The sequence below is a fragment of the Actinoplanes sp. NPDC049548 genome, assembly GCF_040676695.1.
Lineage (GTDB): Bacteria > Actinomycetota > Actinomycetes > Mycobacteriales > Micromonosporaceae > Actinoplanes.
The window spans coordinates 1-57,671 of sequence record NZ_JBFAPM010000004.1 but is presented as its reverse complement, the minus strand read 5'-3'; the positions used below and the strand labels follow the sequence as shown (position 1 = coordinate 57,671).

Here is a 57,671-nt window from a genome sequence, read left to right as displayed (position 1 = left end):
ATGACCACCGCACCAGTTCTCCTTCGCGAACCGAGACGCCTTTCCCCCTCCGCCGCTTTCGCAGGGATCGCGGCGATCCTCGTGGCGTTCACGGCCGCGTCCAGCGCCCCGTCCCCGCTCTACGTCGTCTACCAGGAGCTCTGGTCCTTCTCGGCGGTCACCTTGACGGTCGTGTTCGCCGTGTACGTGGTCGGCCTGATCGGCGCGCTGCTCGTGCTCGGTGCCCTCTCCGACCACGTGGGGCGGCGGCCCGTCCTCGCCGCCGCGATCGCGCTCGAGGCCGTGGTGCTCGTGCTCTTCCTCGCCGCGGGAGACGTCGGCGTGCTGCTGGCTGCCCGTTTCCTGCAGGGCATCGCCACCGGCGCGGCCCTGACCACGCTCGGGGCGACCCTCGTCGACCTCAACCCCGCGCACGCCCCCGGCCGGGCGGGTCTGATCAACAGCATCGTCCCCCCGGCCGGCCTGGCGCTCGGCTCACTCGGCACCGGAGCACTGGTGCAGTACGCCCCGGGCCCCACCCATCTCGTCTACGCGCTCCTGCTCGCCGGCATGGCCATGGCGGCCGGCGTGGTGCTGCTCATGCCGGAGACCGCCGCCCGCCGCCCGGGTGGCGTGCGGTCGCTGCTGCCGCGGCTCGGCGTACCGGCGCGGCTGCGTGCCGACGTGTTCGCGCTCGTGCCGATCATCGTGGCGAGCTGGGCGCTGGGCGGGCTCTACCTCTCCCTCGGTCCCTCCGTGGCGGCCGGCGTCTTCGGGCTGGCCAGCCATCTCGTCGGCGGCCTGGTGGTGACCCTGCTCTGCGGAACGGGCGCGGTGACGGCCTTCGCGCTGCGCGGCCGACCCACGCGGTGGGTGCTGACGATCGCCGGCATCCTGCTGACCGCGGGTACGGCGGTGGCCCTGCTGGCTGTCCAGACGGGATCGGTCGGGCTCGCCGCCGCCGGCACCGTGCTGGCGGGCGTGGGCTTCGGCGCCTCGGCGCTGGCCTCGTTCAGCACGTTGGCGGTGCTGGCGGCGCCCGCCGAGCGGGGTGAGCTGATGGCCGTGGCGCTGACCGTCGCGTACCTGGCCTTCAGCCTGCCGGCGGTGGTGGCGGGGTTCGCGGCCAGGTCGTTCGGGCTGCACGCGACCGCCCTCGTCTACGGCCTCGTGGTCGTGGCCCTCGGCGCCACGGCCCTGGTCGCCCAGCGGTCGCGCCGCGCCTGAGCGGTCCGCCTCTGCTCTTTCGGGGACGCCCCGGCGTGGACGGCTGTCATCCGGCCGCCCACGCCGGACCATATGGGGCGAATCCACAGGAAAGGCTGGGCATGAGAAGACTTCTCGCGGTCGCCGCGTCCCTCGCACTGGTGCTGGGCGGTGCCGCTGCGGCCTCCGGGGCGCCGGCCGAACCGTCCACCGACCGGGCCGCCGGGCACACCGCCATCGGCTGGGCCCGATGCGACGACCCCGCCCTGCGCGAGCGCAAGGCCGAGTGCGGCTTCCTCAGCGTGCCGCTCGACTATGCCCACCCGGCCGGCAAGCGGATCAAGCTGGCGGTCTCCCGGATCCGGCACACCGTGCCGGACGACCGGTACCAGGGCGTCATGCTGGTCAACCCGGGTGGCCCCGGCGGCTCCGGGCTGGTCCTCTCGGTGCTCGGCGAGTTCGTCCCGCACGGGGCGGGCGCCGCGTACGACTGGATCGGGTTCGACCCGCGCGGCGTCGGTGCCAGCCGGCCGGCGCTGGCCTGCGACGGCGACTACCTCGGCTACGACCGGCCGCCCTACGTGCCCACGAGCGCGGCCATCGAGACCGCGTGGCTGAAGCGGGCGAAGGGCTACGCCAAGGCCTGCGAGCGCAGCGGCGGGGACCTGCTCGACCACCTGCGCACCGTCGACTCGGTCCGTGACATGGACAGCATCCGCGCGGCGCTCGGGGCCGAGAAGATCAACTTCTACGGCTTCTCGTACGGCACGTACCTCGGCCAGGTCTACGCGACCCGCTACCCGGACCGGGTGCGCAAGATGGTCCTCGACGGCAACGTCGACCCGTCGCGGGTCTGGTACGACGCCAACCTCGACCAGGACGTCGCGTTCGACCGCAACATCAAGATCTACTTCGGCTGGCTGGCGCGGCACCACGACGTCTACCACCTCGGCCGTACCGGGAAAGCGGTGGAGAAGCTCTTCTACCGCGAACAGAAGAAGCTCATCGCGAAGCCGGCCGGCGGCGTCATCGGCCCGGACGAGCTCTCGGACGTCTTCCTCCAGGCCGGCTACTACGTCTTCGGCTGGGAGACGGTGGCGTCCGCGTTCTCGGCGTGGGTCAACGACCGGGATCCGCAGCCGTTGAAGTCGCTGTTCGACGAGGGCAACCCGCAGGAGGACGGCGCCGACAACGGGTACGCGATCTATCTCGCCGTGCAGTGCACCGATGTCCGCTGGCCGGCGTCCTGGCAGAAGTGGCGGGCGGACAACTGGCGCGTGCACCGCAAGGCGCCGTTCGAGACGTGGGGCAACGCCTGGTACAACGCGCCCTGCCTCACCTGGCCGGCGAAGGCGGGCGACCGGGTCGCCGTGACCGGCCGGGACGTCCCGCCGATCCTGCTGATCAGCGAGACGCTGGACGCGGCGACGCCGTTCTCCGGCAGCCTCGAGGTGCGCAAGCGGTTCCCGCGTGCGGCCCTCGTCGAGGGCGTCGGCGGCACCACCCACGCCGGCTCGCTCTTCGGCAACGCCTGCGTCGACGACACGATCGCCGACTACCTGGCCACCGGCAAGCTGCCGAAGCGGGTGAAGGCCAACACGTCGGACAAGCGCTGTGCACCGCTCCCGCAGCCGACGCCGTCCGCGGCGGCGACCAAGCGCGCCGAGAGCGCCGGCCGGCTCAGCCGCGCCGACCTGCAGGAACTCATCGCCGCTCGCTGAGCGCGGCCCGACCCCTGTCCCGGCTGCACGGGACAGGGGTCACACGGCCGCCGAGGTCGTGGCCGGTCCCGGGCCGGGTAGGATCGAGATCGCGAAGGGGAGTAGCTCCCAACGTCGTGGTCGACATACTGATCCGCCGGGCCTCATGCCGGCGCATCCGGCCACGCGGCCTCGGTCCCGCCGGGGCGAGCGAGACCTTCGACTTGGCCAGTTCCGCATGGCCGGGTCGAGGTCGCCCTGCGCCCGAACCCCGGTCCGACACCCACCGGGAGTTCACCTTCCATGGACGGTTTCCTCGTCGCGACGGCGGTCAGCTTCGCCGTCATCTTCGTGGCCGAGCTCGGCGACAAGTCGCAGCTCATGGCCCTCACCTTCGCCACCCGCTTCCGGCCCCTGCCGGTGCTGATCGGCATCACGGTCGCGACCGCGGTGGTGCACCTGGTCTCGGTCGGCATCGGGTACGGCCTCGGCGCCACCCTGCCCACCGGCTGGATCTCCCTGGTGGCGGGCGTGGCCTTCCTCGCGTTCGGCGCGTGGACGCTGCGCGGCGACCACCTCACCGAGGACGAGAAGACCAAGGCCGAGCGCTCGACGGGATCCGCGATCCTCGCCGTCGGTGGCGCCTTCTTCCTGGCCGAGCTGGGCGACAAGACCATGCTCGCCACCATCACCCTGGCCACCCAGTACGGCTGGTTCGGCACCTGGCTGGGCTCCACCGTGGGCATGGTCGCCGCCGACGCCCTGGCGATCCTGGTGGGCCGCCTGCTCGGCCGGCACCTGCCCGAGAAGGTCATCAAGTACGGCGCGGCCGCCCTCTTCGCTATCTTCGGCATCTGGCTCCTCGTGGAAGCCTTCATCGAGCTGCGCTAGGAAGCGGGGTACGCCGTGCTCCAGTACAGGGCCGAGTTCGACGCGACCGTCACCTTCACCAACGGCGGTGGGCTGCAGGCACACGGCTTCCGGGTGGACGTCCCGCACCCGGACGTGACCGAGGCGGAGATCGCGTCGCTGTTCGTCACGGCATGCCGGCTGCTGCTCGTCGACCGCGTGGAGCTGACCCGCATCCGGGTCTTCGCCGACCGGCACCTCGGCACCCCGGGCGGCCCGTCGGAGCGGCGCCCGCGTACCCGATGGGTGGAGCTCAGCCACGTGATCAGCGCGGGGCTGACCACGTACCCGGGGCTGCCCGGCCCGGTGATCACGCCGCACCTGACCCGGGAGGCCTCGCGCGCGGTCTATGCCGAAGGCACCGAGTTCGCCATGGACACCATCACCATGGTCGGCAACACCGGCACCTACCTGGACAGCCCGTTCCATCGGTACGCCGACGGCACCGACCTGGCCGGGGTTCCGCTCGAGCGCCTCGCCGACCTGCCCGCCGTGGTGGTCCGGACGGCGGGCAGCGGCGTCCGCGGCGTCGACGTGCCCGCGCTGGAGAACCTCGTCGTCGCGGGCCGGGCGGTGCTCCTGCACACCGGCGGAGACGCGCACTGGGCCACCCCGGCGTACGCGGAGAACGCACCCTTCCTCACCGCCGCCGGCGCGCAGTGGCTGGTCGACCACGGTGCCGCGCTGGTCGGCATCGACGCGGTCAACATCGACGACATCGGTCCCGGGTCGGCCGGCGAGCGGCCCGCGCACACGCTGCTGCTCGCCGCGGGCATCCCGATCGTCGAGCACCTCACCGGACTGGCGGACCTGCCGCCGGTCGGCGCCCGGTTCACCGCCGCGCCGCCGCGGGTGGCGGGATTCGGGACGTTCCCGGTCCGGGCGTACGCGGCGGTGCCCGAGGCCGAGCCGCACGATCACCTCAGGTCCGGCGGGTGGCTGCCGACTGCAGGCGCGTGAACCAGGAGGCCGGTGAACTGCGGGCGGAGCTCGACCGCAAGGCCGCCGAACGCCACGCCCAACCCGCTCGCGCTCCCGCGCGCGGCGGTTCCGGGTCGCTGTCGCTGCTTCTGGGCGCCGCCGGCCTGACCGGGGGTACGCTCATGCTCTCCCGCGGCGGCACGGAAGCGGCGATGCTCTGCTTCGGCGCGGCGGCCGTGCTCCTGATCGGTGGTTTTCGCGGAAACCGCTAAGAATCGGCACCGGTGCTGCCGAAGATGACCGTGTGACCTTTACCTTCGCGCGGGCCCGGGCGGACCGATGACCGATCTCGACGCCGTACGCACGGCGCCGCCGCAGCCGCAGAAGGCCGGGTCGGCCGGGTCGGTGCCGTCCGGCACGCCGACCGAGATCGGGGTGGCCCGCGCCGCCGCGTACTTCGAGCGGATCGATCCCGCGACCGCGGCGCAGCACCTCGAGCCGGTCCTGGCCGCCGACCCCTCCTCGGCCGCGGGCTGGGTGCTCATGGCCCGCATCCGGCTGGTGCTGGACCAGGTCGACCACGCGCTCGACGCCGCCAACCGGGCCATCGAGCTGGCCCCGGAGGATCCCCGCCCGCTCGCCATCGCGAGCCGCGCGCTGACGCTGCTCGGGCGGCACGAGGAAGCCGTGACGATGGCGTACCGGGCGGTCATCGCCGAGCCGAAGAACCCGCTCTGGCACGACCGGGTGGCCTGGTCGCTGCTCGCCGCCGAGCGGCAGTACGCCGACGCCGAGCAGGCCGCGCGTACCGCCGTGGGGCTCGACCCCGACGAGGCGCACTACTACTTCACCCACGGCGTGACGCTGGACGCGCTGGGCCACGCCGACCAGGCCCGGCAGGCCTTCCTGCTGTCGCTGAAGCTGGAGCCGGAGAACCCGGTCGCGCAGCACCGGCTGGCCGTGCTCAACGGTGAGGCCGTCCGGGAGCCGGAGAAGAAGAAGCGCGGCTGGAAGCTGTTCGGCCGCCGGGGCGGCGAGGTCAGTGCGCCGGTACGCCCTGAGGAGTTCCTGCCCTAGACCGCATGACCAGCCACACCAGCCAGCCGAGCCCGATGATGAAGCCGAAGCTGATCAGCCGGTAGAGCACCACGCCGGCGACCGCGGAGCTGCTGGTGAGGCCGCCGGCGACCAGGCCGAGGATGAGCGCGCCGTCGACCACGCCCAGGCCGCCGGGCACGATCGGTACGCTCGCCGCGGCCATGCCCGCGCAGTACGCGATGACCAGCTGCGAGGGCCGGATGTCCTCCGCCCCCACGGCGATGCAGCACATCCACAGGCACAGCGCGTCGAGCAGCCAGTTCGCCACCGCGAGCACCACCGCGTACGCGAAGTCCAGCGGGTTGACCCGCACCGACCGCAGCTGGCGCAGGAAGCCGGCGAGCCGGGCATGTCCGCTGTCGGCGGGCCGCCGCCGCACCCGGTTGACGCCGCGCAGCAGCCGGCGGGCCGGGGTCATCAGCAGTTCCGGATGCTGCGCCACGACACGGACGGCCAGCGCCACGAGCAGGGCGCCGCCCATGTAGCCGAGCAGGGTCTGCCAGCTGCCGGTGCTGCGCGTCATGATCCCGAAGACCGCGCCGATCACGATCAGCGCGCCGGTCGACAGCACCCCGCTGAGCGCGATGCACCAGGAGGCGACCGCCGACGAGGCGCCGAAACGCCGCATGTGCTGGAAGTTGAACGTCGTCGAGAACACCGGGCCGCCGGGCAGCGTGGCGCTCAGCGAATGTGCCGCGTACGCCAGGGCCACGTGCTTGCGGACCTGCACCTTCGTCCCGGCGCCGCGCAGCAGGGCCCGCTGCATGCGGGCGTAGGTGCCCATCGACGCGATCTCGGCGACGACCGCGCCGGCGACCCAGTTCCAGTGCGGCGTGCGCAGCTGCCCGATCGCCTCGACGAGCGGGCGCCATCCGACGACCAGCTCGGTGAGCAGGATGAGCAGCACCACCGCGACCACCACGGGTCCGCGGCGCCACCAGGGCGGGGTGGTGTCGGCCATCGCAATGATCGTCGCACTCTCAGCGGGTGTAGGCGACCAGATCGCGGCCCTTCAGCGTGGCGGGCTCCCGCGCCTGCACGAGCAGCGTGAAGTCGCGGTCGAAGAGGGAGAGCCGGGTGGTGCCGTCGTGCTCCGAACGGACCAGCAGGTTGCCGTCGGCGTCGAAGACCGCCCCGATGATCGTGCCGGTGACCGGGAGGTCCACCAGCTCACCGGTCTTCACGTCCAGCACGGCGTCCGCGGGCGCGTCCGGGGCGGCGTTTCCGGCAGCCGCCCTGGTCTGCACGGTGACCAGGTCGCCGGTGGCGTCGACGCTGACCGGGCTGCACGCGGCCGGGCCGTCCGTGCTCTCCTGGCCGGGTACGGGCGTGCCGCTCTGCGCGTCGACGCCGGCCACCTCGAGGCCGCAGGACGCGGTCGCGTACACCAGCGTGCTGCCGTCCCCCGACCAGCGGAAGTGCTCGCCGTTCAGGCCGCTGGGCAGGGGGTCGAGGCGCCCGGTGGCCACGTCCAGCACCCCCGGGTCGGCGGCGTCGATGAGCAGGCGGCCGCCGTCGGGGGACCAGGCCGGCGCCTGGTCGGCGGAGGCGGTGCCCGCGTAGACCTGCTGCGGGGTGCCGCCGTCGGTGCCGACGACCATGAGCTGGCCGCCGGACACGTACGCGATCCGGGTGCCGTCGGGTGACACGCCCAGCGTGGCGTGGGGCGTGGCGAGCACGGTCCGCGCCTCGCCGTCGCCGGTGAGCCGGACGACGTCGCCGTCCGTGCCCGTGCCGGCGTAGAAGGCCTGCCCCGGCAGCGACGCCAGCGAGGTGGACCGCGGCTTCGCGCTGACGGTCGACGTCGGCCGGGGACGATCCGGTCGGCTCGGCCCGCCGGTCCTGCTGGGCTCGGCCGCGGCCGGGCTGCCGGGAAGCGGGCCGCCGAGGCCGGGCGGCGGCGCGGCGGCCGGGCTCAGCGGCGGGGCCACCACACCCTGGGCGTGCTGGTCGGTGGCGCGGGGAAGCTGCCAGAGTCCACTGCCGAGCAGGCCGAGCGCGACCAGGGCGGCGCCGGTGCCGACGGCGGCCTCGCGGCGGCCGATCCGGCGGGAGCGCCGCAGCGAGCGCTCGTAGAGGTCGGCCGGGGCGACCGTGGCGGCGAGCTCGCTCAGCGACTCGCGCAGCGGCTCGGGGGCGGTCACCGTGGACCCTCGTGGGCGTCCGCGAGAAGCCGCAGGTCGGGCACCAGGTCGCGGAGCCGGCCGAGCGCGCGGGCGCACTGGGTCTTGACGGTGCTCACCGAGACACCGAGCAGCCGCGCGGCCTCCACCTCGGTCCGGTCCTCGAAGAACCTCAGCACGATGACCGCGCGCTGCTTGGGGCTGAGCGAGAGCAGGGCGCTGCGCAGGTCGACGCGGTGGACCGCGGCCTCCGCGGGGTCGTCGGTGCTGCCGCCCTGGCGGACGAGGTCCTCGCCGGGCAGGACCTCGGCCACCTTCGGCCGCCGCCAGAAGGAGACCTGGGCGTGATACATCACCTTGCGGGCGTACGCCTCCGCGTTGCCCGGGCATTCGAGGCGTGACCAGGCCCGATGGGTACGGGCAAGGGCCTCCTGCACGAGATCCTCGGCGAGGTGCTGGTCGCCGGTCAGCAGGAAGGCCGAGCGGAGCAGGGCGTGGGATCGATCACGGACGAAGGTCGCATAGGCGGCATCGCTGGTGTCGTCCATTCCCCACGATCCGATCGACCCGGCAAAGGAGCCGTGAGCGTACAGCGGTCGGTCAATCACCGCCTCAGCGCTCACGCTGCCTCCACTCCTGTTGCCGCGCCGGCTCGGTGCGGGGCCGGCACCCCCCGTTCCCAGTGCCGGCCCCACCCCGTACGCCAGAAAGGACGCTCGCCGGCGCGCGGCCGGGTGACGGGCCGTTCGGCCGATTCTGAGCCTGGACGAACGGTCAGGGCGGCGGCGATGCGCAGAGACGAAGCGGGAACCCTTCGTGCGCGCATGTTCGCGCAGGGCCACCGATATTTTCGGGCCCGGATCGTGCCGGGCGATTGACAGTAGGTGATCTCGTCGGTACAACAAAGCCACCTTCCCCCCTTTTAGGAGCTCTCAGGTGGCAGAGCTGTACGCGCCCGCTGCCCAGGACACCGGCGTCAAGGCACGCGTGCAGCGCTTCGGCGGCTACCTGGCCGGCATGGTCATGCCGAACATCGCCGCGTTCATCGCGTGGGGCCTCATCACGGCTCTGTTCTTCGAGAAGGGCTGGCTGCCGAACGAGAAGTTCGCCGCCCTCATCGACCCGATGTCGCATGTGCTGCTGCCGGTCCTCATCGGATACACCGGCGGCCGCATGGTGCACGCCCAGCGGGGCGCGGTCGTCGGCGCCGTCGCCACGATGGGACTGGTCGTCGGCTCCGACTCGCCCATGTTCTTCGGCGCGATGATCGTGGGCCCGCTGGCCGCGTACGCCCTCAAGCTCGTGGACGGCCTCTTCGCCGACCGGATCCGGCCCGGCTTCGAGATGCTCGTCGACAACTTCTCCGCGGGCATCGTCGCGGGCCTCTCGGCGCTGGCCGGCGTGCTGGCGATCGGCCCTGTCATGCGCGTCTTCACCGAGGCGGCCGGGGACGGCGTCCGCTTCCTCGTCCAGCACCACCTGCTGCCCGGCGCGGCGTTCCTCATCGAACCGGCGAAGGTGCTGTTCCTCAACAACGCGATCAACCACGGCGTGCTGGGGCCGCTGGGCATCGCCGAGTCGTCCGACAGCGGCAAGTCGATCCTGTTCATGCTCGAGACGAACCCGGGGCCGGGCTTCGGGATCCTGCTCGCGTACCTGTGCTTCGGCCCCAGGGCGCTGCGCCCCAGCGTTCCCGCGGCGATGGCCATCCAGTTCCTGGGCGGCATCCATGAGATCTACTTCCCGTACGTGCTGATGAAGCCCAGCATGGTGCTCGCGGCGATCTGCGGCGGTGCCGCCGGCATCATGACGTTCATGGTGACCGGCGTCGGGCTGGTGGCGACCCCGTCACCGGGCAGCATCTTCGCCTACCTCGCCGAGACCCCGCGCGGTGACTACTTCGGGGTGCTGGCCGGCGTGGTGGTCGCCGCCGGAGTGTCCTTCGTGGTCGGTTCCCTGCTTCTCGGCTTCGGCCGGCTGGCACGCGACGAGGAAGGCATCTGAGGTGAGCAGCATCGACGGCGGACGCGTCCGCAAACTGGTGGTGGCCTGCGACGCCGGCATGGGCAGCAGCGTCATGCTCGCCTCCCAGCTGAAACGCGAGCTGCGCAAGCTGCCGGTGACGGTCGAGCACCACCCGGTCGCGGCCATTCCCGCCGACGCCGACGTGGTGCTCTGCCAGACCGGGCTCGCCGAACGGGCCCGGGCCGGCGCGCCGGGCGCGGTCGTGGTCGGCTTCCGGATGTTCCTCGGCGACCCGGAGGTGGCGCGCGTCGTGGCCGCCGTCAAACAGGGTGGCGTGGTCGTCGGCACGACGGGGAGCTGACCGTGCTCGGCGCCATGCCGACGGAACACGTCGTCACCATGCTCAACGCCACCCCGCCGCAGCGCGCGGTCGGCGTCCTCCTCGCCATGCCCCGGGACCGGATCGACGCCCTGCTGGCCGCGATGGACGGCCGGCTCATCGCCAAGCTGCTCGTCGCCGCGGATCCGGACCGGCGCGCCGCCCTGCTCAGTCATCTCGACGACGCCCGGCTCGCCGCGGAGCTGGCCCTGCTCCCGCTGGCCGAGGCCGCTGCGGTGATGGCCGCCCTGCCCGCGACGCGTGCCCGCCCGCAGCTGGACCAGGTCACGTCCGAGAACCTCGCGATGCTGCTCGACGCGATGCCCGGCCCCCAGCGCCGGCGCCTGGTCGACGTGCTCGATCCGGTGCGCCTGTCCGACCTGCGGCGGGTCGCGTACGAGAAGAGGGTGATCGAGTCCCTGCGCCGCACCGCCGCCGGTCTGCACTGGGTCCCGGGCGACCACGGCAGCAATCTGCTCGCCGGCGTGATGCACCGGCTCTTCGGCGTCTCGCTGTGCTACGTGGACTCCGGTCAGCTCCAGGACGCCGCCGTTGCCGCAGCTCAGCACGTCTTCGCCGACCAGCAGGTGCACGGCCTGCTCATCGTCACCAACGCCGTCGCGAGCCTGCGGGCGACGAGGATGGTGGCCGAGTCCGGCGCCGGCGGCACACCCGCACTGGTGGTCACCTGGGATCCCGACGACAATGACGGCGTGCTGGGACGTGCGCTCGTAAGGCTTGCCGGATGACCATGAAGCTCCGCCCCGTCCTCGACGTGGCCGCCGTCAGGCTGCACGAGCGGGCCCCCGACCGGGTGGCCGCCATCCACCGGTGCGCCGACGTCCTCGAGGAGATCGGTGCCGTCCACCCCGCCTACCGCGAGGCGATGCTCGACCGCGAATGGGCCATGTCCACGTACGTGGGCGAAGGTGTGGCGATCCCGCACGGCCTCGACATGTCCCGCGCGCTGGTGCGCCGCGACTCGCTGGCCGTGCTGCGCTTCCCGGACGGCATCGACTGGGACGGCAACCCGGTCACGGTCTGCGTAGCCATCGCCGCCCGCGGTGACGGGCACGTGGAGCTCCTGGCCGCCCTCGCCCGCATCCTGATGGACCCGTTGCGGGCCAAGGCGCTGCGCGAGTCCGAGGATCCGGCGTCCGTCGTCGAGATGCTGCAGGCGGAGGACGACGAGCCATGATCCGTACGGTTCTCCTGGCCGGCCGCTCGGGCCTGCACATGCGCGCGGCCTCGCGCATCGCCGTGGCCGCCGCGCTGCTGCCGGTGCCGGTGACCGTGAGAACCCTGGACCGGCCACCGGTCCCGGCCGACAGCGTGCTGGCCCTGCTCACCCTCGGCGCGCTCTGCGGCACCGAGCTGATCCTGGAGGCCCACGGCGAGGGTGCGGCCGCGGCCCTGGACCGGCTGGCCGGGCTGTTCGCCACCGACCTGGACGTAGCCGGTGCCTGAGCTGCTCCGCGGCCTCGGGGTCAGCGCCGGCACGGCCACCGGCCCCGCGTACCGGCTGGCCGACCCGCCCCGGCTGCCCGCGCCCCGGCCGGTCACCGACCCCGGCGCGGAGGTGCGGCGCGCGTACGCGGCCATCGACGCCGTCTGCCACGACATCGGCATGCGTGCCGCTGCCGCCACCGACGGCACCGCCGCGGAGATCCTGCGCGTGCAGGCGGCCCTGGCCGCGGACCGGACCCTGCGCGCCGGCGTCACCGACGCGGTCCGCGCCGGCCTCGAAGCCCCCCACGCGGTCGCGGCGGTCCTCGCCGAACACCGCTCCGCGCTGCTGGCCGCGGGCGGTCTGCTGGCCGCCCGCGCCGCCGACCTGGACGACCTGCGCGACCGGGTGGTGGCACACTGCCTCGACCAGCCGATGCCCACCCTGCCCGAGCCGGGCTGCCCCTTCGTCCTGGTCGCGGTGGACCTCGCACCCGCCGACGCGGCGTTGCTCGACCCGTCCCGGGTGCTGGCCGTCGTCACCTCGGCGGGCAGCTTCGTCAGCCACACCGCGATCCTGGCCCGCGCCCGCGGCCTCCCGACGGTCGTGGCCTGCGGCGGAGCCCTCGACATCGCCGACGGCACGATCGTCACCGTCGACGGTACGGCCGGCCGGGTCACCTTCGGCTTCACCGCCCGCGTCCCGGACCCCCGCCCCGCCCCGCCCCCCACGGAGCCGGCAGACCTGCGCGGCCGCACGGCCGACGGCCACCCGATCGCCCTGCTCGCCAACATCGGCGGCGCCGCCGAGCTCGACGGCGTCGCGGTCGAAGGCGTCGGCCTGTTCCGCACCGAACTGCTGTTCCAGCACCACATCGACCCACCCACGCTGACCGAGCAGGTCGACGCGTACGCCGAGGTCTTCGCGGCCATGCCGGACCGGCAGGTCGTGGTCCGCACCCTGGACGCGGGATCGGACAAACCCCTGCCGTTCCTGCGGGAACACGACGAACCCAACCCGGCCCTGGGCATCCGCGGACTCCGCATGGCCCGCCGCCGAGGCGACATCCTCCGCACCCAGATCGCCGCCATCGCAGCCGCAGCCCAGAACTCGACGGCCCGGGTGGCGGTGATGGCCCCGATGGTCACCACGGTCTCGGAAGCGGCCCAGTTCACGGCGCTGTGCCGGGACGCGGGCCTGCCGACGGTCGGCGTGATGATCGAAGTGCCGGCGGCCGCGGTGCGCTCGGCGGAGATCCTGCAGGTGGTCGACTTCCTCAGCGTCGGCACCAACGACCTGAGCCAGTACGCGTTCGCGGCCGACCGCCGCAGCGGGGAACTGGCGGATCTGCTGGACCCGTGGCAGCCGGCGCTGCTGTCGCTGATCGCCTTGTGCGCGGCGGCGGGGGCCGCGGTGGGACGGCCGGTCGGGGTGTGCGGGGAGGCGGCGGCGGATCCGGCTTTCGCGGTGGTGCTGGCGGGGCTCGGAGTGACGAGCCTGTCGATGTCGCCGGCGGCGGTGCCGGGGGTGCGGGCGGCGCTGGGGGCGTACACGCTGGAGGAATGCCGGGCGGCGGCGCAGAAGGCGCTGGCCGCGAGCGACCCGGCGGCGGCGAGGGCCGCGGTGCCGGATGTTTAGGCGGTGATTTCGCGCGTTCCGCCCCCACCGGTCTTGCGTGAAATAGCAACTCCTCTATACGGTGTCGGCCGGCGGCGATCTTGCCGGGAAGCACATGGTCCCGGGGCATCGCCGAGCTCACGGGGGAGCATCGATGACGCATGTCCGGCGGCCGGTCGGCCGCGATAGCAGCCTGTCCACCTTCGGCCGCAGCCGCGCGATCGCGGCACTGGCTGTCGGTCTTACGGCCGTGGCCGCCGTGACGTATGTCGATCGGCCTGCTCACGCTGAGCAGCCGGTCGTGGCTGTGCCGGCGCCGGAGCCCACGGAGGCTGCCGACGAGGCGACGGCGATGCACCTTGCGTGGAAGTCCCGCAAGCCCGTCGAGATTCTTGCGGAGCGCACTGAGTCGTCGGACACGTTCGCGTTGCCGGATGGAACGATGCGGACCCGGCAGTACGCCTCCCCGATTCGCGTGCGACAGGGCGCGGACTGGGTCCCGGTGAACGCTGATCTCAAGGTGTCGGACGGCGGGGTGGTGCCCGAGGCCACGACCCTGGACGTGCGGTTCTCCAACGGTGGCGACGGTCCCATGCTGACAGTGGTGCGGGACGGCCGTTCGCTGGCGATGTCCTGGCCCGGCACGTTGCCGACGCCGGTGCTGTCCGGGCCGACCGCCACCTACCCCGAGGTGCTGCCGGGCGTCGACCTGCGGCTCACCGCCCATGTCGACTCGTTCAGCGAGGTCCTGGTCGTCAAGACCGCCGCCGCCGCGGCCAACGCGGAGCTGCGGCGACTGGAGTTCGGCCTCGCCGCCGAAGGTGTCACCGTGCATCGGGACAAAGACGGCTTCATCACCGCCAGGACGGCGGCAGGCGAGCCGGTCCTGGTCTCCGACGGGGCCCGAATGTGGGACAAGCCGCAACCGCCGGTGGCCCCGGTGGCGAAGAAGGGCCGTCTCCTCGCCGAGACGCCGTCGGCGCCGGTCTTGCCGCAGGATCCTGAGCCGCGACGGACCGAGGACCTGTCGGTGCAGCTCGACGCGGACTCACTGACCGTGGTGCCGTCGCAGGCGATGCTGACCGATCCGCACACGGTGTTCCCGGTGTCGATCGATCCGGGCTTCGCCGGTGGTAAGGAGATCTGGACGCACGTCAGCCGGAAGAACCCTTCCAAGTCGTATTGGAGTGATGAGGCCACTCGTGACGACATGCGTTCGGGTCAGCTGTGGCACAGCTCTTCCGACGATGACTGGCGCACCCTGGTGCAGTTCGACGTGACCAAGTTGAAGGGCTCGAGCATCAAGAAGGCCGCGGTGCTGGTCAACGTGCAGCACAGCGCGGACTGCTCGCCGTCGCCGTTCCAGCTGTGGCGCACGAACTGGATCGACAAGTCCGCTGCGGTCACGTGGAACAGCACGAAGGACAAGTGGTGGAAGGTCCTTGGCGAGGTCAAGGCCACGGCGAACAAGAGTGCCTGTCCGAAGGGTAACGACGAGGTCCGGTTCGCGCAGACGGCGGTCAAGAGCGCGTTCCAGGATGCCGCCACGAAGAACTCCGGGACGATCACACTCGCGTTTCGGGCGAAGAGTGAGTCGGATGAGTACCAGTGGAAGAAGTTGAAGCCGGACTCGGCGTACTTGGACATCGAGTACAACCACAAGCCGGGTAAGCCGGGAGGCTTGGCTTTCAGCCCCTGCTATGCCGCCTGCGGAAGCGGCACCGCGGTCACCTCTACCAAGCGGCCGACGCTGACCATGAAGGCAGCCGATGCCGACGGTGGCAAGCTGCGCTACGAGTACGAGGTTTTCAGTAGCGACAAGAAGACCCGGATCACGACCTCCAACAAGACGATGACCGGCATAACGGCCGGTAGCTCCCGCGGATGGACGCTCAAGACCGATCTCAAGGACGGCCAGTACTACTGGCGCGGCTGGGCCTGTGACAGTTACGAATGCGGCCCCCTGTCGGACTGGTTCGGCTTCAAAGTCGACACGACGAACCCGAAGAACCCGAAAGTCACCAGCGACATCTACAAGCCCACCGGGTGGAACGGCGAACCAGGTGTCCCCGGTTCCTTCACCTTCAGCCCGGGCAGCTCGTCCGACGGCGTCAAGACCTACACGTACGCGCTCAACGGCGGCAGGGAGACCCAGATCGCGCCGCCGGCCAGCGGCGTGATCCAGCGAACCATCACGCCGACCAAGGACCTGGTCAACACGCTGCGGGTCAAGGCGATCGACACCGCCGGCAACCTTTCCGGGGCCGTGGACTACGTGTTCAAGGTCAAACCGGTGGGGGAGGCCTGGTACTGGTCGCTGGATGAAGGCGCGGGCACGACTGCCGCCTCGGCGCCGGAGAACAACCGTCCCGGCACCGTCTCCGGCACGGGAGTCACCTGGACCGAGACCGGTAAGGAAGGCGAATCCGCTGCTTCCTTCGCCGGGACCGGTGAGCTGACGACGTCGGCCACGGTGTTCAACACTCTCGCCCCGGCCGGCTTCACCGTGGCCGCATGGGTGCAGCTGCCCGCTGCGCCGGCCGCCGCCGACGACGGTGACGAGCCCGGCACGGACCCGGGAACGGAACCGGAGCCGGGCACGGGCGACGACCCCGAGCAGGAGCAGAACCCCTCGGATGACGAGCAGCCCGACATCCCGTCGCCGCTGCCGGCCGGTAACCAGGTCGCAGTGTCGCAGGACGGCAAGAACACCTCGATGTTCCGGCTGGGCTACCGCGCCGACCTCGACATCGACGGCGACGGCGCTAAGGACCCGGCCTGGTGCTTCACGGTCGCCGCCACCGACACGGCGAACGCCGCCACGACCGATGCGTGCACCGCAAGCTACGTCGAGGCCGGCAGCTGGGTGCACCTGGTCGGCATCGTCAACCCCGCACTCAACCGGATCCAGCTCTACGTCAACGGCATCCCGACCGCCGACGGCGTGCTGGCCGAAAAGGCCGGCACGGCGACCTGGGAGGCGACCGGCCGGTTCGCCATCGGCCGCGGCTGGAACGCCGGCCCGAGCCAGCGGTGGGTGGGCCGGATCGACGAGGTCCACGCGACCCCGCGCGTCTGGCCGGAGCAGGAGATCTACCAGAAGGCGCAGACCGAGGACCTGCCCGACGAGTGACGGCCACCAGGCCGCCGCAGCTACGTGACGTTTCAGTGATCAAGCCGGTCCGGGCCGGTGTACGGGGAACCGCCGTAACGGGCGGCTGAAGGAGACTGGTGTGACGGCGAACTCTGCAACCTCGCGGGCACGGCTGCTACGGGCACTGCTCGTCATAACGCTCGCCGTCAGCGCCGTGGGTCAACTGCCGACCGGCCCGGCGGCAGCCGCGGCGGGAACGGCTGCCCAGCCGACCGATGTCAAGGGCATCAAGGTCACTCCGGTGGTGGCGAAGCCGAAGCCGGAGTACACCGCCGGCACCAAGGAGCTCACCGAGGCCGACCTGCCGCCCGACCCGGAGGTGGCGTCGGCCGAGCAGACGATCGCCCTGACGCCGCAGAAGAGCAGCCGCGTCCAAGCCGGCAAGCTGCGTCTGTCCATCGCCTCGGTAGCGGCTTCCTCTGCCGCTCAGTCGCCCGCGTCCCGCGACCGTGGCAGCGCGGTGAGCAAGGTCCGGGTGAGCACGCTCGGCGGGAAGGAAGCCGGCAAGCTGGGCGTCCGCGGGCTCGTCGTCCGTGTCGCCCGCGCCGACGGCGTGAAGAAGGCCGGGCAGGCCAAGCTCGCCGTCGACTACCGGGCGGTCGCCGGTTCCTTCAGCCGCGACGCCCTCGACCGGCTGAGGCTGGTCCGGCTTACCGACGGTCGACCAGTGCCGTCCACGAACGATCCGCGCACCGGCACGGTCACCGCGACGGTCTCGCTTGCGGCGGCGGGCGCCACCTCGTCGTTCGCCCTCGCGGCTGCACCGGCGGGTGAGAACGGCGACTACAAGGCCACGACGCTGACGGCGGCCTCGACCTGGCAGGTGTCGCAGCAGAATGGTGCCTTCGCGTGGTCGTACCCGATCAAGACGCCGCCGCCACCGGGCGGCGTGGCACCCGACCTGAAGCTGAGCTACTCCTCGGCGTCGATCGACGGGCGCACCTCCGGTAACAACACTCAGGGTTCGTGGATCGGTGACGGCTGGTCGCTCGAGCCCGGCTACATCGAGCGCAGCTACCGCTCGTGTTCCGACGACAAGGGTGAGCAGGGCGGTAAGGAGCCCAACAACAAGGACGTGTACGGCGACGACCAGTGCTGGTTCGACGACAACGCGACGATGTCGTTCAACGGTGCCTCCACCGAGCTGGTGAAGGACGCCGACACGGACAGCGGGCCCGGCGACACGAACGTGCGCTACCGCGGCGTGGCGGACGACGGCTCGCGCATCGAGCAGCTCAAGGGCGACGTGAGCAACGGTGACGATGACAAGACCTATTGGCGGGTCACCACCGTCGACGGCACCCAGTACTACTTCGGGCGTGGCAAGGCCACGGGTGGTTCCTCCTCGGGCGAGGAGACCAAGTCGACGTGGACTCTTCCGGTCTTCAGCAACCACCCGGACGAGCCCGGCTACGACAAGGACTTCGCAAAGTCCCGGGTGACCCGGGCCTGGCGGTGGAACCTCGACTACGCCGTCGACCCGAACCACAACACCATCACGTACTTCTACGCCAAGGAGACCGGTGCCTACGCCCGTGAGGGTGACAAGGACAAGCGCATCACCTACGACCGCGCCGGTTACCTGACCAGGGCCGAGTACGGCAGCCGCAGCGACGACGCCGCCACGGTGCACCCGGTCAACCGGGTCTTGTTCGACACCGCGGACCGGTGCATCGGCACCTGCCGTACCGGCGACAACAAGCCGATCGCCAAGCGCTTCCCGGACACGCCGTGGGACCAGTACTGCGAGAAGGCGCCCTGCGAGTCGCAGTTCTCGCCGACCTTCTGGACGAACACCCGGCTCAAGCAGATCCGCACCCAGGTGTACGCCGGCAGCGGAGACGACTACACCACCGTCGACAGCTACGCCCTGTCGCAGGTCTACCTGCAGGCCGGTGGCAACGAGAGCACGCCGATGTGGCTGAAGAGCATCGCCCACACGGGTCATGTGGCCAGTGCCGGCGGCGCGGCGGTGACCGACCCCGCCGTGGTGTTCAACCCCAACGCGGACGTCATGCCCAACCGGGTCGACACCCCCAACGGGCACTCGAGCCTGTTCCGCAGCCGGATCGACACGATCACCACCGAGTCCGGCGCGCAGATCGGCGTCACGTACTCCAAGCCCGAGTGCGACACCATCACGCTGCCCAAGCCGTGGGCGAACACCAAGCGCTGCTTCCCGCAGTACTACGCCGCCGAGGGCGAAGACGCGAAGATCGACTGGTTCAACAAGTACGTCGTCACCCGCGTCGACGTGTACGACAACACCGGCGGCTTCGACCACCAGCAGACGAACTACGAGTACCTCGACAGCCCGGCGTGGGCGTACGACAACTCGACCCTGGTCAAGCCGAAGAAGCGCACGTGGGGCCAGTTCCGGGGCTACGGCCGGGTGCGGATCCGGACCGGCGTCGACGACGAGCCGCAGACGGTCACCGAGTACCGCTACTTCCGCGGCATGAACGGCGACCCGCAGCCTGTCGACGGCGCCCTGCCGCCCAAGGGCACGCCCCGCAGTGTGCAGGTCGAGGACTCCTTCGGCGGTAAGGTCACCGACCATGAGGCGTTCGCCGGCATGCTCCGCGAGCAGATCGACTACAACGGCACCGAGTGGATCAGCGGAACCCTCAGCACGCCCGTCGCGCAGGGTCCCACCGCCACCGCCGGCCCGCTGAAGGCTTGGAAGACGCACGTCGAGACGGAACGCAAGCGAAGCCGGCTCTCCACCGGCGCGACCCGCTGGACGCAGACCGTCACCAAGGTCAACGACGACAACCAGATCTCCGAGGTCAACGACCTCGGTGATGAGGCCAAGGGCGACGACGACCGGTGCACCCGCATCGAGTACGCCCGCAACGCCGACACCTGGATGCTCGACCGGGTCAAGCGCAAGGTCATCACCGGGGCCGGCTGCGGAGTCGACAGCGGTACGAAGGACGTGCTCAGCGACATCCGCACGTACTACGACGACGCCGACACCTACGGCGCCCCGCCGACCCGGGGCCTGCCGGTCCGCGCGGTGCAGGTGGACCACTTCGACGGCGACACCCCGGCATTCGTCAACGCCAGCCGTACCGGTTACGACGCTCTCGGGCGTGCCGTCAAGCAGACCGACGCGCTGGGACACGTGACCACGACCGCGTTCACCCCGGCGACGGGCGGTCCGGTCACGCAGACGAAGGTGACCAACGCGCTGGGGCAGTCGGCGACGCAGACGTTCAACCCGGCGTTGGCCGTACCGGTGAAGGTCACTGATGCGAATGGCCTGGTCACCGAGTCGGCCTACGACGGCGACGGCCGCCTGATCGCGGTCTGGGCTCCGGGCCGCGACCGTGCGACGTTCAAGAGCGACCCGTCGGTCAGCTACACCTACAACCTGCGCAAGGACGCGCCCAGCACGGTCGTCACCAAGAACTTGATGCCGGCCGGTTCCAAGATCTACCGCACGACGATCGCGCTGTACGACGGCATGCTGCGGGTGCGGCAGGTGCAGACCCAAACCATCGCCGGGGGCCGGGCCGTGGTCGACACGGTCTACAACTCGCGCGGTCTGGTCGAGTGGACGAGCAACCCGTACTACGACATCGACAACACCGCGCCGAACACCACGCTGGTGACCCCGGTGCACCGCCCGGAGATCCCGGCGCTGACCGCCAACATCTACGACGCCGCCGGCCGTCTCACCGACGCCATCTTCACGGTCAACGGCGACGAGGCGTGGCGCACCCACACCAGCTACGCGGGGGAGAAGACCAGCGTCACCCCGCCCAAGGGCGGCACCGCCACCACGTCGATCACCGACGCTCGCGGCAACCTCGCCGAGCTGCGCCAGTACAAGGACCGGGCCAAGGTCGGCAGCGACGACGCGACGACCTTCGAGCGCACCGTCTACCGCTACACCAACCGCGACGAGATCGCCTCGGTCACCGGCCCAGGCAACAACACCTGGAAATACCGGTACGACCTGCGCGGCCACAAGACCTACACCGAGGACCCCGACGCGGGCACCTCGACCAGCGGCTACGACGCTCTCGGGCAACTGAGCTGGACCAAGGACGCCCGCGGCAAGGCCCTGTTCTTCGACTACGACGACGTCGGCCGCAAAATCGCCGAACGTCAGGGTGCCGCCAACGGTCGCAAGCTGGCCGAATGGACCTACGACACCCTCGACAAGGGCATCGGCAAGCAGACCAGCGCCACCCGCTACGAGTACGACAAGGACGGCAAGGCCTCCGCATACGTCACCGCCACCACCGGCTACGACAGCGCGGGCCGGCCGAAGGGCACCTCGGTCACCATCCCTTCCACGGACAGCGGGCTGTGCGTCTCCGGGGAGACCAACCCCTGCACGTTCACACAGACGCTGGGCTACCGGCCCAACGGCACGATCGAGAAGGTCACCACCCCGGCGGTCGCCGGCCTGCCGGCAGAGACGCTCGCCACGCTGTTCAACACGATCGGCCTGCCCAACGGGCTGGTCGGCAAGCAGATCTACGCCCAGGAGATCGTCTACAACCAGTTCGACGAGCTCATCGGCCAGAACCTCGGCGAACACGGCTCCCGCGTCGCGCTGACCTACGGCTTCGACGACACGACGCACCGCCGGACGACGTTCAACGCCGTCCCGGAGCTCAAGGACGAGGTCTACAACCTTAGCTACAAGTACAACGACGCCGGCACCATCACCTCGATCACCGACACCCCGGACGGCGGTCAGCCGGCGGACACCCAATGCTTCCAGTACGACCACCTCAACCGGCTCACCGAGGCGTGGTCGCAGAACACCGCCACCTGCCCGGCCACCGTCACCGCGGGTGCCGTGGGCGGACCCGCGTCGTACTGGCGGTCCTACACCTACGACCCCTCCGGCAACCGCAAGACCGAAGTCGTGCACCAGACCACCAACACCATCCGCAGCTACGCGTACCCGGCCTCCGGCGGCGGCAGCGGCAGCAAGCCGCACGCCGTCACCTCGGTGACCGCCGGCACCACCACGCTGCAGTACGCCTACGACGCCTCGGGTAACACGCTGTGCCGCCCGGCCGGCACCACCGCGAACGTCTGTGGGGCCGACGGCACCGCGGGAGCCGGCAGCCAGGCACTGTCCTGGAACGACGAAGGTAGGACCGCCACCAGCACCGACGCCAGCGGCACGACCAGCTACACCTACGACGCCGACGGCGCCCGGCTGATCCGTCGCGACCCCACCGGTGCCACCCTGTACCTGCCGGGTGGCCTGGAGATCCGCAAGCCGAAGACCGGCAACGCGGTCGGCACCCGGTACTACAGCCACGGCGGCTCCACGATCGCGGTGCGCACCCCGACCGCGCTGACCTGGCTGGTCAACGACCACCAGGGAACCGCCACCGCCACGGTCTCCAGCGACCTGAAGGTAACCCGGCGGCGCACGATGCCGTTCGGTGAGGACCGAGGCACCAAGCCGTCCGCCTGGGCCGGCGACAAGGGCTTCGTGGGAGGCACCCGCGACAACACCGGCCTGACCCACCTCGGCGCCCGCGAGTACGACCCGGCATTGGGCAGGTTCATCTCGGTCGACCCGGTGATGGACCTGAGCGACCCGCAGCAGTGGAACCCGTACTCCTACGCCAACAACACGCCGATCAGCTTCACCGACCCGACCGGCCTCACGCTGGGACCGGTCGACTGCACGACCGGCGGCGGGTACGCCTGCACCGGCAATGAGGGCAGCAGCAGCGGCAGTACCGGCGGTCCTGGCGGAAGCAAAGACGACAACAGCGGCAACAACGGGGGCAACAACGGCGCCGGCTCTTCCAGCGGCAACGTCGTCGCCGCCGTGCCGACAGTCCAGGAGCACGAGAAGTGCGGCGCCTTCTCGTGGGTCTGCGAGGGCTGGCAACGGTCCATGGAATGGGTTCACGAGAACCAGGACACCCTCGGCCACATCGCCATCGACCTCGGCGAGATGGCCCTCGGCGGCGTGGCGTTCGAAGCCGGCGCTCCACTCTTCGCAGCAGGTCTCGTCGGCGAAGTCGGAAGTGGGGGTACCGCCTCGGTCGTAGCGATCCCGGCCATGGCGCTCGGCGCCGTCGCCATCGGCGGTGGGGTGATGGCGATCGGGCACGGCGCCATAAACCTCAGCAATCACGTCGGCGACCTGCACTGGAACAATCAAGCGACAGGTCCGGGAGGATCTGCGGCGAATGGAGCCTCACAGGCTTCCAAGACGCCGACCAACAAAACCTCGTCCGTCGTCGAAGACGACGCCCTGCTCAGTCGCGAAGCCAAGAAAGCTTCGAAGAATCAGGCCGTCAAGCGCGAGATGGAGCATCTGCAGGAAGAGCTGGAGAAGGGAAATACGAATCCAGGTCTCGGTTCGAAGGCCCTCCCAGGAACAACCGATGTAAGATACGCGCGCGGCCGTAACGGTGCGCGGCTCTTCTTCCGCAATACCGACGATGGTATTCAGGTGGTCGGTAAGTCCAGCAAGGCGAACGAAGACAAAGTGATCGGAAGGCTTCAGGATCTCTATGGCAAATGATGCGCTGCGTCGTATTGATCTGGGTGGAGCAGTTCTCACGCTCTTTCTGGGTGTTGAGGACGACGAGGCAACGCTCGACAGCGTTGACGCGTTGGTCACCTATCCTGACGGATCTCGATTCGCTGCCACCATCCTCACGCTTGCCGCGCTCGACAAGGTCATGCGTGGACACGAGGCTACGGGTGAATGTCTGGGCGGTCGGTACTTCCAGTCCCATGACCTTGTCGTGATGAGGCGAGGAGGGCTCGACGAGATCGTCGAGCTCGTGCGGAAGCTCATTGAGAAGGACGAGCTGCGGCACACCTTCGCGGGTTTGGAGCCCGACCTGGATTGACCATGCGCCGGGGCTGCGCCGCTCCGGGCGCAATGGACCGGGGATGCCCTGCTCGCGGTAGCCGGCCGGATCGCTTGCGCAGGCCGCTTGGAGGGCATTCTGCGATCGCCGTCTGATCCCGGCCCACATCGCAGTAGTGGCTCGCCGCACTGACCCGGGCGTTGCGCCGCCCTGATCTGGGTATGGGTTGCGGATGGGTGGCTATGGATGGCAGATCGCGCTCGTCGTGATCCTCGTTCTGCTCAACGCGGTCTTCGCCGGCAGCGAGATGGCGCTCGTCTCCCTGCGCGAGAGCCAGCTCCAACGCCTGGAACGCGACTCCCGCACCGGCGCCACCCTCGCCCGCCTGGCCCGCGACCCGAACCGCTTCCTCGCCACCATCCAGATCGGCATCACCCTCGCCGGCTTCCTCGCCTCGGCCGCCGCCGCGGTGTCGCTGGCTCAGCCTCTGATCGGGCCGCTCGGCTTCCTCGGCGGCGCTGCCGAGCCGGCGGCGATCGTCACCGTGACCATCGTGCTCACCTTCTTCACGCTGGTGATCGGGGAGCTCGCTCCCAAGCGCATCGCCATGCAGCGCGCCGAGGGGTGGGCTCTGGCGGTGGCCCGGCCGCTGGATCTGCTGGCGAAGCTGACCCGGCCCGCGGTCTGGCTGCTCGGCAAGACCAGCGACGCGGTCGTGCGGGTCACCGGTGGCGATCCGGAGGCTGCTCGCGAGAAGGTGACCAGCGAGGAGATCCGGGACATCGTCGCCGTTCAGGAGGGGTTCTCCGCCGAACAACGAACGATCATCAGTGGCGCGTTCGAGATCGCCGACCGGACGCTTCGGGAGATCGTCGTTCCGCGGCGGGACGTGGTCACGGTGCCGGCGGTCATGCGGGCGGAGGAGGCGTTGCGGCAGTTGGTGGCCGCCGGTCATTCGCGGGCGCCGGTGACCGGGCCGTTGGGGCTCGATGATGTGCTCGGGGTGGTGCATCTGCGGGAGCTGGTCGATGTGGACGGTCCCGTCATCGCGTACGTTTTCGAGCCGTTGTTTCTTCCCGAGACGTTGAAGGTCTCCGACGCCATGCATCAGATGCGGATGCAGCGTCAGCAGTTCGCGCTTGTCGTGGATGAGCATGGCACCGCCGTCGGGATCGTGACGATGGAGGATCTCGTCGAGGAGGTGGTCGGCGAGATCTACGACGAGACGGATCGGGATGTGCGGGCGGTGGTGCACGAGGACGACGGGGCGATGCTGCTGCCCGGGACGTTTCCGATGCACGATCTGCCGGACATCGGTGTCGACGTCGAAGGGCTCGAGGGCGGCTACACGACCGTGGCCGGGCTCGTGCTGTCGCGGCTCGGGCACATTCCGAGCGAGCCCGGGGAGGTCGTCGAGCTGGACGGGCACAGCGCCGAGGTCACCGAGGTGACCGGGCGGGCGATCACGGGCGTACGGCTGCGCGCACTCTCAGCCACCACTCAGCCGGACTTGTTAGCTTCTGCCCGGTCTGACGATCCTGGGTAGGGGGCGTTCGTGGGTTTCAAGAGGATGCTGGGCGCTTTCGGGGTGGGCGGGCCGAGTGTCGACACCGTGCTGACCAGTTCGGACACTGTGCCGGGTGGGGCGTTGAGCGGCCACGTCGACCTGGTGGGCGGGAACCACGACGTGGAGATCGAACACGTGACCCTCGGGCTTGTCACCCGGGTCGAGGTCGAGGGCGGCAGTGGGGAGTACGCCGCCCGCGGTGAGTTCCATCGGGTCGGTGTGAGCGGGCCGATGCGTCTCGCCGAGGGGCAACGGATGTCGCTGCCGTTCGAGTTCCTCATGCCGTGGGAGACGCCGATCACCACCGTCTACGGGCAGCGGCTGCACGGCATGACGATGGGCGTGCGCACCGAGGTGGCCGTCGCCAAGGCCGTCGACAAGGGCGACCTCGACCCCGTCTCGGTGCATCCGCTGCCCCTGCAGGAGCGCATCCTCGAGGCCTTCGCCCGGCTGGGCTTCGGCTTCAAGCACGCCGACCTGGAGTACGGCCAGATCGTGGGCGTGCACCAGACGCTGCCGTTCTACCAGGAGATCGAGTACTACCCGCCGGCCCAGTACGCGCACAGCATGAACGAGGTCGAGCTGACGTTCGTCACCAACCCGCACGCCGTCGAGGTGGTGCTGGAGTTCGACAAGCGCGGCGGCGGCCACGACTCGTACGGGCGTTACACCGTCCCGCACGCCGATGCCGACGCGGTCGACTGGGCCGAGGTCGTCGACGGCTGGATCCGGGAGAGCATGCCGGCGGTCGGCCACGGCCACGGATACAGCCACGGGCACCACGGCGCCGGGATGGGTGGCGTGGCCGCGGGTGTCGTGGGTGGCCTGGCGGCCGGCTACGTCGCGGGTGAGGTCATGGACGAGGTCTTCGACGCCTTCGAGGACGACGACTGACGCTCACTTCAGGCCCTCGCGGACCCGGGCCTCGGTGGGGGCCATGGCGTCCGTGAGGGTACGCGCGGTGTCGATCAACGGCACGTGGCTGAACGCCTGCGGGAAGTTGCCGACCAGCCGGCCCGCGCCGGGGTCGTACTCCTCGGAGAGCAGGCCGACGTCGTTGCGCAGGGCGAGGAGGCGTTCGAACACCTCGCGTGCCTCCTCGTGCCGGCCCATCAGTGCGTAGTTGTCGGCGAGCCAGAACGTGCAGGCCAGGAAGGCTCCCTCGCCCGGTGGCAGGCCGTCGACGTCGGTGCCGGGGTGCTGGGTGTAGCGCTGGACGAAGCCGTCCTGCAGGAGGTGCTGCTCGATCGCCTCGACCGTGCCGACCACGCGTTCGTCGGTGGCCGGGAGGAAGCCCACCAGCGGGACCATGAGCAGTGCGGCGTCCAGCTCCTCCGAGCCGTAGAACTGGGTGAACGTGCGGCGCTTCTTGTCGTACCCCTTCTCCAGGATGTCCTCGCGGATCTCGTCGCGCAGGGCCGCCCAGCGTTCCACCGGGCCGGGCAGGCCGAAGTCCTCGACCGCCTTGACCGCGCGGTCGGCGGCTACCCACGCCATGAGCTTCGAGTGCACGAAGTGCTTCGGGCCGCCGCGCACCTCCCAGATGCCCTCGTCCGGTTCCGTCCAGTGCTGCTCGACGAAGTTCATGAGCTTGACCTGCAGGCCCCACGCCGGGTCCTCGGCCTTCAGGCCCGAGCGCCGGCCCTGGTGCAGGGCGTCCATCACCTCGCCGTAGACGTCCAGCTGGAACTGCTCGGCGGCGGCGTTGCCGATCCGGACCGGGTTGCCGTCGTAGCCGGTGAGCCAGTCGGCGATGTACTCGTCGAGGCGGCGCTCGCCGGCCACGCCGTACATGATCTGCAGCTCGGAGGGGTCGCCGGCGATCGCCCGGAGCAGCCACTTGCGCCAGGCCAGCGCCTCGCTCTGGAAGCCGGAGTAGAGCAGGGACTGCAGGGTGATCGTGGCGTCGCGCAGCCAGCAGAACCGGTAGTCCCAGTTGCGGACGCCGCCGAGCTTCTCCGGCAGCGACGTCGTGGCCGCGGCGACGATGCCGCCGGTCGGCGCGTACGTGAGGGCCTTCAGGGTGAGCAGCGACCGGACGACGGCGTCGCGCCACTCGCCTTCGTAGGTGCAGGCGGACACCCAGCCCCGCCAGTAACCCTCGGTCGCGCCCAGCTCGTGGGCCGGGTCGATCGGCTCCGGCGGTGGCAGGTGCGACGGGCGCCAGGTCAGGACGAACGACGTACGTTCGCCGGGACGAACGGTGAAGTCCGCGCGGGTGGACATGTTCTCCCCGCGGGTCTCGACCGGCGTACGCAGCCACACCGCGTCCGGCCCGGCGACCGCCACCAGGTCGCCCTGCTCCCGGTAGACCCACGGCACGACCTTGCCGTAGTCGAACCGCAGCCGCAGGTGCATGGTCATCGGGACCTCGCCGCGGACCCCCTCGACGATCCGTACCAGGTCGGGCGCCTCGCCGCGCGGCGGCATGAAGTCGATGAGCCGGACGACCCCGTCGGCCGTCTCGAACTCGGTCTCCAGCACCAGGGTCTCGTCCCGGTACCGCCGTCGCGTGGCCGTCACCTCGCCGGCCGGGGCGATGGTCCAGTGCCCGTTCTCCTCGTTCCCGAGCAGCGCTGCGAAGATCGCGCCGGAGTCGAACCGCGGCACGCACAGCCAGTCGATCGACCCGTTCCGCCCCACCAGGGCCGCGGTCTGGGTGTCGGCGATGATCGCGTAGTCCTCGATGGGCAGCGCCATGAGCGTGTTACGTACCCTCGAGAACCCCTGCTGTCACATTCTGAGTCGCGGTAGCGTCGCAGAATGGCCCGTCCTCGGATCGTCATCGTCGGTGCCGGCTTCGCCGGTTTCGAGACCGCCCGGACGCTCAGCCGGCTGTCCCGCGGCGCCGCCGACATCGTCATCATCAACCCCACCGACTACTTCCTGTACCTGCCGCTGCTGCCCGAAGTCGCCGCCGGCATCCTCGAACCCCGACGGGTCTCCGTGTCGCTCGCCGCGGCGCTGCCCGGCGTACGGGTGATCCTCGGCGAGGCCGACGGCTTCGACTTCAGCGCGCGGACGGTCTCCTACCGCGACCCTGACGGCGGCAAGGGCAGCGTGAGCTACCACCGGCTGGTCATCGCCGCCGGCAGCGTCAACAAGCTCCTGCCGGTGCCCGGCGTCACCGAGTACGCGCACGGCTTCCGCGGCATCCCGGAAGCGCTGTTCCTGCGCGACCACATCACCCGTCAGATCGAGATGGCGGACACCGCCGAGAACCCCGGCGAACGCGAAGCACGTTCGACGTTCGTCGTGGTCGGGGCCGGTTACACGGGTACGGAGGTAGCAGCGCAAGGTGTGCTGTTCACCGAGGCGCTGACCCGCAACCGCCCCGGCCTGCGCGGCCGTCCCCGCTGGCTGCTGATCGACACGGCCGACCGGGTGCTGCCCTCGCTGGACGAGCGTCTGGCCCGCGCCGCCGACCACGTGCTCCGGCAGCGCGGCGTCGAGGTGCTGCTCAAGAGCTCGGTCAAGGAGGCGACGCCGGACGGTGTGCACCTCAGCAACGGCGACTTCGTGCCCACCCGCTCGCTCATCTGGTGCGTCGGCGTACGCCCCGACCCGCTCGTCGCGGACCTCGGGCTGCAGACCAAGCAGGGCCGGCTGGTCGTCGACGAGTTCCTCAACGTCCCCTCCCGCCCCGAGGTGTACGCCTGCGGCGACGCGGCGGCGGTCCCCGACCTCACCCGCCCCGGCGAGATCACCGGCATGACGGCCCAGCACGCCACGCGCCAGGGCAAGACGGTCGCGCACAACATCGCCGCCTCGTACGGCCGGGGGCGGCGGCGCGCGTACCAGCACCATGACCTGGGCTTCGTGGTCGACCTCGGCGGCCTGGACTCGGCGGCGAACCCGCTCGGCGTGCCCCTCAAGGGGCTGCCGGCGAAGGTGGTCACCCGGGGCTATCACCTGCTCTCCATGCCGGGGAACCGGGTGCGGGTAGCGGCGGACTGGGTGCTGGACGCCCTGCTGCCGCGCCAGGGGGTTCAGCTCGGGCTGGTGTCGGCGACGGCGGTGCCGTTGGACAGCGCGTTCCCGCAGGCCCTGCCGGACACCGGCCTCACCAAGGTGCGCTGAGGCCGGTCGCCCCGCGCGCATGGGGGATCTGACGGTGGAGGAGCCGACGTTCATGGCGCGGTTTCTTATCGACCGGGAGGTCGACACCGAGGAGTCGGTGGCGACGTCGACGCGGTGATCGTGCCGGTGGCCGGTGTCGGTGGAGAACCCGGTGGGCCCTGTTCGTGTGGGCCGCGCGGTCAGCCGGCGGGCACGTCGTGTTCGGCGCGGTGGGCAAGTACGTCGTCCATGTGGTCTTGTGCCCAGTCTCGTATCGCTCGGGTCATGGCGTGGAGGGAGAGGCCGAGGTCGGTCAGCTGGTAGGTCACGGTGACGGGGACGGTCGGTATGACTGTTCGGGTGAGGAGGCCGTCGCGTTCGAGGGCGCGCAGCGTCTGGGTCAGCATCTTCTGGCTGACGCCGGCGATCAAGCGAGCGATCTCGGAGTAGCGCATCGTCCGCGGGCTCGCCGGCGACTGATCCGGCGGAGCCGGTTCTTCGGTCCTGTTGTCGCCGAGCGCGCACAAGATGAGCACGACCCACTTGTCGGAGATCCGGTCGAGCAGCTGCCGGCTGGGACAGACCGCGAGGAACGCGTTGTACTCCAGCTGCGTCTGCGCTCGCTCAGCGGCTTTCGTTGTTGTTGCCACCACTGTGCCTCTCGTCGGGGAGTAACGCACTGCAGGGTGCCTACTTCCCGTAGGGGAGTGGCCGCTCCAGTATTGGCCTCCGGGGCCGGGCATACCAGCCTCTGACGACACGAGAGGCAGCACCGCATGAGCGCATCTACGACCCTTCCCGGCGGCACCTGGAACCTGGGCGACTCCACGGTCACCCGGTTCGGCTACGGCGCCATGCAGCTCGCCGGCCCCTGGGTGGTCGGGCCACCGGCGGACCACGATGGCGCGGTGGAAGTGCTTCGTGCGGCGGTCGAGGCGGGCATCACTCACATCGACACCAGCGGCGCCTACGGCCCGCACGTGACCAACGAGCTGATCCGCGAGGCGCTGCACCCCTACCCTGCCTCGCTGCTCATCGCCACGAAGGTCGGCGCCGACCGGGACGCCCAGGGCGGCTGGCCCACCGCGCGCCGGCCAGAGGACCTGCGCCGCCAGGTCCAGGAGAACCTGCAGACCCTCGGCGTGGAGATCTTGGATCTGGTGAACATGCGGATGGGCGACGCCCAGGGCACCCAGCCCGGGTCGATCACCGAAGCGTTCGAGACCCTGGCCGAGCTCCAGCAGCAGGGATTGATCCGCCATCTGGGCGTGAGCAACGTCACCGCCGGTCAGGTCGCCGAGGCCCGCCGTATCGCCCCGATTGTGTGCGTGCAGAACATGTACAACCTCGCGCACCGCCACGACGACGACCTCATCGACGCCCTCGCCGGTGATCGCATCGCTTACGTGCCGTTCTTCCCCCTCGGCGGGTTCAGCCCTGTTCAGTCGCAGGAGCTTTCCACCGTCGCTGCCCGGCTCGGCACCACCCCGATGGCGGTCGCCCTGGCGTGGTTGCTGCAGCGCTCGCCCAACATCCTGCTCATCCCCGGCACCAGGTCCACCGCCCACCTGCACGAGAACATCGCCGGCGCCGGCTTGTCGTTGTCCGCGGAGGACGTGGCCGTGCTCGACCGCATCGCCCGCTGAACAGCGCCACTTCGTCGGCTGAGTGGGGCGGCCTCAGCTGCACCCGCAACTGAAGAGCCTGGAAAGGGCGACGAATTCGGCGCGGACTGCTGCAACCCGGTGTGTTCAACGGGCGTCAATGTGACGAGTCATCGATGACGTCGGCGTTGTTCACATTGGAAGGAGAAGTCATGCACAGATGGGGTCGTTCGGCGGTTTCCGCCTCCATGGCGGTCGCCGTGGGTGGGCTCATGGTGGTCTGCACCTCCTCGGCCGCCGAAGCGGCGATCGCGTGTCCCTCGGGATACGTCTGCATCTACCCGGATATCAATTACGGGGGACAGCCGTACGTCCGGCGGGCCAGCGACGGCAGCGTCTCGGATCTTCCCGACTCGATCGACGACCGGGGCAGCTCGGTCATCAACAACTCGACCCGGACGGCGCGGATCTACGTCAGCAACGGGTACAGCGGACGGCACGTGTGCGTGCGAAGCGCCATCGCCGACCTGCGGTCCTACGACATGAACGATCGGACGCGGTCGCTGAAGATCAACAACGACGCCTGCGGCTGACGCAGGGACCGGCATCGCGGCGGCCACCGGTTTCTCCGGCGGCCGCCGTGGCGGTTTTTCAGTTCGGGGAAAGGGGCGCGCCCCGATCGGCGAACGTCCAGGCGACGGAGGCGTTCGGGTAGTCCGCGGCCGGCATCACCGTCGCCCGGCCGCCATTCTGCGGATCCCAGGCCAGATAGCGCAACTGTCCATTCCCGTACAGGTCGATCCCGGCGGCGATCACGTAAGCGTCTCGTCCCTTGTCGTCCTTTCCCGCCGGATACAGATGCCATTGCACGGCGCTGTCCGACAGAACGCAGGAGCGAAGCGTCAAGGCGTTTCCGGTCAGCGCCAGACAGCGGTTCCCCTGCAGCTCATCGAGACGGACCATCCACAGCGGATGACGAAGGGGAGGCGACGCCACCAGGAAGTGAGAGCGCGTTCTCGCCCCGGAGAGCGCGATGGCATCGTCGCCGGCGGTCAGGGAGAAGTCGTCGCGGGATCTGCCGCCGATGACCGGCACCAGCTCGTACGCGCGGCTCGGCGAGAGACTCGTGTCCGAGAGTTGAACGCCGCCACCCTGGCGCGGCAGTGCAGGTCCGGCTGTGGTGGAGACGGCCGGAGGCGACGGCGTCGTCACCGAGTCGGTGGAGCTCATCGGCCACAGTGACGCCACGCCGATCGCCGCCGCGCACGCGGTCACCACGCCGCAGACGGCCGCGCCGACCCGTCGGCGGTGACGGTGAGCCGCTCGCCGGCGGACGTCCGCCGCACTGGACAGTCGCGCGGACTCCACGGCGTCGCGCATGGCGGTCGTCAGAAGCTGCTCTATCTCGGGCACTACGCCTCCACGGCGTGATCGACGTCGGTGAGCAGGTCGGCGATCGCCCGGCGCCCCCGGGCGAGCCGCGCCTTGACCGTGCCGGTCGGTGCGCCGACTTCTTCGGCGACCTCCTGAACGCTCAGACCGAGCAGGTGGAACAGGACGATGGCTCGCCGCTGGTCGGCCGGAATCTGCCGCAGGACCTGCACGATCGCGACGTGGTCCGGGCTCGTGGCCTCGATCCGGTCACTGGTCGCTCCCCGGTAGTGCGCCTTGACGCGGTTGACCGCCTTGCGCCAGTTGCTCACCGCGATGCGGTACGCGACCCGGCGCACCCACGCCTCGGGACAGTCGGACTCCCGTACCGTCTCCCATCTCTCCCAGGCCCTCAAGAAGGCTTCGGCTACCGCGTCCTCGGCGTCGGCTCGATCGCCGGTCATGAGGTAGAGCTGGCCGAACACTCTGCCCGCCGTACCGTGGTAGAACACATCGAACTCCCCGGCATCACGCATCGACGAGATCCCCTGTCGTCGTCCGTCGGGACATTGACGCCCGGTGTGGACGATGGGTTGCATCGGGTCCTCTGCTGCTGCGGCGGAGAGGGGCAATGAACGTCCCCATACCCGTTCACAGGTAATAATTCGGGCATGGCATCTCGTCGTACCGTCCTCGCGCTGACCCTCGCCGCCCTGCTGACCGGCGCCCTCGCCGCACCCCTCGGGGCCCAGGCGGCACCGGCAGGAGCGCATGCCGCCGCGGTCCGGGCAGCGGCTGCCGTGACCGCGGCGGCCCGGGCGGTGAGCGGCACCGTCGTCGCCCGGTACGACTTCGACGGTGGCCGGTCGAGCTCGATCCCCGACAACTCCGGCAACGGGCACACGCTACGGCTGATCGCCGGCAACGGCGGCACGGTCCGGGCCGTCCCGCACCGCAGCGGCCAGGCGCTGCGGTTCCCGGCGAAGTGCACCGGCAGCTGCCCGCACGCCGCCCTGCAGAGCCCCAGCTCGGCGAGCCTCAACCCCGGCACGCGGGCGATCTCGTTCGGGGCTTCGGTGCTGCTGGCGGCGAGCCAGACGAGCAAGGGCCAGAACATCGTGCAGAAGGGCTACTCGACCGAGAGCAGCCAGTGGAAGCTGCAGGTCGACGGGGCTGCGGGGCGGCCGAGCTGCGTGCTGGTCGGTGCCAACCCGGGTATCAAGATCGTGCGCAGCACCGTCTCGGTCGCCGACGGCAGCTGGCACACCGTCGAGTGCCGGCGGACCAGCACCGCGCTGACCGTGGTGGTGGACGGCGCCGTCCGGGGCAGCCGGGTGATCTCCGCGAAGCTCTCGGTGGCCAACAGCCGGCCGCTCAGCATCGGGGGCAAGGGTGCCTACTCCGACAACGACCAGTTCCACGGCATCATCGACGACGTCTGGGTGCGGATCGGTTAGGACCAGCCCGTCGCCATCGCCGTGAGGAGCTGCGCGTCCGGGGTGTCGCCGGACAGCTCCCAGGCGAAGGCGCCCGCCAGGCCGTTGCTGCGGGCGTACGCCATCTTGGTCTTGATCGTCTCGGGGGTGTCGTAGCTCCACCACTGGCCGCGGCAGAGGGCGTAGGCCGTGCCGCCCGCGGTGCCGGTCGGCGGGCAGGTCTCACGCAGGACGTCGTAGTCCTCGATGCCCTTCTCGTGGCTGCCCGCCGCGGCGCCGCTCGCCCGGCCGCCGGGGGCCGCCGCCGTCACTCCGGCCCAGCCCCGGCCGTAGAAACCGACGCCGAGCAGGATCTTGGTGCGGGGGACGCCCAGGCCGATCAGTTCGCGCACGGCAGCGTCGGTGGTCGCCGTCTCGCGCGGAATTCCCGGGTACGCCGTGAGCGGCGAGTGCGGCGCGGTGGGGCCCGGCGTGTCGCCCGTACCGAAGAAGTCGTAGGTCATGGCGCTGAGCCAGGTCGCCGGCCGGGACGCCGCGGCATAGTCGGTCGCGGTGAGCTTGCCTCGTTCGCCCGGGACCGCGGCCGTGACGAGGGCTTCCGGGCCGAGCTCGGTGCGCAGCGCGGACAGCAGCCGGGCGAGCGCATCCGGACCGCTCTTGTCGCAGGTCAGGCCGCAGGCGTTCGGGTACTCCCAGTCCAGGTCGATGCCGTCGAAGAGTCCCGCCCAGCGGGGGTCGCGCAGCAGCGTGGCGCACGAGCGGGCGAAGGCGGCCGGGTCCTTCGCCGCCTCCGTGAAGCCCTTCGAGCCGGTCCAGCCGCCGAACGACCACAGGATCCGCAGCCGCGGGTGCCGCTGCTTGAGCTTGCGCAGCTGACCGAAGTTGCCGCGTAGCCGCTGGTCCGGGGTGTCGGCGGCGCCGTCCACACTGTCCTTGGCGGCGACCGGCTTCTGCAGGTCGGCCCACGCGTCGCCGGTCGTGCAGCCGCCGCCGGTGACCTTGCCGAAGGCGTACACGAGGTGGGTGAGCCGGTCGGCCGCGCCGCTGGTGTCGACGTCGCGGACCTGGTAGTTGCGGCCGTAGACGCCCCAGTCGGTGAAGTACGCGACCACCAGGGGGGCCGTTGCGGGCGACGACGACGGCGGCGGAGCGGTCGCGGGCGGCGGCGCCGAGCAGCCGGCGAGCAGCATGACCATGCTGACGAGAACGGGTACGACCCGCACGCGGGCCTCCCCATCCCTCGCTGGTCCGGCGAACCTACCGCGAGGGCGTCGCCGACGGCTCGGCCGCTAACCCGATCGTGTAGTCCTGGATCGTGTAGCACTGCTCGTCGTCCTGGGCCTCGGACGACGGGTCGATCATGATGCGGGTCGGGTGGGCGTCGGACGGCTCCCGCTCGACCTCGACCACGTCGGCGCCCTTCTGCCTCGCGGTTTCTGCCTGCGCCTCGAGCTGGCGCAGGGTCGGCACGAGGTTGGCCAGGCGCAGCATCAGCGCCCGCCGTGCGGGGTCGTCGAGGCCTTCGGCGCGGGTCACCTTGTCGCCCACGACGGTGACCCGGAACTTGCCGATCAGGGGCTGCTCGCCGCACTCGGACGTGAGGTTGAACGCGTACTTGTCCGGGACCTTCCAGGTCGGCGGTGCCTCGTTCACGACGCTCGGCTGGGGCTCGGCGCAGCCGCCCAGGAGTGCGGCGAGAACGGCACACGGGATCAGACGACGCACAGGGCCCTCCACGGGAGTCGACGGTATAGGTCGGACGCGTACGGGCCCACCACGGTTCCCCGAGCGGGTGAGTGTCCTTCGCTACGTGGGAGGCACCGGCCGCCCCGGCTGTGCGATCGTTCTTCCGTGGCCGTAGAACGAGGGGGAAGCCGCGACGCCGAGCTGCGCGCGGTCTTCGCCTGGCCGCGTGTCCTCGACCGGGCGAAGGCCGTCATCCGCAACGGCGTGACGACCTTCGTCGTGCTGACCACCACGCTGTGGCTGATGCCGGGCGTACGCGCCACCGACGTCCTCGACACCATGGGGCTGGTCGTGCTGGTGGCGGTGGTCGGCGCCGTGCTGCGCCCGCTGCTGCTGGCCGGCGTGACGGCGCTCGGCGGCTGGGGCGCGATGCTGCTCGGCGTGATGGCGCAGGTCATCGTGATGGTGGTGGCGCTGGAGCTCGACCCGTCGAAGCGGCTCAGCGGCTGGCCCACCGTCGGCGTCGCCGCGGTGCTCGCCGTGGTCTGCGCCGCGATCTTCGACTGGATGGTCGACAGCGGCACCGAGGACACGTTCCTCAAGGAGGCGAAACGCCTCATGCGCGCGATCCGCCGGCGGCAGGCGCGCCGGGCCGGCGGGCGCTGGCTCACCGTCCGGCGCCCGACACCGGGCACCGAGGCGGGACTGCTGGTCGTGCAGCTCGACGGGGTCAGCGAGCCGGTGCTGCGCTGGGCCGTACGCGCCGGCAACCTGCCCACCATCGGCCGCTGGCTGCGCTCGGGCACGCACACGATGCGGGGCTGGCACACCGGGCTGCCGTCGACCACCCCGGCGTCCCAGGCGGGCATCCTGCACGGCGCCTCCCGCGAGATCCCCGGCTTCCGCTGGTACGAGAAGGACACCGGCAAGCTGATGGTCTCCAACCGGCCCCGCGACGCCGCGGTGATCGAGCCGCGGCTGTCCGACGGCCGGGGCCTGCTGTCCGACGGCGGCGTCAGCATCGGCAACGCGTTCTCCGGTGACGCCGCGATCAGCCTGCTCACGGTGAGCCACGCGGCGCTGCCCGGCCGCTCGGCCCGGGGCTGGGCGGCGTTCATGGCCAGCCCGTTCGGTTTCACCCGGGCCCTCGTCCTCGGCGTGGGCGAGGTCTTCACCGAGCTGCACCAGGCCCGGCTGCAGCGGCGGCGCAACCTGCAGCCCCGAGTCAGCCGGTCCGGCGCCTTCCTGGCGCTGCGGCCGGCGTCCATGCTCCTTCGCGACGTCAACGTGTCGCTCGTCGCCGAGCAGATGGCCCGGGGCGCCCCGGTGGTCTACTGCGACCTGGTCGACTACGACGAGGTGGCGCACCACGCGGGCCCCGCCCGGCCGGAGTCGATGCGCCAGCTGGAGAGCCTCGACCGGATGCTGGGGGTGCTCGAGCGGCTGCGGTCGGAGGCGGCACGGGCGTACCGGATCGTGGTGCTCTCCGACCACGGCCAGAGCCAGGGCGTGACCTTCCGGCAGCGGTACGGCGAGACCCTCGAGCAGGCGGTGGCCCGCTTCTCGGCCCCCGACCCGGCCGACGCGCCCTCGGTGCCCGCCGAGCAGGAGGCCACCAAGGAGCCGGAGTTCCCGCGCCGGCCGGTCGCCCCGGTGCTGGTGGTGTCGTCCGGCAACCTCGCCCTCGTCTATCTCACCCGCTACGCCGGGCGGCTGGACCGCGACCGCATCGACGCCGAATATCCGCAGCTGGTCAGCGGGCTGGCCGGGCATCCCGGCGTCGGCCTGGTGGTGGTGCGGGAGGGCGACGGGCCGGTGGCGTACGGGGCCGCGGGGTCGCACCGGCTGGTGGACGGCGCGGTGCACGGACAGGATCCGCTGCTGCCGTACGGTCCGCACGCCCGCGCCGACCTGCTGCGCCACCAGGAGTCCCGGCACGTCGGCGACCTCGTGCTGATCAGCGCGGTCGACCCGGTGACCAGCGAGGTGTCCGCCTTCGAGGAACTGGTGGGCTCGCACGGCGGGCTGGGCGGCTGGCAGACCGAGGCGATGCTCGTGCACCCCGCCGAGTGGCAGATCACCCAGGGGGACCTCTTCGGCCCGGACGCAGTGCACCGGCAGCTGGTGGAGTGGCTCGAACTCCTGGGCTTGCGCCCGCGTGCGCCGCGGCAGGACGAGCTGACCGCCGGCGAGCCCGATGAGGTCGTGACGGCGCGGCGGCGCGACTTTCGGACAGCCGGGATGGTTGATTGAAATGTGCGTTTCATCCACTTTGTGCGACAGACTCTCCTGACGGCCGTCGCCGCCACCACCCTCGTCACCGCCACCGGCGCCGCGCCCGCCCTCGCGGTCAGCGCCAGCCCCGAGAAGGCGCCGCTGTTCAACGGGTCCGTGTACGCGATCGCGTACCGCGGCGGCACTGTCTACGTCGGCGGGTCGTTCACCAGCGTCGCGTGGGGCGGCCGCACCTACGACCGCGCCCGGCTCGCCGCCTTCGACGCGAGCTCCGGATCGCTGCTGGCCTGGGCGCCCGCCGCCAACAGCGTGGTCCGGGCGCTCGCCGTCAGCGGCTCCTCGGTATACGCCGGCGGCTCCTTCACCCGCATCTCCGGCTCGAGCCGCGACAGCCTGGCCCGCATCGACGCGGTCTCCGGCGCCGTCGGCACGTTCTCCCACCGGGTGACCGGCGCGCCGTACGCCCTCGCGGTCGGCAACGGCCGCCTCTACGCCGGCGGCAGCTTCACCGCGGTCGACGGGAGCACCCGGCGCAACGCGGCCGCGTTCTCGCTGTCCAGCGGCGCCCTGGACGGCGGCTGGCGGCCCAGCGCCGACGACGCCGTGCACGCCCTCGCGGTCACCGGCGGCCGGGTCTACCTCGGCGGCGCCTTCCACAAGGTCAACGGGGTCAGCCGGACGCTGCGGATCGCGGCCGTGTCCCCGGCCGGCGGCGCGGTCGACCGGGGCTTCCTGCCCACGGCGCCGGCCCAGGTCAACGCGGTCACCACCGACTCCGCCGGGGTGTACGTGGCCACCGGCGGGCAGGGCGGCCGGGCCATCGCGTACACCACCGGGGGGTCGATGCGCTGGCAGCGGGTGTTCGACGGCGACGCCACGGCGGTCGCCTCGCTGGGCGGGACGATCTACGTCGGCGGCCACTTCGACCGGGCCTGCACCACGGCCAGCAACGGCGCACACGGCACGTGCACCGACGGCTCGTACTCCAGGGTCAAGCTCGCGGCGATCAGCGCCGGCGGCGCGCTGACCGGCTGGGCGCCGCAGGCGAACGGGGTCATCGGCGTGCGGACGCTGGTCGTCGACCACAACCGCGGCGCCCTCGGAGCCGGCGGCGACTTCACGACGATCGCCGGCCAGAACCGCAAGCGGTACGCCTCGTTCGACTGAGCGCGGAGGTCTCGCCCGCTCCGGCTATAACTGTGCAGTGCGGATCACGACGCTCGGGCCGCTGGCCATCGACGGGAAACCGGTGCGGGGCGAGCGCCTCGCCGCGGTGATCCGCGAGCTGGTCGGCGCCCGCGGGCGGGCCGTCTCCCCGGCCGGGCTGATCGACGCCGTCTGGCAGGGCGAGCCGCCGGAGGACGCCGGCGGGGCCGTGCAAGCGCTGATCTCCCGGGTCCGGCGGCTGGGTGTGCCCGTCGTCGCCGGCCCCGGCGGTTACCGGGTGCCGGCCGGCCAGGTCGAGACCGACGTCGTCGCCGCCCGGGGGCTGGCCGACCGGGCGCGGGCCGCGCTCGACGACGGCGACCCGCAGCTCGCCCGCCGCGAGGCGGACGCTGCCCGGGCGCTGTTCCCGGAGATTCCCGAGCTCGCGGACGCCGAGGCCGCCAGGCTGTTCGGCGACGTGGCCGCGGTCCGCGCCGAGGCCGCGCTCGCCGGTGCGGGGGCGTACGACGAGGCCGACCTGCGCCTGCTGGCCGGCCGCACCCCACCCGACGAGCCGGCCGCGGCACTGCTGGTCCGGGTGCTGGCCGCCCAGGGCCGCGAGGCCGAGGCGCTGGAGGTCGTGGAGCGGCTGCGTGCCGAGCTGGCCGACCGCTACGGCGCCGATCCCTCGCCGGTGGTCGCGGAAGCGCACCTGGCCCTGCTGCGCGGCGAGCTGACCCGCGGGACGCGACCCCGGCGCCCGGCCCGGGTGACGATGCCCGGCTCGTGGCGGCGGCCCGGCACCGCGTTCTTCGGGCGCGAGGACGACGTCGCGGCCGTGACCCGGGAGCTGACCGAGGCGCCGCTGGTGACGGTCGTGGCGACCGGTGGCGCCGGCAAGACCCGGCTCGCCGCCGAGGTGGCCCGCCGGGCGCCGGGCGCCGTCCGCGTGGTCGAGCTCGCCGGTGTGCGTACCCCCGCCGAAGTGCTGCCCGTCGTCCTTGCGGCGCTGGGCGGGGCGGAGACCGCCGGCGGCACCCACGGACTGAGCCTCGAACGCCGGGTGCTGTCCCCGCGCGAGCGGCTGGGCGTGGTCGCGGGCGAGCTCGACGGCCTGGTGGTCCTCGACAACTGTGAGCACGTCCTGGACGCGGCGGCAGCGGTCGCCGCCGATCTGCTCGCCGCCACGGACGAGCTCGCGGTGCTGGCCACCAGCCGGGCGCCGCTGGGCCTGGCCGGCGAGCAGGTGCACCGGCTCCGGACCCTGCCCGACGCCGAGGCGCTGCACCTGCTCGAGGCGCGCGCCCGGGCCGGCGGTGCCGCGGTCACCTGGGACGAGGACCGGGCGCTGGCCCTCTGCCACCGCCTCGACAACCTGCCGCTGGCGCTCGAGCTGGCCGCGGCCCGGCTGCGGCACATGCCCATCGACGACGTCCTGGCCGGCCTCTCCGACCGGTTCGCCCTGCTCGACGACGCGCTCCGCGGACTGCCCGAGCGGCACGCCAGCCTGTGGGCCATGGTGGACTGGAGCCGGGAGCTGCTCGCACGGGCGGAACGTGACCTGCTGCAGCGGCTGGCCGTGATCCCGGCGCCGTTCACCGCCGAGGCGGCCGCCGCGGTCGCCGGAACGCCGGACGTGCGCCGCGGCCTGGCCGTCCTGGCCGAGCAGTCCCTCCTCACCCTGGACGAGGGCGAGGGCGGCCCGGTGCGGTACCGGATGCTGGAGACCGTCCGGGAGTACGGCGAGGCCCGCCTCGGCGACCGTACGGCCGCGATGACCGGCCTCGTGGCGTGGGCGCGTACGCGCGCCGTGGAGCTGGCCGCCGACCACATCGGACCGCGTCAGCTCGAGGCGCTGGCCGCCACCGCGCAGGAGCAGGAGAACCTGGTCGCCGCGCTGCGCTGGGCCGTGGACCACGACGACGAGCCGGCCGCCGTCGACATCGCCGGGGCGGTCTTCGAGCTGTGGGCCGTCCGGGGGCTGCATCTCGAGGTCTCGTCCTGGGCCAGGACGCTGCTGCGGGTGGACGACCCGGTGGCCCGGAGCCGCTCCGCGATCGCGTGCGGCCGCAAGAGCGGGCGGCCCCTGCCCGACGCGGACCGGCTCGCCTGGTTGTGCCTGATCGCCGGGATCAACAGCGGCATCACCGGTCCCGTCCGGCTGACCGCGCTGATCCGGCGCGCGCTGAACGTGCTGATGGCCGAGCGGCCGGCCGAGGTGTCGCCCCGGAACAGGGCGCTGGCCGAGTCACTGCCCTCGTTCGACCGGTTCGACGGGGACGAGAGTCTGCGCGGCGCGGAGAAGCTGATCGGCGACCCGGACGCGTACGTGCGCGCGATCGGCTTCTTCGTGCGGGCGGTGCTGCGGGAGAACGGCGGGATGCCCGGCGACTCGGTCGTCGACGCGGAGAATGCGTACGCGCTCTTCGAGAGCGCCGGCGACCACTGGGGTATGGCGATGACCGCCCAGGCCGTCGGACACTCCTACTCGGCGCGGCGGGACGTCTCGGTGACCTGGCTGGCGCGCAGCGTACGGCACATGGACCTGGTCGGCGCCGCACAGGACGCCCGGTCGATCCGCGTGGTGCTCGACGCCCGGCTGGCGCTGGACGGCGACGCGGACGCCGAGCGGAGGCTGCGCGCGACGGCGATGTCCCCGCAGGCGGATCCGGGTGACGCGGCCCAGGCCCACCTGGGGCTGGCGCATCTGGCGTGGGAACGGGGGGATCACGCCACGACCCTGGCGTACACCGACGCCGTCGTCCGGCTGGCCACCGACGTGTCCACGCCCATGCCCGACCCGCGGGTCATGTTCCGGGTGGCGGCCGCCATGCTGTACCTCACCGTCGCGGCCGACCATCCGGTGGAGCGCGCCGACGCCTCCGCGGCCGGGCTCCTGGCGCAGGTCCGCGCCGAGACGGTCGCCTCCCACGACATCCCGCTCTCGGGTGCGTGGGCGCTGGGCGGGGCGGCGCTGGCCGCGTACCGGGGGGACGACGACCGCGCCCGCGAGCTGTGGGCGCTCGCGACCAGGGCCGGAGGCGCCACGAGCATGCTCGTTCCGCCGGGGTACGGCGGCCGGCTGACGGCGGCCCTCGGGGACGAGGACCGCCGCCGCGCGTTGCTGGACGGGCTGCAGGGCACGCCCGCCGCCGCCATCGTCGTACGCATCCGGGAGTTGATGGACCGGGTGCTGGCGGACGGCTGACCGGCCCGCGTTACAGCGAGAGCAGTGCCAGGACCTGGTTGAGCAGGTTGGCGATCAGCGGCAGCGGCAGGGGCAGGCCGCCGTCGAGCAGGCCGACGATCGCGCAGAGCAGGTTGCCGAGCAGGTTGCCCGGGCCGGAGACCGCGGTGATGTCCAGGACCACCCGGTTCAGGTGGACCTGCAGGCCCAGCAGGTCGAGGTCCAGCGGGCCGAGCACGAGGTGCAGGACCGGGCAGACGGCCTGGACGCCGACGCCGCCGCTGGGCAGGGTGACGGGCAGCGTGACGGTGCTGTCCGTGGTGCCGACCTGGCTGCCGGCGGAGTCGGTGAGGATGCTGTGCAGGGTGCCGGTCGCCAGCAGGCGCTCGCCCTGGGCCACGAAGCGGGTCGGCGTGAAGGTGCCGGTCACCGCGCCGGTGCCGCCGAGGGCGTCGGTGAAGGTGCCGCTGACCTGCGAGGTCATTGTGCCTGCCGCGGCGCGGGGAGCGGCGGGGGCGGCCGGTGCGGCGGCCGCGGAGACGCCGGTGGCCACCACGGCGGAGAGCGCGAGTGCGCCGGCGAGCAGTGCCTTCGTGAGCTTGTTCGGTCGCATTCCGGGGGTCCCTTCCATCGATGAACATCTTCGGGCTGCCCCTTGCCCGGTCGTTTCCGGCCCAATCAGCAGATCTATCGATGGAAACTCATTTGGTGCGATGTTGACGTTGAGGTGGTGAATGCGGCTTTTGGGCGCAATGATCTCCGCAGCCGTCGAGGGCGGTCGCGTTCATCGAAGAGGGCCGCAGAAGGACCCCGGATGTCGCGGGCGCCTGAACGGGCACTCGGGCATCAAACGGGTACAGGGTCCACCTGCGGCCCAAACCTGTCAAGACCGGACTCACACCTTCTTCCGGTACGCCCGCAGCGCCAGCGGCATGAAGATCAGCACGAAGCCGGCGCACCACGCGAGCGTCCACCACACATGGGTGCCGAGCGGCGTACCGAGGAACAGGCCCCGGACCGCCCCGACGAGGTGCGTCAGCGGGTTGACGTCCACGAAACCCTGCATCCAGCCCGGCAGCGTGTCGGCGCTCACGAACACGTTCGACGCGAAGCTCAGCGGCATGATCAGGGCGAACATCAGCCCCTGCACGGCGCCGGGCGTACGGACCTTCATCGCCACGAAGACCGGCAGCCAGCTCAGGCAGAGCGCGAACAGCACCGCCAGCAGGCCGCCGGCGAGCGCGCTCAGCGGATCGGTGGTGATCCGGAAGCCCATGACGTAGCCGAAACCCACGGTCATCACCGTGACGATCGCGTACCGCACGATGTCGCCCAGCACCGCCCCGAGCAGCGGCGCCGACCGGGGCACCGGCAGCGACCGGAACCGGTCGAAGATGCCCTTCGCCAGGTCGGTGTTGAGGTTGACGCCGATCGCGATGCAGCCGGTGGCGATCGTCTGCGCCAGGATGCCGGGCAGCAGGTACTGCAGGTAGTCGTGGGTCGAGCCGGCGACCGCGCCGCCGAAGACGTACACGAAGATGACCAGGAACAGCACCGGCTGCAGGGTCACGTCGATGAGCGCCTCGGGCGTCCGCCAGGTCTTGATCAGGCTGCGCTTCGTGAGCGCGAGTGAATGCCGCAACAGCCGCAGCGGGCGTGGTTGCGGTGTCGCGGCCACCGGCCGCAGCGGCGCCGGGGTGCGGGGGCCGGTCAGGAGCGTGGTCATGCGGGCACCTCTTCCTTGGCAGTGAGGGTGAAGAACACCTCGTCGAGGCTCGGGAGGTGCAGGGAGAGCTCGACGACCGCGATGCCCGCGGCCGCCAGGCGGGCCACCGCCTCGGTCATCGCGGCGTCGCCGCCGACCGGGACGGCGAGCACGCCGGTGCGGATCTCGTCGGCCGCCGCGCCCGACGAGACCTCGGAGAGGATCGCCGAGGTCCGGGCCAGATCGGCCGGATCCGCCGGGCGTACCTCGAGGGTCTGACCGCCGACCACCCGCTTGAGGCCGTCGGGGGTGTCGTGGGCGATCACCCGGCCGTGGTCGATCACGGTGATCTCGTCGGCGAGCGCGTCGGCCTCCTCCAGGTACTGCGTGGTGAGCAGGACCGTCGCGCCGCCCGCGACGAGGGTGCGGACCACGTCCCACATGTCCTCGCGCTTCGCCGGGTCCAGGCCGGTGGTCGGCTCGTCCAGGAAGATCACGTCGGGCGAGCCCACCAGGCTCGCGGCCAGGTCGAGGCGCCGGCGCATGCCGCCGGAGTACGTCTTCGCCATCCGGTCGGCGGCATCGGTGAGGTCGAACCACTCGAGCAGCTCGGTCGCCCGGAGGCGGGCACCCTTGCGGCCCAGGTCCAGCAGCGTGCCGAACAGCTCCAGGTTCTGCCGGCCGGTGAGGTCCTCGTCGACCGACGCGTACTGGCCGGTGAGGCCGATCGCCTGGCGGACCCGCTCGGCGTCGCGCACGACGTCGAACCCGCCGATCCGGGCGGTGCCGGCGTCCGGCACGAGCAGGGTGGACAGGATGCGGACGGCGGTGGTCTTGCCCGCGCCGTTCGGGCCCAGCACGCCGAGCACCGTGCCGCGCGGCACGGCGAGGTCGACGCCCTGCAGCGCCCGGGTCTCGCCGAAGCGCTTGACGAGGCCCTCGGCCTCGATCATCAGATCTGTCATGCCGGTCAGCGTGCGCCGCCCCGCTGACACGGCACCGACACGGCGCCGACACGGCACCTACAGCTTGTCGCGCAGCCCCCGCGCGATCACGTCCCAGTAGCGGCCGGGCACCACCCGGGCCAGCAGGTCGGCCGCCTTGGCCGCCCTCGTGATCACCAGTCGCGGCTTGCGCGCCTGGACCGCGGCGACGATCTGCTTCGCCGCCTCCTCCGGAGGCAGGGTCAGCGCCTTCTCGCTGAACCGCCGGATCTGCTCTGCCTGCTCGCCGTCGAGGTCCGGGCCGCTGATCCGGGCGTTGGTGGCGATTCCGGTACGCACACCGCCGGGGTGCACGACGGTCAGCCCCACCCGCCCGGCCAGCTCGTGCCGCAGCGCCTCGGAGAACCCGCGCACGGCGAACTTGCTGGTGGCGTACGCGACCTGGGCCGGCGGCGCGATGAGCCCGAAGAGGCTGGAGATGGTGACGACGTGCGAGCCGGGACGGTCGAGCAGCTGCGGCAGGAACGCCTTCGTGGTCCGCACCACGGCGTGCAGGTTGATCTCCATGAGCCAGTCGAAGTCCTTCATGCTGACCTGCTCGAAGGTGCCGCTGAGGGCCACCCCGGCGTTGTTGACCAGCAGGTCGGTGCCGCCGTGCCGGTCGGCCACCGCCGCGGCGAGGTCCAGCCGGTCGCCGCCGTCGGACAGGTCCACCACGTGGGTGCTGACGTCCTGGGCGCCGATCTGCCGGGCGAGCGCGGCCACCCGGGCCAGCCCGTCGGCGTCCTTGTCCACCAGCGCGAGCACGGCCCGCCGCTTGGCCAGGTCTGCGGTCAGCGCGGCACCGATGCCGTTCGCGGCCCCGGTGATCACGCACGTACGTCCGGCGAACGCGAACCGTTCCAAGGTGGTCATCCGCCGATTATGCCGCCGGCGGAGAAGTCACAACCGCCCCCTGGGGAACGCACAGCCACCCCATAGCCCGTCCGGCCAGTCTCGTCGGTAGCTCACCCGCCGACCGAGGAGACCGCACGATGCCTGACCGTCCGACCGAGCACCCCACCGTGATCGACGCCCACCCGGTGATCGCGCCGCCCTCGGGTCCCGAACCGGCGACCGCTGCCTGGGCCGCCCCTCCCGGCGGCGGATCCGGCATGCCACCGGAATGGGGCGCCCCCGCCGCGGCGGACGTTCCCGCCCGGGCCGGAAGTGGCGGGACCGGCAGGAGAAAGCTCGCTGTGGCCGGCGCGATCGCCGCGGCGGTCGTGGCCACGGCCGGAGTAACCGCCGCCGTGGGCGCCTCCGGCAACGACACCCCCGCGTCGGCAGTCGCTCCGGGAGCCGCCGCGGGTTCCGCACCCGGCAACGCTCAGGACCTGCTCGGCGGCGGGCGAGGACCGTTCGCCGGCAGCCGCGGTGGTGCCCTCATGGGCGCGCTGCACGGCACCTACGTGGGCCCCGACGGCAACGGCGGCTACGTCACCCAGGAGACCCAGACGGGGACCGTCTCGGCGGTCACCGCGACGTCCCTCACCGTGAAGAGCGAGGACGACTACAGCAAGACGTACGTGATCAGCAACGCGACCGCGGTCGACAATGGCGCCGACCAGACCTCCGACGTGGCATCCGGCCACACCGTCCGCGTCACGGCAACGACATCAGGAAACACCGCGTCCGCCACGACGGTGACGGACGCCGACCTGGCACCCGCCCAGGGTGGCACACCCGGTGGCGGCCCCCTGCAAGGCGGCACACAGGGCGGCGCTCCGCTGGACGGCGGCACCCAGGACGGCGGACTTCCGGACGGAGGCAGCCAGGGCGGGGTCACGCAAGGCGGGACCGCGACGGGAACCTGACCCGGCAGAACACCGCCGCCTCTCGTGCAGGTGTCCGCTCGTAAGCAGCAGGGCCAGGTCGAAGAAGTCCGCGTCTCGGGATCAGGGCAAAAAAACCCCCGCCGCGTCACGAATCAAGTTCGGAGAGGCAAGTGCGGGGGAGTACGTCCGCTAGTTTAGCGCTGTGGTCATTCTCTGTCTATTCAACGCCGGATGACCCTCCAAGGGCCCCAGCGCACTGCGCTGGAGAAGGCTATCTCACCTGATCGGTTGCACACCTACCGCAGCGAAGCGGCTTCCCGGGGGTGTGACCATCTCGATCTGTATGTCTGGGATCGCGACACGGCTGCAGCTGCCATGGCGGACATCGCCATCCTTGAGGTGGCGATGCGTAACGCGATGAACGATGCATTGGCACGGTTAGCAGGTCGACCCGACTGGTACAGCGTGGAGCTCGGGCTCGACGACCGTTCCCTCAAAGCGGTCGCCAAGGCGTGGGTCGAGGTGCCACCCGCTCGCCGCACACCAGGACGCGTAGTCGCACAACTGATGTTCGGCTTCTGGCGCAACCTGCTGGAGGTCGGAGGTCATTACGGAGCAGGTCCACGCCGGCAACAGGCCAGGTACGAGACGCTCTGGGTTCGGGAAATCAGCAAGGCGTTTCCCGGGGGACGTGCAGAAGCCAGGACGACCGGCGGGCAGTTCACCCGCGCGTGGACCTTGGGCGTCGTCAAGGAGGTACATGCCCTGCGTAATCGGGCCGCCCACCACGAGCCCTTGGTCAAAGGGTTCCCCATGCCGGGCGAGAACCGGCGACTTGCACTCCAGCAAGGCCTTGATGCCTGCCTGAAACTGAGTCGGCTGCTCGATAGAGACCTCGCTGGCTGGCTGTCAGCGAACAGCCAGCTGGCTCAGGCACTCACTCGGGCTCCGTAGAAATCCAGCCGCGAACACCGCAGCAGTGCGGTCGACTCGGCCGACGAGATGCAGCGATCCGCCGTGCGTTCTACGGATCGACCACGGGAGCGGTCACGACCACGGCCGAGGGCGGGAGTCGGTTATCGCGTTGGATGCGGACACCGCGCCCGCAGGGCGGGACCGCGACGGGAACCTGAACCCGGCAGAAGGCCGCCGCCACCCGTGAGGCGCAGACGCCGGTGCTGCGGTTGGCCAGCACCGGCGCGCGTACCTATGAAAGGCCCGCCTACGACAAGCCGGCACCGTCTGAACGAGATCAAGTGTGACGTGCCGCTGTTTCGCGGGATGTCGCCGTGGCCGCGTCCCCCGACTCGGGAGCCGGATCAAGGTTCCCTCGGTCGCGTTGTTTTTCTCGGCGGACCATGTCGGCGAGCAGTTCCTTGTCGTATTTCGCCTCCGCGGCCCGGGCGCGCTGCCGGGCCTTGTCGGCGCGCACCACCGCCTTCTTGCGCTGCTTGACCAGCTCGGCGCGGCGCTTGCCGGCCGCCTTGAGCGAGCGCTTGAGCCGGGCCGCCTCCTCGGTGGTGCGGCGCAGCGCCTGCTGCTGTTCCTCGCTGAGCGTGGCGATCGTCTTGAGCTGGTTGTCGATGGCGGTCACTGCCGCGCGGGCCTTGTCGGCGGCCGCTTCGGCGGCGCCCGCCTTGTCCCGGCGACGGTCCAGTGGCTTGGCCGGTGCATTCACGGCTATCACTCCCATCCGGTTTCACTTGTCCCTACCCGGACGGGCGGCGGTCAAGCCTCCTTGTTCACCGTCTCCGCGGTGCGGGCCCGGCGCTTGCGGATGTGGCGCAGGTGCAGGAACGCGTAACCGCCGACGGCCAGCACCACGGCCGCGATCGCCCACCACTTGTACCGGTGGGCGTGGTCGATGATCTCGACCAGGTGGGTGCCGAGCACGTAGGCGATGGTGGTCCACCAGCCCACCCAGAGCGCGGCGCCGATCGCGTTGTAGATCAGGAAGGTGCGCCAGGGCATCGCCGTGATGCCCGCGATCACGCCGTTGAGCTGCCGGAGGCCGTCGATGAAGCGGGCTACCACGATGATCCGGTTGCCGCGGCGGGCGAAGAACTTCTCGGCGCGCTCGAGCCGGGCAGGGGTGACGAAGATGTACTTGCCGAAGCGGTGCACGGCCTTGCGGCCCCCGCGGACGCCGATCCAGTAGCCGACGTTGTCGCCGAGCACGGCCGCCACGAACGAGACCGCGGCGACCGCGAAGATGTCCAGCCGGCCCCAGCTCGAGTAGATCGCCGCGGCGACCATGATCGTCTGGCCGGGCGCGGGCACCCCGAAGCTCTCCACGCCGATGACCCCGGCCACCGCGAGGTATCCCCAGCGGTCCAGGATCGGAGCGACTCCGTGCAGGAAGCTCGGCAGGTCGTCGGTCGGCGGCATGGGCTCGGGGCTCCCGTCATCGGTGTCGGGCCGGCGGCTCCGACCTCACACCGTATCCAGCGGCCGGCTGCACAAACACACAGGTGCCCCGACGATCCCTCGCCGGGGCACCCCTTGTCCCGCTTCCGCGGGGAATGCAACTTAGTTCTGTGGAGGTACGTCACCCGGGCCGCTGCCCCAGGTGAGGCTGGGCGTGGTCGCCAGGGTGTAACTGAGCTTGCCGCCCGCGGTGACAGCCGACGCCGGGAGCCAGCCCTTGGTGGTGGACGTGCCGTCGACCGTCAGCCTCTGGACGTAGATCGCCTTGGCGTCGCTGCGCGGTGCCTCGATCGTCAGGTCCTTGCCGCTGCCGAGGTGAACCACCGCCCGCGGGAAGAGCGGGCTGGTGAGGGCCAGCTCGGCGCGGGTCGGCACGGTCGGGTAGAGGCCGAGGGCGGAGAAGACGTACCAGGCGCTCATCGTGCCGGCGTCGTCGTTGCCGGGGATGCCGCCGGTGCCGTTGCTCCACTTGGCGTCGATGATCGCCCGGACGGTCTCCTGCGTCTTGTACGCGGCGCCGAAGTAGTTGTAGAGGTACGGCGTCTGGATGTCCGGTTCGTTCGTCGCGTCGAACTTCGTTCCCTTCGTGGCGCTGAGGTCGAACGTGCCGTCCGGGTTGCGGAAGAACGCGTCCAGGCGTTCGACGGCGGTCTTGTTCCCGCCCATCTTCTGCGCCAGCGTCACCACGTCGGAGTAGACCATCCAGGTGTACTGGGCGCTGCTGCCCTCGACGAAGCCCGTGCCGGTGGACGGGCTGAAGCCCTCGGCCCAGGTGCCGTCGCTGTAGCGGTCGCGCATCCAGCCCACCGCCGAGCCGTCCGCCGGCACGGGGGTCGGCACGGCCGGGTCGGCCAGCTCCAGCTCGGCGAGCTGCACGATCGGTGCGCCGCCGTTCGCGGTGACGTTCAGCCGGTAGTACGCGTACGGCTTCGGGTAGGCGACCTCGTACTCCTTGGTCTGGCCGCGCTTGTCGAAGCTCTGGCCGGTACGGGTGTCGACGGTCGTCCACGTGGTGCCGTCCGCCGAGCCCTGCAGCTCCCAGTTCTTCGGGTCGCGCTCGGGTACGTCGTTCGCGGAGGTCAGGGCGTACCGGTTGACGGTCAGCGGGGAGCTGAGCTTGGCCTGCACCCAGCCGGTGGTGGCGAAGGTGAGCCACTTGGTGCCCTTGTCGCCGTCGAACGCCTGGGCCTTGCCCTCCCAGGGCGCGTTCTCGCCGCTCGCCTGGATCTCGGTGATGCGTTCCCGCACGTTGTGCTCGAGGCCGGGGTCGGCCTTGGCGTCCTCGTCGAAGACGTTGCGCCAGGTGTGCGAGCGGCGCAGGAACTCGGCGTGGCCGGCGTCGTCGCCGAGCGCCTTGGCGAGCTCCGCGAGGCCGTAGTCTGCCGCGGCGTCCTCGAGGGTCTCGGCGGCGCCGCCCCAGCAGTGGCAGTCGTCCGCGGGGACGTAGCCGAGCGCCAGGTACTTGTCGAGGGCCGGGCGCTGGCCGACGCACTCGACGTTGCAGCCGGCGTCGCTGGAGTCGTTGGCCGTGGGGACCGTTGCCGCGTGCACCAGGGACTCGTACGCGCCCCGCACGTCGAAGTCGCGGGCGCCGAACGCGTACATGCCGGCCACCGCCGCCGCGGACGGGTCGCCGGACATGACGGCGGTCTTGCCGTGCTGCAGCAGCCAGCGGTCCCATTCGCCGTCGCGCTGGGTGGCGTAGTTGTACAGGCTCTGCGCGTAGTCGCTCGCCATCTTCGGGTTCAGCAGGGCCAGCAGCTGAACCTGAGCGCGGTACACATCCCAGCCGGAGAACGTCCCGTATTGAGCCTTCTGTCCTGTGGATAACGTGTGGATTTCGTCGTCGGCGCCGTAGTAGCTGCCGTCCACGTCGCTGGTGAGCGTCGGTTCGAGCATCGAGTGGTAGAGCGCCGTGTAGAACGTCGTCTTCTGGTCCTCGGTGCCGCCGCCGATGCCGATCTTCTTCAGCTGCTGCGACCACGCGGCGCGCGCGCCGGCCTGGATCGCACCGAAGCTGAGCCGCTCCGGGGACTCCGCCGCCAGGTTCTTCTCCGCGCCCGCGAGGCTCACGTACGAGATGGCGACCCGCATCGACACGGCCGTCGTGCCCGGGGCGAAGGTGACGTACCCGCCGGAACCCTTACCGGCGTTCGGCCGGCCCGTGCTGCTGTACCCGCTGCCGCCCTGCGCGTCCGTGCCGCCCGGGGTGAGCGTCGTGTCCTTCCACGTGCCGGTGGTCGCGAACGGCTGGTCCAGCTTCGCGACGAAGTGCAGCGTGTAGTACGCGTGCGAGTTGTTCGTGCTCTGCGGGCCGCAGAAGTTGCCGGCGCTGACCGAGCCGGTGACCGTACGCGTGGCCGCGTCGATGTGGACCGTCGCATCCTCGCTGCCGGTCTCCGACAGCGACGTGCGGAACAGCAGGCCGGCCGTCTTGTCCGCGGGGAACGTGAACCTGCCGAAGCCGGTGCGCGGCGTGGCCGTCAGCTCCGCGCCCGCGCCGCTGTCCAGGCCCACCTTGTAGTAGCCGGGCTTGGCGACCTCGTTGGCGTGCGAGAACGTGCTGGCGTAGACGGCGTCGGTGGCGTCCGCGGTCGGCGAGGTCTCCACCGCCCCGACGTGCGGCATGATCGGGATGTCCCCGTTCGCGCCGGAACATCCCACGCCGCTGAGGTGGGTGAGGCTGAGCCCGCGGATCCGGGTGGCCGTGTACTGGTAGCCGCCCGGCGCCGGGGTCGACAGCTGGTTCCCGCGCGACGTCTGCGGGCTCCACGCCAGCATGCCGAACGGAGTGACCGCCCCCGGATAGGTGTTGCCCAGGTTCGTGGTGCCGATGAGCGGGTTGACGTATGCCGCCGGCTCCGCGACCAGGGGCGGCAGGGCCGCGGCATGCGCGGCGACGGATATCGGCACGGTCAGGACCGCCCCCGCGAGGGCGGCGACGGTACGGCGTCCGAGCATGCGAGTCCCCCTGATGACATCGATGTCAGGCCATGTCGAGGGTCAGCTTCTATCGACCTCGTCCGATGTGTCAACCCGATCTTCGGCCGCCGGAGTTGAACTGCTCGGGCCCCGGATCCGTTCTCCACTGACGGAACGTCCTGGAGGAGGGCCCCCGTCTTGTCTGTTTCCATCCGCGAAGCGCTCGTCGCCCGCTTCCGCCGCCCCGCCGCCGCCCCCGCGGCAGACCCGGAGCCGGCGACCGAGCCCTCGCAGACCGAGACGGCCTCGCAGAGCGAGACGCCATCGCAGAGCGAGACGGAGGCGACGTCCCCGCCGGCCGGCCGCGTACGCCGGATCGCCGGCCGGGCGCTGACCACCGGCGCGATCGTCCTGATCTTCGCGGCGCTGATCCTGCCCAACGTGCTGAGCCGGTTCCACAAGCCCGGCACGTACTTCCGCCTGCCGATCGAGGGCTTCCTCGCCATCGGGCTGCTGCTCCTGCTGCCCGGCCGGTGGAAGCGGATCGTCGCCGGCGTGCTGGGAGCCGGCCTGGGCCTCCTCACCGTCGAGAAGGCCCTCGACATCGGCTTCTACAAGGTCCTCGCGCGCCCCTTCGACCCGGTCCTCGACTGGGAGCTCTTCGGTGACGCCCGGAACTTCGTCCGGGAGTCGGCCGGCAAGGGTGCCGAGATCGGCGCGCTGATCGGCGTGATCGTCCTGGCCGTGGCCGTCGTGGCGCTGGTGACCCTCGCGGCGCTGCGGATCGCGAAGGTGACCGCCCGGCACCGCCAGGCCACCGCCCGCACCGCGCTGGCCGGCACCGCCGCCTGGGTCGTCTGCCTGATGCTGGGCGTGCAGCTGTTCAACAACATCCCGGTCGCGGCGCGCAGCAGCGCCCTCTACGCCTGGGACCGCGCCCACTCGGTCAAGCGCGGACTGAACGACGAGAAGAACTTCGCCCGCGAGGTGAAGGTCGACGCCTTCGCCGCCACCGCGCCGGACCAGCTGCTCACCGGGCTCCGCGGCAAGGACGTCATGATCACGTTCGTGGAGAGCTACGGGCGCTCCGCCGTCGAGGACCCGGCGCTGAACCCCGGCACGGTCGAGGTGCTCGACGAGGGCTCGGCGACGCTCGCCAAGGCGGGCTTCGTGGCGAAGAGCGGCTGGCTCGGCTCGCCGACCTCCGGTGGCGGCAGCTGGCTGGCCCACTCCACGCTGCTCTCCGGGGTGTGGATCAACAACCAGAAGCGCTACCGCAACCTCATGGCCAGCGAGCGGCTCACTCTGACCAGCCTCTTCAAGAAGGCCGGCTTCGACACCATGAGCGTGATGCCCGGCGCCACCCGCGCCTTCCCGGAGGCCAACTTCTACGGCTACAACCGGGTCTTCGACTCCCGCAACACCGGGTACGTCGGCCCGAAGTTCACCTGGGCGCCGCAGCCGGACCAGTACACGCTCTCCTGGTTCGAGAAGAACGTCCGCGGCCCGGCGCACGCGCCGATGTTCGTCGAGATGCCGCTGGTGTCGAGCCACACCCCGTGGGCCCCGCTGCCCACCTTCATCGACTGGAACGACGTCGGTGACGGGGCCGTCTACCACCAGATCAAGGCGGACGCCAAGAAGCCCGGCGCGGTGTGGAAGGACCCGAACAAGGTCAAGCGCGAGTACAGCCGCTCGATCCAGTACACGCTGACGACGGTCATCTCGTACCTGGAGAAGTTCGCCGACGAGAACACCGTCATGGTCGTCCTCGGCGACCACCAGCCGGCCCCCATCGTGGTCGGCGACGGCGCCAGCCGGGACGTGCCGATCACCATCGTCGCCAAGGACAAGAAGGTGCTGGACCGGGTCGCCGACTGGAACTGGACCGACGGCCTCAAGCCGGCCCACGACGCCCCGGTCTGGCCGATGAACCAGTTCCGCGACCGGTTCCTGACCACGTTCGGCCCGGGCACCGGGGACGTCAGCCGGGCCCTGTCACCGCCTCGCCGCTAGGAAGCACCGACCAGCTGCACGGCGCGAGCTCCACGGTGCCGCCCGAGGGGGCCGGCACCGTGGCCGGCTTGGGCGCGGCGTTCAGGGCGATGACGAGCGCGTTGCCGTCGGCGTACGCCTCGTAGACGAACTGTTCGTTGGTCAGGTGCAGTGTTCGCGTACGGGCCCGGTGCAGCCAGGCGTTGCGCCGCCGCAGGGCGATCAGCTCCTGGTGGATGCGGTGCAGCTGCCGACCGTACGGGGCCAGTCCGGCGGGCTCGGCCGGGAAGGGCGGGCGCACCGCGTCGTCGCCGCCGGCGCGGTCCTCCTTGACGCCGCGGAAGCCCTGCTCGTCGCCGGAGTAGATGCTCGGGGTGCCGCCGACCGTCAGCAGCACCGCCACGGCGAGCGGCACCAGCCGTTCGTCGCCGAGCCTGCTGGCCAGCCGGGTCACGTCGTGGTTGCCGACGAAGGTCTGCGGCACGAAGGTGTCGAGGAAGCCGTTGTGCCGCTCCAGGGCCCAGCTCAGCTCGAAGAAGTTGGCCGACTCGAGCGAGCTCCAGATCGCCTTCCACAGCTCGTACTGGGTGACCGAGTCCAGCGTGGACAGCTCGACGATGGCCGGGTAGTCGCCGTGGATCACTTCGCCGAAGACGTACGCCTGCGGGAACTCGGCCCGCACGCGGGGCAGCACCTTCGCCCAGAACGCGGGTGGTACGGCGTACGCCGCGTCCAGCCGCCACCCGTCGGCGCCGCGCCGCAGCCAATGCGTCATGACCTCGACGACGTAGTCGACGACGGCCGGCTCCAGATGGTTGAGCGTGACCAGGGCGTCGTGCCCCTCGAACGTCACGAACTCGCCTCCGCCGCGCCGGCGGAACCAGCGTGCGGTGGCGGCGGCCTCGCCCTGGGCGAGAACGTCCTGGAACGCGGGATGTCCGCGCCCGACGTGGTTGAAGACGCCGTCCAGGACCACCCGCAGGCCCCGCTGGTGCGCCGCGGCGATCAGCGCGTCGAAGTCGCCGTCGTCGCCCAGCCGGGGATCGATGCGGAAGTGGTCGAGGGTGTCGTAGCCGTGCGTCTCGGCGGCGAAGATCGGCCCGAGCAGCAGCCCGGAGGCGCCGAGCTCGATGACGTAGTCCAGCCAGGCGCCGAGCCGCCGCAGCCCGCCGTTGTCGTGCTCGGGATAGGCGCCGGCGAAGCCGAGGGGGTACACCTGCCACCACACAGCATGATGCACCCACTCGGCCTCGGTCACGCCGCAACTGTACGGCGGGGGAGCGGTCAGCGCTTGGCAGCGCGTCCCGCTCCTGCGCTGCTCCTGCCCGCGAACAGGTTCCACCCCACCGCCCGCGCCCCGCGGCAGGACCCGCCCGGGCATCAAGGGCGAGGAACCAGCGGCTTTCAAATTGTTTAACAGCCTATTGTCAATAGGTTGATATTTCTGAGATAGATCAGCGCGACGCACTGTGAGGTACACCATTTATGGTGGCGTCCAGTGCGACCGGAAGGGTCGCCAACCATTATGGTGAGAGCGCTCTCACGGAGTCTGGATCAGGAATCCGTGCTGCCACCTCCGATCACCGATCGACGTCGTAAATGTTTCGAAAGGTTGCTCATGAAGTCATTCGGTAAGCTCGCAGTTGTCGGCGCCCTGGGTGCTATGGCCTCCGTGGGGCTGGCCGCGGGCCCGGCGAACGCCGATGTGGCCGAACAGGGCGCATACATCTCCAATGACAGTCGGTGCGACAAGGCCACCGGCCAGTGGATCGCCATTTACAACGTTCAGAACCTGGGCACGCTCAATGCCATGTTCACCGCGACGTCACCGACGTCGCCGATTACGTGGCCGACCGGCAGCCAGACCGCTCCGGGGCAGGTCAGCACCGCCGAGCAGCGGCTTCCTGCCGGGTCGGGCTACACCACGCTGACCGTTACCGGAATCTGGTCCGATGGCACGCTGAAGACCTACTCCTGGCAGTACCGCAACCCGACGCAGTGCACTAAGGGCTGATCGCTTATCGAGTGCGGGCTGCTGTGCCACCATGGGCTTTCAGCATTCTGGGATCGGCGAATTCCCCGCTTGTCGCTGACGCCGGTGTTTGCGCCGGAGCGCATGGGTGAATGCCGGGGCTAACGCTTTCCTGCTTTGAGAACCATGTCGTGGGCGGTGCCACTGCGGCGGCGTTCGGATTGGCGTAGACCCGAACGCCGCCGAAGTGTTTCCCGTTGGCGGAGAACGCGGAGCGGGGCGCAACCTGCTGTCCTTGTCCTCACGCGCGAGTGCGGGTGACCGGGAGCCGTGTCGTTGAGTCGGCCGGCGCGCGGTGTCCGTGACGGGGCTGCGCTCAGTCGGCGACGAACGCGGCGATGTGCCGGCCGAGCGGGGTGAGCGCGAAGATCGCATACCCGACGGATGCCACGGTGGAGGCGAGGCACCATGCGTGCAGCCGAGCCGACACGATCCGGCCGGCCTGCACCGCAAAGAATGCGCCGACCATAGCCAATGGCGCGGCGAGTGCGGCGCCCATGAGGGTGATGTAAAAGCCTGGAACGCCGAGCAACCATGCCGGTGCGATCCACCACCAGGTCGGCGGGTAAGGCCGTGGTGCCCACAGGTACGGGATGATCGCGGCTGCCAGGTAGGCCGCCAGCACGTACAGCTGAACGACGACGACCGTCCTGACCAGGCCGACCGGTACATCGGCACGGGGGCGGGGCGAGACCTGGGTCTGTGTCATGGCTGCTCCGGTCGCATTGAGGAGGTGTCAGGGGATGGGCAGGACTGCTCGGATGCGTCAGTCCTGGAACCAGGTGAGCATGGCGATTCCGGCCGCGGTGTGGAACGACAGGAACACGGTGATCGCACCGACGCCGAGTATCAGCAGCGCAGTTCGGGTCCGGTTCCTGAGACTGCTGGTGGTGGCGCCGAGCACGGCGGCGGCGACGCCGAGCACACCGGCGACGTAACCGTCGTCGCGGATGATCAGACCTGTCGAGACGGCGGTCCATGCGACCGCCAAGAGGACCGCGGCCGGCGCCGCGACTGCCGCGGTCAGCCGATGCACTCGCCGACGACGACGCCGTAGCACTGCAGTGACAGTGCCGATCACACCCACCGCCGCCAGCAGAAACGGCCCGCCCATGACGACGGCCCAAGCTCCGAGGTGCGGCACGGTCCACACGAGTCGCAGCCAGCTCGGCGTGCCCTCGAACGGCCACACCGACTGGGGGTCGATGGGTGTGGTGTACCCACTGCGCGCAAGGCGCCCAGGGATGTCGAAGGCGAGATAGCGGGTGGGCACCCACACCGACCACGACAGGATCGGCCAGGTCATGCCGAGCAGGAGGATACGGGCCACCGTCTCCCGCACGCCGCTCGACACCTCGATGGGCGAAGCGTCGCGGCGGCCGATCGAGCTGCGAAGGCTCGGAAGCGTGCGGGCCGCGCCGGCCAGATAGCGCCACCGGGCTGCCGGATCAACCTGGGCCAGCGACATGAGGTCACCGGTCCATTCGCCACGCTGCCGCTCGCGGAACCGGAGAGGAAGCATCAAGCACAGCAGCGACACGATGGCACACTCGACGCGGCGCAGGCCGACAGCCGACGGGGTCGACTTCACGCCGCTCACCACGCGAGCTTCCCGGTGGCAGGACGGGCGGCTCGCCGCTGCGCTGCTCTGGCCAGTGCCTCACGCGCTGCAGTGACACCGGTCGCAGTGAGCTGGTAATAGCGGCGACGAGGACGTCCCTCGGCGTGCACGTCGATGTCTTCCTCACGACTGCTGAGCCACCCCGCCGTCTCGAAAGCGACCAGGATCGGATATATCGTTCCCGGTTCCAGCCCGGCCTGATGGGCGAGGTCGAGACCGTACCGCTCGCGGTGGTCGTCCTCCAGCAGAGCCTGAAGGACGAGCACCCGCGGAGTGGTCATGCGCAGGACAGCCATGTCCTTACTCTATATAGCTACTCCTAGTTCTGCATAGGGGTCCATGCCTGTCGGTCGTACTCCCGATCCTGCTCAGGCCGGCTTCATCCGATCGGGGTGCGGTGCCGCAGCGCCTCGGGAGCAGCCTGAGTGCCGGCCGCGAAAAGCACGAGGACGCCGGCCCGAACCGGGCCGGCGTCCTCGTCGGTCCGGACGCTCAGATGGTGTCCGCGGCGAGCTGGCCGCGGAGCTTGGTCAGGGCCTTGGTGAGCAGGCGGCTGACGTGCATCTGGGAGATGCCGATCTGCTCGGCGATCTGCGACTGGGTG

Annotated in this window: 49 protein-coding genes; 28 read left to right on the top strand and 21 right to left on the bottom strand. The window is 71.0% G+C overall.

Going from position 1 to position 57,671, the window contains the following annotated elements; genetic code table 11:
• Positions 1–81: 81 nt before the first annotated feature.
• The 6 genes from AB0J80_RS10090 to AB0J80_RS10065 all read left to right on the top strand — a co-directional run bounded on the left by AB0J80_RS10090 (position 82) and on the right by AB0J80_RS10065 (position 5,792).
• Positions 82–1,206: an MFS transporter gene (locus AB0J80_RS10090; RefSeq protein ID WP_364702772.1), complete on the top strand. Its 1,125-nt coding sequence runs from the start codon at positions 82–84 to the stop codon at positions 1,204–1,206.
• A 101-nt stretch (positions 1,207–1,307) separates the two neighbouring features.
• Positions 1,308–2,906: an alpha/beta hydrolase gene (locus AB0J80_RS10085; RefSeq protein ID WP_364702769.1), complete on the top strand. Its 1,599-nt coding sequence runs from the start codon at positions 1,308–1,310 to the stop codon at positions 2,904–2,906.
• A 282-nt stretch (positions 2,907–3,188) separates the two neighbouring features.
• Entirely contained in the window at positions 3,189–3,776 is a 588-nt protein-coding gene (locus AB0J80_RS10080; protein ID WP_364702766.1) for a TMEM165/GDT1 family protein, read from the top strand.
• Positions 3,777–3,791: 15 nt separating this feature from the next.
• The gene (locus AB0J80_RS10075) at positions 3,792–4,754 is read left to right on the top strand and encodes a cyclase family protein (protein WP_364702763.1); all 963 of its coding nucleotides are present in this window, start codon (positions 3,792–3,794) and stop codon (positions 4,752–4,754) included.
• The gene (locus AB0J80_RS10070) at positions 4,751–4,987 is read left to right on the top strand and encodes a hypothetical protein (protein WP_364702760.1); all 237 of its coding nucleotides are present in this window, start codon (positions 4,751–4,753) and stop codon (positions 4,985–4,987) included. Before AB0J80_RS10075 ends, AB0J80_RS10070 begins: the two co-directional genes overlap by 4 nt.
• Positions 4,988–5,054: 67 nt before the next feature.
• On the top strand, positions 5,055–5,792 hold the full coding sequence (locus AB0J80_RS10065) for a tetratricopeptide repeat protein (RefSeq protein WP_364702758.1): 738 nt from the start codon (positions 5,055–5,057) through the stop codon (positions 5,790–5,792).
• Here AB0J80_RS10065 and AB0J80_RS10060 read toward each other — a convergent pair.
• Genes AB0J80_RS10060 through AB0J80_RS10050 form a run of 3 tightly spaced genes read right to left on the bottom strand, consistent with a single transcriptional unit; the run spans position 5,755 to position 8,484 of the window.
• The gene (locus tag AB0J80_RS10060; RefSeq protein WP_364702755.1) at positions 5,755–6,774 is read right to left on the bottom strand and encodes a lysylphosphatidylglycerol synthase transmembrane domain-containing protein; all 1,020 of its coding nucleotides are present in this window, start codon (positions 6,772–6,774) and stop codon (positions 5,755–5,757) included. The genes AB0J80_RS10065 and AB0J80_RS10060 overlap by 38 nt on opposite strands.
• 19 nt (positions 6,775–6,793) lie before the next feature.
• A complete protein-coding gene (locus tag AB0J80_RS10055) occupies positions 6,794–7,957 on the bottom strand; it encodes a hypothetical protein (RefSeq protein ID WP_364702752.1) in 1,164 nt (387 codons plus the stop codon).
• Positions 7,954–8,484, bottom strand: a complete 531-nt coding sequence (locus AB0J80_RS10050; RefSeq protein ID WP_364702750.1) for a SigE family RNA polymerase sigma factor — start codon at positions 8,482–8,484, stop codon at positions 7,954–7,956. Before AB0J80_RS10050 ends, AB0J80_RS10055 begins: the two co-directional genes overlap by 4 nt.
• Before the next feature lie 469 nt (positions 8,485–8,953).
• On the opposite strand from AB0J80_RS10050, the gene AB0J80_RS10045 reads away from it, so the two are divergent.
• From AB0J80_RS10045 to AB0J80_RS09995, 11 genes are all read left to right on the top strand, one after another.
• Complete coding sequence (locus tag AB0J80_RS10045) at positions 8,954–9,940, top strand: PTS mannitol transporter subunit IICB (RefSeq protein ID WP_364703676.1); 987 nt, start codon at positions 8,954–8,956, stop codon at positions 9,938–9,940.
• A 1-nt stretch (position 9,941) separates the two neighbouring features.
• Complete coding sequence (locus AB0J80_RS10040) at positions 9,942–10,262, top strand: PTS lactose transporter subunit IIB (protein WP_364702747.1); 321 nt, start codon at positions 9,942–9,944, stop codon at positions 10,260–10,262.
• 14 nt (positions 10,263–10,276) lie between these two features.
• Positions 10,277–11,029, top strand: coding sequence for a hypothetical protein (locus AB0J80_RS10035; RefSeq protein WP_364702744.1), 753 nt, complete (start codon positions 10,277–10,279; stop codon positions 11,027–11,029).
• A 2-nt stretch (positions 11,030–11,031) separates the two neighbouring features.
• A complete protein-coding gene (locus AB0J80_RS10030) occupies positions 11,032–11,478 on the top strand; it encodes a PTS sugar transporter subunit IIA (protein WP_364703673.1) in 447 nt (148 codons plus the stop codon).
• Positions 11,475–11,747 (top strand): HPr family phosphocarrier protein, encoded by a 273-nt coding sequence (locus tag AB0J80_RS10025; protein ID WP_364702741.1) that lies wholly within the window; start codon positions 11,475–11,477, stop codon positions 11,745–11,747. The genes AB0J80_RS10030 and AB0J80_RS10025 overlap by 4 nt, the downstream gene beginning before the upstream one ends.
• Positions 11,740–13,365, top strand: coding sequence for a putative PEP-binding protein (locus AB0J80_RS10020; protein ID WP_364702738.1), 1,626 nt, complete (start codon positions 11,740–11,742; stop codon positions 13,363–13,365). The genes AB0J80_RS10025 and AB0J80_RS10020 overlap by 8 nt, the downstream gene beginning before the upstream one ends.
• A gap of 280 nt (positions 13,366–13,645) precedes the next feature.
• The gene (locus AB0J80_RS10015; RefSeq protein ID WP_364702735.1) at positions 13,646–16,477 is read left to right on the top strand and encodes a LamG-like jellyroll fold domain-containing protein; all 2,832 of its coding nucleotides are present in this window, start codon (positions 13,646–13,648) and stop codon (positions 16,475–16,477) included.
• A gap of 100 nt (positions 16,478–16,577) precedes the next feature.
• Complete coding sequence (locus tag AB0J80_RS10010) at positions 16,578–23,018, top strand: RHS repeat-associated core domain-containing protein (protein WP_364702732.1); 6,441 nt, start codon at positions 16,578–16,580, stop codon at positions 23,016–23,018.
• Positions 23,008–23,352 carry a hypothetical protein gene (locus AB0J80_RS10005; protein WP_364702729.1) on the top strand — a complete coding sequence of 115 codons (345 nt, stop codon included), beginning with the start codon at positions 23,008–23,010 and terminating at the stop codon, positions 23,350–23,352. The genes AB0J80_RS10010 and AB0J80_RS10005 overlap by 11 nt, the downstream gene beginning before the upstream one ends.
• Before the next feature lie 193 nt (positions 23,353–23,545).
• Positions 23,546–24,859 carry a hemolysin family protein gene (locus AB0J80_RS10000; RefSeq protein ID WP_364702727.1) on the top strand — a complete coding sequence of 438 codons (1,314 nt, stop codon included), beginning with the start codon at positions 23,546–23,548 and terminating at the stop codon, positions 24,857–24,859.
• Between the two features lie 9 nt (positions 24,860–24,868).
• Entirely contained in the window at positions 24,869–25,774 is a 906-nt protein-coding gene (locus AB0J80_RS09995) for a sporulation protein (protein WP_364702725.1), read from the top strand.
• A gap of 3 nt (positions 25,775–25,777) precedes the next feature.
• On the opposite strand, the gene AB0J80_RS09990 is transcribed toward AB0J80_RS09995, so the two are convergent.
• Complete coding sequence (locus tag AB0J80_RS09990) at positions 25,778–27,580, bottom strand: glycoside hydrolase family 15 protein (RefSeq protein ID WP_364702722.1); 1,803 nt, start codon at positions 27,578–27,580, stop codon at positions 25,778–25,780.
• A gap of 63 nt (positions 27,581–27,643) precedes the next feature.
• Here AB0J80_RS09990 and AB0J80_RS09985 point away from each other — a divergent pair, with 63 nt between their 5' ends.
• Positions 27,644–28,960, top strand: a complete 1,317-nt coding sequence (locus AB0J80_RS09985; RefSeq protein ID WP_364702719.1) for an NAD(P)/FAD-dependent oxidoreductase — start codon at positions 27,644–27,646, stop codon at positions 28,958–28,960.
• A 179-nt stretch (positions 28,961–29,139) separates the two neighbouring features.
• On the opposite strand, the gene AB0J80_RS09980 is transcribed toward AB0J80_RS09985, so the two are convergent.
• A complete protein-coding gene (locus AB0J80_RS09980; protein ID WP_364702717.1) occupies positions 29,140–29,589 on the bottom strand; it encodes a helix-turn-helix domain-containing protein in 450 nt (149 codons plus the stop codon).
• A gap of 126 nt (positions 29,590–29,715) precedes the next feature.
• Here AB0J80_RS09980 and AB0J80_RS09975 point away from each other — a divergent pair, with 126 nt between their 5' ends.
• Complete coding sequence (locus AB0J80_RS09975) at positions 29,716–30,585, top strand: aldo/keto reductase family oxidoreductase (RefSeq protein ID WP_364702715.1); 870 nt, start codon at positions 29,716–29,718, stop codon at positions 30,583–30,585.
• A 170-nt stretch (positions 30,586–30,755) separates the two neighbouring features.
• A complete protein-coding gene (locus AB0J80_RS09970; protein ID WP_364702713.1) occupies positions 30,756–31,136 on the top strand; it encodes a peptidase inhibitor family I36 protein in 381 nt (126 codons plus the stop codon).
• A 58-nt stretch (positions 31,137–31,194) separates the two neighbouring features.
• Here the strand turns inward: AB0J80_RS09970 and AB0J80_RS09965 are convergent, their stop codons facing one another.
• Both AB0J80_RS09965 and AB0J80_RS09960 read right to left on the bottom strand, forming a co-directional pair.
• Entirely contained in the window at positions 31,195–31,956 is a 762-nt protein-coding gene (locus AB0J80_RS09965) for a hypothetical protein (protein ID WP_364702710.1), read from the bottom strand.
• On the bottom strand, positions 31,956–32,450 hold the full coding sequence (locus AB0J80_RS09960; protein ID WP_364702707.1) for a sigma-70 family RNA polymerase sigma factor: 495 nt from the start codon (positions 32,448–32,450) through the stop codon (positions 31,956–31,958). The genes AB0J80_RS09965 and AB0J80_RS09960 overlap by 1 nt, the downstream gene beginning before the upstream one ends.
• Before the next feature lie 135 nt (positions 32,451–32,585).
• Here AB0J80_RS09960 and AB0J80_RS09955 point away from each other — a divergent pair, with 135 nt between their 5' ends.
• Positions 32,586–33,371, top strand: a complete 786-nt coding sequence (locus AB0J80_RS09955) for a LamG-like jellyroll fold domain-containing protein (protein ID WP_364702705.1) — start codon at positions 32,586–32,588, stop codon at positions 33,369–33,371.
• On the opposite strand, the gene AB0J80_RS09950 is transcribed toward AB0J80_RS09955, so the two are convergent.
• Positions 33,368–34,573 carry a glycoside hydrolase family 18 protein gene (locus AB0J80_RS09950; RefSeq protein WP_364702702.1) on the bottom strand — a complete coding sequence of 402 codons (1,206 nt, stop codon included), beginning with the start codon at positions 34,571–34,573 and terminating at the stop codon, positions 33,368–33,370. The two genes, AB0J80_RS09955 and AB0J80_RS09950, sit on opposite strands and share 4 nt — an antisense overlap.
• A gap of 34 nt (positions 34,574–34,607) precedes the next feature.
• Positions 34,608–35,075 carry a DUF6174 domain-containing protein gene (locus AB0J80_RS09945; RefSeq protein ID WP_364702699.1) on the bottom strand — a complete coding sequence of 156 codons (468 nt, stop codon included), beginning with the start codon at positions 35,073–35,075 and terminating at the stop codon, positions 34,608–34,610.
• 126 nt (positions 35,076–35,201) lie between these two features.
• Between AB0J80_RS09945 and AB0J80_RS09940 the strand changes: the two genes are divergently transcribed.
• Genes AB0J80_RS09940 through AB0J80_RS09930 form a run of 3 tightly spaced genes read left to right on the top strand, consistent with a single transcriptional unit; the run spans position 35,202 to position 41,625 of the window.
• Positions 35,202–37,289, top strand: coding sequence for an alkaline phosphatase family protein (locus AB0J80_RS09940; RefSeq protein WP_364702696.1), 2,088 nt, complete (start codon positions 35,202–35,204; stop codon positions 37,287–37,289).
• 21 nt (positions 37,290–37,310) lie between these two features.
• Positions 37,311–38,438, top strand: coding sequence for a hypothetical protein (locus tag AB0J80_RS09935; protein ID WP_364702693.1), 1,128 nt, complete (start codon positions 37,311–37,313; stop codon positions 38,436–38,438).
• A gap of 37 nt (positions 38,439–38,475) precedes the next feature.
• Positions 38,476–41,625: a BTAD domain-containing putative transcriptional regulator gene (locus tag AB0J80_RS09930; RefSeq protein WP_364702691.1), complete on the top strand. Its 3,150-nt coding sequence runs from the start codon at positions 38,476–38,478 to the stop codon at positions 41,623–41,625.
• Between the two features lie 10 nt (positions 41,626–41,635).
• Here AB0J80_RS09930 and AB0J80_RS09925 read toward each other — a convergent pair whose 3' ends face one another.
• The 4 genes from AB0J80_RS09925 to AB0J80_RS09910 form a co-directional block, all read right to left on the bottom strand.
• Complete coding sequence (locus tag AB0J80_RS09925) at positions 41,636–42,217, bottom strand: hypothetical protein (protein WP_364702688.1); 582 nt, start codon at positions 42,215–42,217, stop codon at positions 41,636–41,638.
• A gap of 282 nt (positions 42,218–42,499) precedes the next feature.
• Positions 42,500–43,330 (bottom strand): ABC transporter permease, encoded by an 831-nt coding sequence (locus tag AB0J80_RS09920; protein ID WP_364702685.1) that lies wholly within the window; start codon positions 43,328–43,330, stop codon positions 42,500–42,502.
• A complete protein-coding gene (locus AB0J80_RS09915; RefSeq protein ID WP_364702682.1) occupies positions 43,327–44,274 on the bottom strand; it encodes an ATP-binding cassette domain-containing protein in 948 nt (315 codons plus the stop codon). The genes AB0J80_RS09920 and AB0J80_RS09915 overlap by 4 nt, the downstream gene beginning before the upstream one ends.
• A 57-nt stretch (positions 44,275–44,331) precedes the next feature.
• On the bottom strand, positions 44,332–45,168 hold the full coding sequence (locus tag AB0J80_RS09910) for an SDR family NAD(P)-dependent oxidoreductase (RefSeq protein WP_364702680.1): 837 nt from the start codon (positions 45,166–45,168) through the stop codon (positions 44,332–44,334).
• Positions 45,169–45,287: 119 nt separating this feature from the next.
• Between AB0J80_RS09910 and AB0J80_RS09905 the strand changes: the two genes are divergently transcribed.
• A complete protein-coding gene (locus AB0J80_RS09905) occupies positions 45,288–46,109 on the top strand; it encodes a hypothetical protein (protein ID WP_364702677.1) in 822 nt (273 codons plus the stop codon).
• Between the two features lie 192 nt (positions 46,110–46,301).
• Positions 46,302–47,024 carry a hypothetical protein gene (locus AB0J80_RS09900; RefSeq protein WP_364702675.1) on the top strand — a complete coding sequence of 241 codons (723 nt, stop codon included), beginning with the start codon at positions 46,302–46,304 and terminating at the stop codon, positions 47,022–47,024.
• Positions 47,025–47,322: 298 nt separating this feature from the next.
• On the opposite strand, the gene AB0J80_RS09895 is transcribed toward AB0J80_RS09900, so the two are convergent.
• From AB0J80_RS09895 to AB0J80_RS09885, 3 genes are all read right to left on the bottom strand, one after another.
• Positions 47,323–47,748, bottom strand: a complete 426-nt coding sequence (locus tag AB0J80_RS09895) for a hypothetical protein (RefSeq protein ID WP_364702672.1) — start codon at positions 47,746–47,748, stop codon at positions 47,323–47,325.
• A 50-nt stretch (positions 47,749–47,798) separates the two neighbouring features.
• Positions 47,799–48,458 (bottom strand): DedA family protein, encoded by a 660-nt coding sequence (locus tag AB0J80_RS09890; RefSeq protein WP_364702669.1) that lies wholly within the window; start codon positions 48,456–48,458, stop codon positions 47,799–47,801.
• 141 nt (positions 48,459–48,599) lie between these two features.
• Positions 48,600–51,458 carry a GH92 family glycosyl hydrolase gene (locus AB0J80_RS09885; RefSeq protein WP_364702666.1) on the bottom strand — a complete coding sequence of 953 codons (2,859 nt, stop codon included), beginning with the start codon at positions 51,456–51,458 and terminating at the stop codon, positions 48,600–48,602.
• A gap of 159 nt (positions 51,459–51,617) precedes the next feature.
• Between AB0J80_RS09885 and AB0J80_RS09880 the strand changes: the two genes are divergently transcribed.
• Positions 51,618–53,435 (top strand): sulfatase, encoded by a 1,818-nt coding sequence (locus AB0J80_RS09880; protein WP_364702663.1) that lies wholly within the window; start codon positions 51,618–51,620, stop codon positions 53,433–53,435.
• On the opposite strand, the gene AB0J80_RS09875 is transcribed toward AB0J80_RS09880, so the two are convergent.
• Positions 53,404–54,672: an alpha-amylase family protein gene (locus tag AB0J80_RS09875; RefSeq protein WP_364702660.1), complete on the bottom strand. Its 1,269-nt coding sequence runs from the start codon at positions 54,670–54,672 to the stop codon at positions 53,404–53,406. The genes AB0J80_RS09880 and AB0J80_RS09875 overlap by 32 nt on opposite strands.
• 360 nt (positions 54,673–55,032) lie before the next feature.
• On the opposite strand from AB0J80_RS09875, the gene AB0J80_RS09870 reads away from it, so the two are divergent.
• Positions 55,033–55,428 carry a hypothetical protein gene (locus AB0J80_RS09870; protein WP_364702658.1) on the top strand — a complete coding sequence of 132 codons (396 nt, stop codon included), beginning with the start codon at positions 55,033–55,035 and terminating at the stop codon, positions 55,426–55,428.
• A 334-nt stretch (positions 55,429–55,762) separates the two neighbouring features.
• On the opposite strand, the gene AB0J80_RS09865 is transcribed toward AB0J80_RS09870, so the two are convergent.
• From AB0J80_RS09865 to AB0J80_RS09850, 4 genes are all read right to left on the bottom strand, one after another.
• On the bottom strand, positions 55,763–56,155 hold the full coding sequence (locus tag AB0J80_RS09865; RefSeq protein ID WP_364702656.1) for a hypothetical protein: 393 nt from the start codon (positions 56,153–56,155) through the stop codon (positions 55,763–55,765).
• A 57-nt stretch (positions 56,156–56,212) separates the two neighbouring features.
• Positions 56,213–57,037, bottom strand: coding sequence for a hypothetical protein (locus AB0J80_RS09860; RefSeq protein WP_364702653.1), 825 nt, complete (start codon positions 57,035–57,037; stop codon positions 56,213–56,215).
• Positions 57,038–57,042: 5 nt separating this feature from the next.
• A complete protein-coding gene (locus tag AB0J80_RS09855) occupies positions 57,043–57,363 on the bottom strand; it encodes a helix-turn-helix transcriptional regulator (protein WP_364702650.1) in 321 nt (106 codons plus the stop codon).
• Between the two features lie 196 nt (positions 57,364–57,559).
• On the bottom strand, positions 57,560–57,671 hold a 112-nt coding region (locus tag AB0J80_RS09850), incomplete at its 5' end, for a sigma factor-like helix-turn-helix DNA-binding protein (RefSeq protein WP_364703670.1).

Bases quoted from the DNA above. Each gene is read 5' to 3' on its own strand.
- AB0J80_RS10085 (WP_364702769.1), top strand. From the start codon at position 1,308: ATGAGAAGACTTCTCGCGGTCGCCGCGTCCCTCGCACTGGTGCTGGGC.
- AB0J80_RS10080 (WP_364702766.1), top strand. From the start codon at position 3,189: ATGGACGGTTTCCTCGTCGCGACGGCGGTCAGCTTCGCCGTCATCTTC.
- AB0J80_RS10065 (WP_364702758.1), top strand. From the start codon at position 5,055: ATGACCGATCTCGACGCCGTACGCACGGCGCCGCCGCAGCCGCAGAAG.
- AB0J80_RS10060 (WP_364702755.1), bottom strand. From the start codon at position 6,774: ATGGCCGACACCACCCCGCCCTGGTGGCGCCGCGGACCCGTGGTGGTC.
- AB0J80_RS10050 (WP_364702750.1), bottom strand. From the start codon at position 8,484: ATGGACGACACCAGCGATGCCGCCTATGCGACCTTCGTCCGTGATCGA.
- AB0J80_RS10045 (WP_364703676.1), top strand. From the start codon at position 8,954: ATGGTCATGCCGAACATCGCCGCGTTCATCGCGTGGGGCCTCATCACG.
- AB0J80_RS10035 (WP_364702744.1), top strand. From the start codon at position 10,277: ATGCCGACGGAACACGTCGTCACCATGCTCAACGCCACCCCGCCGCAG.
- AB0J80_RS10030 (WP_364703673.1), top strand. From the start codon at position 11,032: ATGAAGCTCCGCCCCGTCCTCGACGTGGCCGCCGTCAGGCTGCACGAG.
- AB0J80_RS10025 (WP_364702741.1), top strand. From the start codon at position 11,475: ATGATCCGTACGGTTCTCCTGGCCGGCCGCTCGGGCCTGCACATGCGC.
- AB0J80_RS10005 (WP_364702729.1), top strand. From the start codon at position 23,008: ATGGCAAATGATGCGCTGCGTCGTATTGATCTGGGTGGAGCAGTTCTC.
- AB0J80_RS10000 (WP_364702727.1), top strand. From the start codon at position 23,546: ATGGGTGGCTATGGATGGCAGATCGCGCTCGTCGTGATCCTCGTTCTG.
- AB0J80_RS09990 (WP_364702722.1), bottom strand. From the start codon at position 27,580: ATGGCGCTGCCCATCGAGGACTACGCGATCATCGCCGACACCCAGACC.
- AB0J80_RS09985 (WP_364702719.1), top strand. From the start codon at position 27,644: ATGGCCCGTCCTCGGATCGTCATCGTCGGTGCCGGCTTCGCCGGTTTC.
- AB0J80_RS09975 (WP_364702715.1), top strand. From the start codon at position 29,716: ATGAGCGCATCTACGACCCTTCCCGGCGGCACCTGGAACCTGGGCGAC.
- AB0J80_RS09970 (WP_364702713.1), top strand. From the start codon at position 30,756: ATGCACAGATGGGGTCGTTCGGCGGTTTCCGCCTCCATGGCGGTCGCC.
- AB0J80_RS09960 (WP_364702707.1), bottom strand. From the start codon at position 32,450: ATGCGTGATGCCGGGGAGTTCGATGTGTTCTACCACGGTACGGCGGGC.
- AB0J80_RS09955 (WP_364702705.1), top strand. From the start codon at position 32,586: ATGGCATCTCGTCGTACCGTCCTCGCGCTGACCCTCGCCGCCCTGCTG.
- AB0J80_RS09925 (WP_364702688.1), bottom strand. From the start codon at position 42,217: ATGCGACCGAACAAGCTCACGAAGGCACTGCTCGCCGGCGCACTCGCG.
- AB0J80_RS09920 (WP_364702685.1), bottom strand. From the start codon at position 43,330: ATGACCACGCTCCTGACCGGCCCCCGCACCCCGGCGCCGCTGCGGCCG.
- AB0J80_RS09915 (WP_364702682.1), bottom strand. From the start codon at position 44,274: ATGACAGATCTGATGATCGAGGCCGAGGGCCTCGTCAAGCGCTTCGGC.
- AB0J80_RS09910 (WP_364702680.1), bottom strand. From the start codon at position 45,168: ATGACCACCTTGGAACGGTTCGCGTTCGCCGGACGTACGTGCGTGATC.
- AB0J80_RS09905 (WP_364702677.1), top strand. From the start codon at position 45,288: ATGCCTGACCGTCCGACCGAGCACCCCACCGTGATCGACGCCCACCCG.
- AB0J80_RS09900 (WP_364702675.1), top strand. From the start codon at position 46,302: ATGACCCTCCAAGGGCCCCAGCGCACTGCGCTGGAGAAGGCTATCTCA.
- AB0J80_RS09890 (WP_364702669.1), bottom strand. From the start codon at position 48,458: ATGCCGCCGACCGACGACCTGCCGAGCTTCCTGCACGGAGTCGCTCCG.
- AB0J80_RS09885 (WP_364702666.1), bottom strand. From the start codon at position 51,458: ATGCTCGGACGCCGTACCGTCGCCGCCCTCGCGGGGGCGGTCCTGACC.
- AB0J80_RS09870 (WP_364702658.1), top strand. From the start codon at position 55,033: ATGAAGTCATTCGGTAAGCTCGCAGTTGTCGGCGCCCTGGGTGCTATG.
- AB0J80_RS09865 (WP_364702656.1), bottom strand. From the start codon at position 56,155: ATGACACAGACCCAGGTCTCGCCCCGCCCCCGTGCCGATGTACCGGTC.
- AB0J80_RS09855 (WP_364702650.1), bottom strand. From the start codon at position 57,363: ATGGCTGTCCTGCGCATGACCACTCCGCGGGTGCTCGTCCTTCAGGCT.